Origin of the sequence: Tenggerimyces flavus, assembly GCF_016907715.1 — a bacterium.
GTDB lineage: Bacteria > Actinomycetota > Actinomycetes > Propionibacteriales > Actinopolymorphaceae > Tenggerimyces > Tenggerimyces flavus.
The window spans coordinates 5,403,958-5,461,628 of the sequence record NZ_JAFBCM010000001.1 but is presented as its reverse complement, the minus strand read 5'-3'; the positions used below and the strand labels follow the sequence as shown (position 1 = coordinate 5,461,628).

The window sequence follows — 57,671 nt, the reverse complement described above, 5'->3', positions numbered from 1 at the left end:
GAAGTACGACGCCGCCCGCGGCATCGACGCCGAGACCCTGCTGGACCGCTTCGTGCGGGTGCTCGAGGCCGTGCTGGCGGACGAACGGCTGTCGCGGCTCGACCTCCGGACCGACCATGGCGACGACGTGGTCGATCACGAGGTCCCCGACCACACGCTGATCCAAGCGATCAAGGCGCAGGTCGCCCGCACCCCGCACGCCACCGCGGTGATCGCCGACGACGCCACGCTGACGTACACACAGCTCGACGAACGAGCGGCCAAGCTCGCCGGCCAGCTCCGCGACCTCGGCGCCCGACCAGGCCGCGTCGTCGCCGTCTCCGTGCCAAGATCCGCCGACCTCATGGTCGCGCTGATCGCCGTGCTGAAGACCGGTGCCGCGTACCTCCCGATCGACCTCGACTACCCGGCGGACCGGATCGCGTACATGCTCGCCGACTCCGGCGCGCGCATCCTCATGGACGCCGACGGACCGAGCCGCCTCGAGGGCAGCGACGGGCCGGAGGTGGCCCCCGACGCCGCATACCTGATCTACACGTCCGGCTCGACCGGCCGCCCCAAGGGCGTGGTCGTCGGCAACCGCGCGATCGTCAACCGGCTCGCGTGGATGCAGGGCAAGTACGGGCTCAGCGCCCACGACCGCGTGTTACAGAAGACGCCGTCGAGCTTCGACGTGTCCGTGTGGGAGTTCTTCTGGGCGCTCTGCGAGGGTGCGGCCGTCGTGCTGGCCAAGCCGGACGGGCATCGCGACCCCGCGTACCTCGCCCGCACCATTGCCGAGCACAGGGTCACCACGCTGCACTTCGTCCCGTCGATGCTGGCCGCGTTCCTCGGCGCGGTCGAGGGCAACGACTGGTCGGCTTCGCTGTGCCGGGTGTTCAGCAGTGGCGAGGCGTTGCCGACCGACGTCGCGGACCGCTGGCTCGCGCGCACGATGGTGCCGCTGCAGAACCTGTACGGGCCGACCGAGGCCGCGGTCGACGTGACCTGGTTCCCGTACGAGGGTGGGGGAGACACCAGCTCGGTGCCGATCGGCTGGCCGGTGTGGAACACGCGGCTGCACGTGCTCGACCCCTGGCTGCGGCCCGTCCCTTCTGGCGTGGCGGGCGAGCTGTATCTCGCTGGGGTGCAGCTGGCGCACGGCTACCACGGCCGCGCCGATCTGACGGCCGAGCGGTTCGTCGCCAGCCCGTTCGGCGCGCCGGGCGAGCGGATGTACCGCACCGGCGACCTCGTCCGCCGGCTCGCGGACGGCGCGCTGGAGTACCTCGGCCGCACCGACCGGCAGGTCAAGCTCCGCGGCAACCGCATCGAGCTCGGCGAGATCGAGGCCGCGCTAACCCGCCAACCCGGCATCGCCCAAGCCGCCGTGACCGTGCGGGACGGCGCCCTCGTCGGCTACATCGTCCGCACCCTGGGCCAGGAACTGGGTGGGGGGCACCCCAGTCCCATAGGTCCGGACGAGGGTGCCCCCGACCCAGTGCCGGGGACCGCTGCGACGGGTGGGTTGTTGGGTGGGGGGCACCCCGGTCCCATAGGTTCGGACGAGGGTGCCCCCGACCCAGTGCCGGGGACCGCTGCGACGGGTGGGTTGCTGGGTGGGGGGCACCCCGGTCCCATAGGTTCGGACGAGGGTGCCCCCGACCCAGTCACGGGCGGCGACGTGGCGGCGGTGCTGGCGGCGCTCGCGGGGGAGCTGCCCGCGAGCATGGTGCCGACGGCGATCGTCGAGCTGGACGCGCTGCCGCTCACGCCGGCGGGCAAGCTCGACGTCCGCGCGCTGCCCTCGCCGGCCGTCGAGAGCGGTGCCGGTCGTGCGCCCTCCACCGAACGCGAACGAATCCTCTGCGCGATATTCGCCGACGTCCTCGACCGCGCCGAGGTCGGCGTCGACGACGACTTCTTCATGCTAGGCGGCGACAGCCTGTCCTCGATCGGCGTCTCCACCCGTGCCCGCAAGCACGGGCTGGAGGTCAGCCCGCGCGACGTGTTCGAGCAGCGCACTCCCGCCGCGCTGGCCGCCGCGGCGACGACCGTGGAGAAGTTCGAGCAGCACGCCGGACCGCTGCTGACCCTGACCGACGCCGAACGTGCGCGTATCGACGCCGACGAGGTGTGGCCGCTGTCGCCCCTACAGGAAGGGCTCTACTTCCTCGCGACCTACGACGGCGGCGGGCTCGACGTCTACACCGGGCAGGCGACGTTCGACCTGGAGTTCCGCGTCGACGCGGACAGGCTACGCGCCAGCTTGGACAGCCTGCTCGTACGCAATCCCAGCTTGCGGGCCGGGTTCCTGAGCGACGGCTTCAGCCAACCGGTGCAGTACATCGCCAGTACCGCGACGATCCCGCTCACCGAGCTCGACCTCACCCACCTGACCGACAAGGATCAGCAGGAAGAGGTCGACAGGCTGCTCGCCGAGGACCGGCAGGAACGCTTCGATCTCACCCGGCCGCCACTGTGCCGCGCGATGCTGATCCGGCTCGGCAAGGACCGTGACCTGATCGTGCTCAGCCACCACGTCCTGCTCTGGGACGGCTGGTCGGAGTGGCTGGTGATGGAGCAGCTGTTCGACCACTACGACCGCACCGGCGAGCTGCCGACCCCCGGGACGTATCGCGACTACCTCGACTGGCTCGACAGGCAGGACCTCGACATCGCCAAGCAGGTTTGGCGAAACACGCTCAGCGGCCTGGACGAGCCGACACTCGTCGCCGGCGCCGACGCGGGTCCCGCGCCGATCCTCCCCGACACCGTCGACGTCCACCTGTCGCCCGAGGTGAGCGATGCGATCCGCAAGCAGGCACGCGGCAACGGCGTCACCTTGAACACGATGCTCAACGCCGCTTGGGCTCTCGTGCTCTCCAACACGATCGGCCGCTCCAACGTCGTCTTCGGTGCCGCGGTCGCCGGCCGGCCGATCGGCGTACCGAACGTCGAGACCACGATCGGCCTGTTCCTCAACACCGTTCCGACCCGCATCGCCCTGGACCCCAGCGAGAAGGCCCTCGACCTGCTCCACCGCATCCAGGCGGACCGGGCGGCGACGATGCCGTACGAGTATCTCGGACTCTCCACGCTGCAACAGGATTCCGGTCATCGGCAGCTGTTCGACACGCTGTTCGTGCTGCGCGCCGCCGATGGGGACGACCGGCTAGCCGAGTTCCGGCAGCGACACCGGATCGCGGACGTCGTGAACGTCGACGCGACGCACTACCCGCTCACGATGGTCATCACCCCGTCGCGACGGATGCAGGTCACGCTGTCGTACCGTCCCGACCTGTTCGACCGCGACTTCGCCCAGCACTTGACCGAACGGTTCACCGCCGCGCTCGACCAGCTCTGCGGCGACCTCGCCAAGCCCGTCGGCGCGATCGGACTCGGCGCGACCGCGTGGAACTCGAACGAGCATCCCGTGCCGAACGAGACCGTCGCCGAGCTGCTTACCGCCCAAGCCCGCAAGACGCCCGACGCGACCGCGCTGGTGTACGGCGACGAGATCGTCAGCTACGCCGAGCTCGACAGCCGCGTCAACCAGCTCGCGAGGCTGCTGCTCGACCGCGGCGCCGGCCCGGAACGCCTGGTGGCGTTGGCGATTCCGAGATCGACCGACATGGTCGTCGCGCTGTTCGCCGTCCTGCAGACCGGCGCCGCGTACCTGCCGTTCGAGCTCGACCACCCCGACGACCGGCTCGCGCTGATGCTCGACGACGCCGACCCGGAGCTGCTGCTCACGACCGCGGCCGTAGCCCCAAGGCTGCCCGAACGCGATGGCAGGCTCGTGCTCGACGAGCTCGATCTCACGACGTTCTCCGGCACGGCGCTGGCCGACGAGGAGCGGCCCGGGTTCACGCCGAGCGACCCGCTCCGGATGGAGCATCCGGCGTACGTGATCTACACGTCCGGCTCGACCGGCCGACCCAAGGGCGTCGTCACGCCGTACCGCGGCCTCACCAACATGCAGCTCAACCACCGCGAGGCGATCTTCGACCCGGCGATCGCGTCGGCCGGAGGGCGGCGGCTGCGGATCGCGCACACGGTGTCGTTCGCGTTCGACATGTCCTGGGAGGAGTTGCTCTGGCTCGTCGAGGGCCACGAGGTGCACGTCTGCGACGAGGAGCTGCGCCGCGACGCCGAGGCGCTGGTCGCGTACTGCGACGAGCACGCGATCGACGTGGTGAACGTGACGCCGACGTACGCGCAGCTCCTGATCCAGCAGGGCTTGCTCGACGGCCATCGACCTGTCCTGGTGCTGCTGGGTGGCGAGGCGGTGTCGGACGCGGTGTGGTCCGCGCTGCGCGACACCGAGGGGACGTACGGCTACAACCTCTACGGTCCGACCGAGTACACGATCAACACGCTCGGCGGCGGAACGCTCGACAGCGCGACGCCGACGGTGGGCAAGCCGATCTGGAACACGCGCGGCTACGTGCTCGACCCGTGGCTCCGGCCGGTGCCGGACGGGGCGGCGGGGGAGCTGTACATCGCCGGGCTCGGGCTCGCCCGCGGCTATCTCGACCAGCCTGGCTTGACGGCGCATCGCTTCGTCGCCGACCCGTTCGGCCCGCCGGGTGCGCGGATGTACCGGACGGGCGACCTCGTCCGGGTGCGACGGGACGGCAACCTCGACTTCCTCGGCCGGACCGACGACCAGGTCAAGGTGCGCGGGCACCGGATCGAGCTGGGCGAGATCGAGTCGGTGCTGGCGCGTCAAGCCGGGGTTGCGCAGGCCGCCGTCGTGGCGCGGGACGACCCGACGGTTCCAGGCACGCAGCGGCTCGTCGGGTACGTCGTGCCCGCGGTCGTCGCGGACGCGCGGGAGGACCTCGAAGCTGAGCAGATCGGCGAGTGGCAGCAGATCTACGACGCCGAGTACACCGAGATCGGCACCGCGCTGTTCGAGGAGGACTTCGCCGGCTGGGACTCGAGCTACGACGGTCAGCCGATCCCGTTGGAGCACATGCGGGAGTGGCGGGCCGGGACGGTCGAACGGATCCGTGAGCTCGCGCCGCGCCGGGTGCTGGAGATCGGCGTCGGCACCGGCCTGCTGCTGTCGCAGCTCGCGCCGGACGTCGAGGAGTACTGGGCGACGGACTTCGCGGCGCCGGTGATCGGGAAGCTGCGGGCGGGGATCGCTTCCGTGCCGTCACTTGCGAGCAAGGTGACGTTGCGCTGCCAGCCGGCGCACGTGGTGGACGGCCTGCCGGCGGGGACGTTCGACACGATCGTGATCAACTCGGTGGTGCAGTACTTCCCGAGCCTCGACTACCTGAACTCGGTCATCTCGCGGGTGTTGGGGCTGCTGGCGCCGGGTGGTGCCTTGTTCATCGGCGACGTACGCAACCTGCGGTTGACGCGGACGTTTCATGCCGCGATCCAGTCTGCTCGTGGGGTCGAGGACGAGCGCGCGGTCGATCGTTCGGTGGCGTTGGAGAAGGAGCTGCTGGTCGACCCGGACTTCTTCGCCGGGTTCGAGGGCGCGCGGATCCGTACGAAGGCGGGCACGCACCACAACGAGCTGACCCAGTTCCGCTACGACGTCGTCCTCCGCCGTACACCGTTCACCGCCACCGACCTCTCCACCATCCCCACCGTCCACAGCTGGCGCGACTTCACCCACCAGGATGGGGTTTTCGAGGCTCTGCAATCGGTTGCTGACCCCGCTTCGGTGGGTGAAGTGCGGGTGGTGGGGATACCGGACGCGAGGTTGGGCGAGGGGGTGGAGCAGGCCGAGGTGCGGGCGGTGGGGGAGCGGCTCGGGTATCACGTGGAGGTCACGTGGTCCGCGGCCCTCGGGTCCTTCGACGCGATCCTCACCCGTGCGCCTGGGCCGTACGTGGGTGGCTATCTGCCGACCGGCGCGGCGGTGCTGGCGAACGATCCGGGTGAGGCGCGACGGAACAACGCGCTGGTGCAGCAGGTCCGCGCCGCGCTGCGGTCCACGCTGCCCGACTACCTGGTCCCGTCGGCGCTGGTCGCGGTGCCGGCGCTGCCGCTGACGGAGAACGGCAAGCTGGACGTTCGCGCGCTGCCCGACCCCGAGCCGGTCGTGCTCACCGAGTCGTCCCGTGCTCCGGCGAACCGCGAGGAGGAGATCCTCTGCGCGCTGTTCGCCGAGGTTCTCGGGCTGCCCGAGGTTGGCGTCGAACACGACTTCTTCGACCTCGGCGGCCACTCGCTGCTCGCCACCCGACTGATCAGCCGCGCGCGAACGGAGCTGGGCGCCGAGCTCGCGATCCGCGACCTGTTCGAAGCGAAGACTCCCGCCCGATTGGCCGAACGGGCCGCGGCGGGCAAGCCGGCCCGCCCACCCGTGCGGCCTCGGCAGCGGCCGGAGCGCATCCCGCTCTCCGCCGCACAGCGACGCCTACTGCTCGTCGACCGGCTGGGCGGCGGCGTCGCGTACAACTTCCCGCTGGTGTTCCGCGTTCGCGGCGCGCTCGAGGTCGCCGCGTTGCGGCAGGCGACGCAGGACGTCGTCGCGCGGCACGAAGCCTTGCGGACTCTCGTCGACGATCTCGGCCAGCACATCCTGGACGCCGAGGTCCCGGTGCCGTTCTCCGTCGAGGATGTCGACGATCCCGGCGCACGCATCGACGAGCTGAAGCGCCGGCCGTTCGATCTCGCGCGCGAGATCCCGCTGCGCGTCGACGTTCTCCGGCTGAACGAGGACGACCATGTCGTCGCATTCGTGCTGCACCACATCACGACCGACGAGTGGTCCGACCGCCCGTTCCTCACCGACCTCACCGTCGCGTACCAGGCGCGTATGAACGGCGAGCATCCGGAGTGGAACCCGCTGCCGGTGCAGTACGCCGACTTCACCCTGTGGCAGCAGGACTTTCTCGCCTCCGGCGCCGAGGCCGAGCAGCTCGCGTACTGGACGAACGCGCTCGCTGGGCTGCCCGACGAGCTCACGCTGCCGTTCGACCGGCCGCGTCCCACGCAGCCGTCCGGACGCGGCGGCAAGGTGCACCTCGAACTGCCGCCCGCTGTCAACCGTGCCTTGCGGGAGCTGTCGGCGAAGACCGGCGCGAGCATGTTCATGGTGTTCCACGCCGCCGTCTCGGCGCTGCTGGGCAAGCTCGGTGCGGGCGAGGACATCCCGTTGGGCGCACCGATCGCGGGACGTACCGACGACGCGGTCGACGACCTCGTCGGGTTCTTCGTCAACACGCTCGTGCTCCGCGCCGATCTGTCCGGCGACCCGACGTTCGCCGAGCTGCTGGCGCGGGTCAAGGAGTCCGACCTCGCGGCGTTCGAGCACCAGGACCTGCCGTTCGAACGCGTCGTCGAGGCGCTGAACCCGACCCGCGTCGCCGGCCGCAACCCGCTGTTCCAGGTCATGCTCGGCTACCACCACCGCCCGGGCGGCGACCCGGACGTGCTGGGGCTGCCGACCGAATGGTTCGGCATGGACACCGGCGACGCGAAGTTCGACCTGCACTTCACCGTGATCGAGGAGAACGAGCGGATCGGGCTGATGCTCGAGTTCGCTGAGGACCTGCTCGACCACGAGTCCGCCCGCGCGATGCTCGCTCGCTTGGAACGGGTGCTCGCCAGCAACCCCGACGCGCGGCTCAGCGAGCTCGAGCTGCTCGATCCCGCTGAGCGCTCAGCTCTCGGCGAGTGGAACTCGACCGCGCACGACGTTCCGGCCACGACGCTGCCCGCGCTGTTCCGGGCTCAGGTCGCGCGGACTCCGGGCTCGACCGCGCTCGTGTTCGGCGACATGCGGCTCACCTACGCCGAGCTCGACGCGCATGCCGGCCGGCTCGCTCGGCGGCTCCGCGAGCGTGGGGTTGGTCCGGAGGACCTCGTCGCCGTCTCGATCCCGCGCTCGCTCGAGCTGGTCGTCGCGCTGTACGCGATCCACCGGGCCGGTGCCGCGTACCTGCCGGTCGACCCGGACTACCCGGCCGAACGGGTCGCGTTCATGCTCGACGACGCCCGACCCGCGTGTGTCCTGGCGTTGGCTGACGTGGACCTCGCCGACGACGGGGAGCCTTACTGCGTTGAGGATCTCGCTCCGTCGAGTCCCGCGTACGTGATCTACACGTCTGGCTCGACCGGCAAGCCGAAGGGCGTCGTGAACACGCACGCCGGCATCGTCAACCGGCTGCTGTGGATGCAGTCCGCGTACGGACTGGAGCCTGGCGAACGCGTGCTGCAGAAGACGCCGTCGAGCTTCGACGTGTCGGTGTGGGAGTTCTTCTGGCCGCTGCTCGTCGGCGCGACGTTGGTGATCGCCAAGCCGGATGGGCATCGGGACCCGCGGTACCTCGCCGAGCTGATCCAGCGCGAACGGGTCAGCACGGTGCACTTCGTTCCGTCGATGCTGCGGGTGTTCCTGGACGAGCCTGCCGCGGTGGACTGCGTCGGCCTGCGGAGAGTGATCTGCAGTGGCGAGGCGTTGCCTGGCGATCTGGTCTCGACGTTCCCGCTGCCGGCGGAGCTGCACAACCTGTACGGGCCCACCGAGGCGGCCGTGGACGTCACCGCGTGGCCGGTCGAGGCGGGCGGCCACGCGGTCCCGATCGGTAGGCCGGTCTGGAACACGCAGGTGTACGTCCTCGACGCCGCGCTCCGGCCGGTGCCGCCCGGGGTGGCGGGGGAGCTGTACCTCGCCGGCGACCAACTCGCCCGCGGCTACCTCGCCCGACCTGGGTTGACGGCGGAGCGCTTCGTCGCGAACCCGTTCACGCCCGGCCAGCGCATGTACCGCACCGGCGACCTCGCCCGCTGGAGTCGCGCCGGCGTGCTGGAGTACCTCGGCCGCGTCGACGACCAGGTCAAGGTGCGAGGGGTACGGATCGAGCTGGGCGAGATCGAAGCGGCGTTGACCCGCCACCCCGGCGTCGCCCAGGCCGCCGCCGCTGTTCGAGGCGATGCCCTCATCGCCTACGTCGTCCTGGGTGGGGGGCACCCTGGTCCCATAGGTTCGGACGTGGGTGCCCCCGACCCAATGCCGGGGACTGCGGCGGCGGGCGAGGTGTTGGGTGAGGGGCACCCTGGTCCCATAGGTTCGGACGTGGGTGCCCCCGACCCAATGCCGGGGAGTGCGGTGGCGGGGGTGCTGGCCGCATTGGCGCGGGAGCTGCCGGCCGGCATGGTGCCGTCGGCGGTCATCGAGCTGGAGGCGCTGCCTCTTACTCCGAGCGGGAAGCTCGATCGGAAGGCATTGCCCGACCCTGCCATCTCCACCTCCGGGCGCGCGCCGCGGACGCAGCGCGAAGAGGTGCTGTGCGGGATCGTCGCTGGGGTGCTCGGGCTGCCGAGCGTCTCCATCGACGACGACTTCTTCGCCGCGGGTGGGCACTCACTCCTCGCGATGCGGCTGGTCAGTCGGGTGCGCGGTGCGTTCGGGGTGGAGCTGTCGCTGCGCGACGTCTTCGACTCGCCCACAGTCGCGCAGCTCGTGGGTCGGTTGACCGAAGGGACGTCGCGACCGGCGCTCACCCCCCACGAACGACCCGACCCGATGCCGCTGTCCGCCGCGCAGCGACGGATGTGGGTGCTCTACCAGGTCGAGGGCCCCTCACCCACCTACAACATCCCGCTCGCCTGGCGCCTCACCGGCCGGCTCGACGTCCAAGCGCTCGAAGCAGCCGTGCACGACCTCGCGCAACGGCATGAGGCACTGCGCACGATCGTTCCCGACCACGACGGCGAGCCCTACCAGCAGCTCATCGACGACGTACAGCTCCACACCGACGTCGTCCAGGCGAACGAAGACGAACTCCCAGCCCTGCTTGCGGAAGCAGCCAGCCACGGCTTCGCGCTCGACCGGGAAGCACCGCTCCGCCTGACCGTCTTCGAGCTGGCACCGAACGACCACGTCGTCCTCCTCCTGCTCCACCACATCGCCGGCGACGAGTGGTCCGAACGTCCTCTCACCACCGACCTCGCCATCGCCTACCAAGCCCGCCTCGAAGGCACCGCGCCGGAGTGGGCACCGCTCCCGGTCCAATACGCCGACTACACGCTCTGGTCGCGCGACCTGCTCGGCGACGAGAACGACGAAGCCAGCCTCGCCGCGCGCCAACTCGCCTACTGGAAGCAGCAACTCGCCAACCTGCCCGAGGAGCTGAGCCTCCCGTACGACCGGCCCCGACCGCTCGAGGCCAGCTACCGTGGCAGCTCCGTCGATCTGTCCCTCGACGCCGACCTCGCGCAGCGCCTGCGCGAGGTCGCGAAGGCCCACGACGTCAGCATGTTCATGCTCGTCCAGGCCGCCGTCGCCGTCCTCCTCACCAGGCTCGGCGCCGGCACCGACCTCCCCCTCGGCAGCCCGATCGCCGGCCGCGGCGACGAGGCGCTGGAGGACCTGGTCGGCTTCTTTCTCAACACCCTCGTCCTCCGCACTGACACCTCCGGTGACCCCACGTTCGCCGACCTGCTCGCGAGAGTCCGCGACACCGACCTCGCCGCGTTCGACCACCAGGACGTCCCGTTCGAACGGCTCGTCGAGGTCCTCAACCCCGCCCGCTCGCTTGCGCGGCATCCGCTGTTCCAGACCATGGTCGTGTACGTCGCCGGCGCCGACGGCAGCCTCGCGTTCCCCGGCGTCGAGGCGCGGCCGGTACCGCTCGGCGCGAAGACCGCGAAGTTCGACCTGTCGTTCGACTTCGTCGAGGTCGGCGACGCCGTCCACGGCGTGCTCGAGTACGCCGCCGACCTGTTCGACGACACCACAGCGGAGGGGTTCGCCCAACGCCTGCAGCGGATTCTGCACGCCGTCGCCAAGAACCCAACGCAACAGATCGGCGCGATCGACGTTCTCGGCGACGAGGAACGCCACCGCCTGCTCGTCGAGTGGAACGCCACCGCGCTGCCGGTCGAGCCGACGACCGTGCCCGGCCTGTTCGAGGCACAGGTCGCCAAGTCCCCGGACGCACAGGCGCTGGTGTCGGACGACCTCACGCTCACGTTCGCCGAACTGAACGAGCGGGCGAACCGCCTCGCCCGCTTGCTGATCGAGCGAGGCGCCGGCCCTGAGAAGATCGTCGCCCTCGTCCTCCCGCGCGAGGGCCGCACGATGGAGGCGATCCTCGCCGTGCAGAAGGCCGGCGCCGCGTACCTCCCGATCGACCCGGCCAACCCGCCCGAGCACATCGCCCAGACGCTCGCCGACGCCGACCCCGTCCTCACACTCACGGTCGAAGAGACCGCCCACCTCGCCGACGGTCTGCGCCTCGACCAGGCCGAGCTGCCGGACGACGGAAGCAACCTTGACGCCGGCCTAAGTCCCGAGCATCCCGCCTACGTGATCTACACCTCCGGCTCGACCGGCAAGCCCAAGGGCGTGGTGGTCTCGCACGCGAACGTCGTCAACCTGTTCCACAGCCACCGCGAGAACCTCTACCAGCGGGCGCAGGAGCTCACCGGCCGCCAGCACCTCAACGTCGGGCACGCCTGGTCGTTCTCGTTCGACGCGTCCTGGCAGCCGCAGCTGTGGCTGCTCGACGGGCACGCGCTGCACGTCGTGAACGACGAGGTGCGCCGCGACCCCGACCTCCTCACCCAAGCAATCCGCAAGCAGGCTTGGGACTTCCTCGAAGTCACGCCGTCGTTCTTCCAACAGCTGGTGGAGTTCGGCCTGCTCGACGACGACACCTGCCCGCTCGCGGTCGTCGGCGTCGGCGGCGAGGCCGTCCCGCGCGCCCTCTGGGAGCGACTGCGGACGATCGAGGGCACCGAGAGTTTCAATCTGTACGGACCGACCGAGGCCACCGTCGACGCGCTCGTCGGGCGCTTCCGCGACAGCGAGGACCCGGTCGTCGGCAGGCCGGTGCACAACTCGCAGGCGTACGTCCTCGACGACCGGCTCCGGCCGCTGCCGCCGAACGTGCCGGGGGAGCTGTACCTCGCCGGCGCCGGACTCGCGCGCGGCTACCTGGGCAGGCCGGACCTCACCGCCGAACGGTTCGTCGCCAACCCGTTCACGCCCGGCGAACGGATGTACCGCACCGGCGACCTGGCCCGCTGGACGGTCGACGGGCAGCTCGACTATCTCGGCCGCGCGGACGACCAGGTGAAGATCCGCGGGTTCCGGATCGAGCTGGCCGAGATCGAGGCCGTCCTCGCTAGCCACGAGACGGTCCGGGACGCGGTCGTCGTGGCCCGCGGGCCGCGACTCGTCGGCTACGTCGTCGCCCCCGAGGGCGTAGGCCCGGCGTTGCGCCAGCACGTCGCATCACTGCTGCCCGACCACATGGTGCCGGCCGCGATCGTCGTCCTCGACCGGCTGCCGACGCTGTCGAACGGCAAGCTCGACAAGGCCGCCCTCCCAGAGCCGGACTTCGCCGCGGCCAGCACCGGGCGAGCTCCGGAAACCCCACAGCAGAAGGCGTTGTGCGACGTCCTCGCCCAAGTCCTGGGATTGCAAGAGGTCGGCATCGACGACGACTTCTTCGCGCTCGGCGGCGACAGCATCGTCGCGATGCAGCTGGTCGGACGGGCACGGGCGGCGGGCGTGCGGTTCACGCCGCGGCAGGTGTTCCGGCACCGTACGGTCGCCGCGCTCTGCGAGATTGCCTCCGACGCCACCGCGGTCGCGGCCGAGGACGGTACAGGCGAGGTGCCGCTCACGCCGGTCATGCACTGGCTGCGCGAGCTCGGCGGACCGTACGCCGGCTACCACCAGGCGAACCTCGTCCGCACGCCAGCCGCGCTCGACCAAGCCGCGTTGATCGTCGTCCTGCAAGCGATCGTCGACCGGCACGACCTGCTGCGAGCGCGGCTCGTCCGCGATGGCGACGAGTGGTCGCTGCACGTTCCGCCGGTCGGCTGCGTCGACGCCGCGACGCTGGTCGAACGTGTCGACATCGCCGGCCTGGAAGGCGAAAAGGTCACCGCGCTGATCGCCGAGACCGCGCGGGCAACCAGAGCGCGGCTGGATCCCGACCGCGGCGAGATGCTCCGAGCCGCGTGGTTCGACGCCGGCCCCGGCCGGCCTGGCAAGCTGCTGTTGACAGCGCACCACCTCGTCGTCGACGGCGTCTCGTGGCGCGTCCTGCTGCCCGATCTCGCGAACGCGTGGGAGGCGCTTGCTGGAGGGGTGCAACCGAACCTCCCGCCGGTCGAGGTCCCGTTCCGCTCCTGGGCTCGCGCGCTCGTCGAGCAGGCCCCCGATCGCGAGAACGAGCTCGCCGCCTGGGAGGACACTCTGGCGAACGGCGTCGCGCTGCCCATCGAGCGACCGCTGGACCCAGCCCGCGACGTCGTCGCGACGATGCGCGAGGTGACAGTGTCGATGCCGGTCGGCACGCTGCTGACCGACGTACCGACGGCGTTCGACGCCACTGTCAACGAGGTCCTGCTCGCCGCGTTCGCCAAGGCGTTCGGTGGCCGCGTGCTCATCGACCTGGAGGGGCACGGCCGCGACTCCGACGACCTGGATCTGTCCCGGACGGTCGGCTGGTTCACCACCGTCTACCCGGTCGCGCTCGCCGTGAGCGACGATCCCGACGAAGCGGTGGCAGACGTCAAGGCCACCTTACCCAAGAGCGGACTGGGCTACGGAATGCTGCGACATCTCAACTCAGGCACACGATCGAGGCTCGCCAAGTACGAGCCGCCGCGGGTCGAGTTCAACTACCTCGGTCGTTTCGGGCTCGCCGACGAGGTCGACTGGTCGTACGCGCCCGAGGCCGCCGTTGCGGAGGTCGGCCCTGATCCGGACATGCCGGCCGGACACGCCCTCGTCGTGAACGCGGCGACGCAGGATCGTCCGGAGGGCGCGGTGCTGTTCGCCCAATGGACGTTCGCGGAAGGCGTTCTGTCGGAGCAGAAGGTGCGCGAGCTGGCGGACGGCTGGTTCCGCGCACTGGAGGCGTTGCAGCAACGAGCTAAGGAGAAGCGATGACGAACCCGTTCGAGGACAACGACGGCTGCTACTACGTGCTGGTCAACGACGAGGGCCAGCACAGCCTGTGGCCGGCGTTCGCCGACGTGCCCGCCGGCTGGACGACCGTGCACGGACCGGAGGCCCGTCAATCCTGCCTTGACTACGTCGAGGCGAACTGGACGGACCTCCGGCCAAAGAGCCTGATCGAGCGCGCAACTAAGCCTTGACGGGCTCCACCTTCGTGGCCGGGTCGTCGTCCACCGCGGCGGCGATCCTCGGGACGACGTCGTCCAGCAGGAACGGCAGGCTCAGCACGCTGATGAACGAAGTGGCCGCGCCGACCGGGGTGTTGGTCTCGATCAGCAGGTCGCGACCCTCCTTCACCACCGACAGGTCGGCGTAGAGCGGGTTCTTGTTCAACGCCGCGCGGTCCTTCGCGTACGTGTCGATGATCATGACCAGCACGTCGGTGTCGATCAGATCCATCCGTTCCGCGGCGATGTTCGCGCCGAACTTGTCCCCGATCGCCTTGTCCAGGTCTGGCGGCAGCGTGAAGCCCAACGAGGTCAGCAGTCGCGAGCGCGGGTCGTCGCTCCCGTACACGAACATCCCCTGGTACGGCGTCGCCATCAGGCCGCTCTTGCCCGCGAACTCCGGGTGCTCCTTCTTGACCGTCTCGATCTTGGCCTTGACCTCGTCGATGAGCTTCTGCGCCTCCGGCGCCTTGCCGACCGCCTGGCCGACCTTGGTCGTGAGCTCCTCCCAGCCGATGCCGTAGCCCGGGTACTCGGCGGGGTTGGCGACGACCGGCGCGATCGCGGTCAGCGTGTCGTAGTCCTTCTTGGTCAGGTCGGAGTACAACGCGATGATCAGGTCCGGCTGGAGCGCGGCGACCTTCTCGTACTGGATGCCGTCCGCCTGCGGCAGCACGGTCGGCAGCTCGCCGCCGAGCTTGTCGTAGGCGGCCTTCGCCCAGGGGAAGATTGCGCCGGGCTGCTCGCCGAACCACTCGCTGGTCCCGACCGGGACGATGCCGAGCGCGAGCAGCGCGTCCTGTTCGACCAGCCCGACCGCGACGACCCGCTTGGGTGCCTCGGTGATCTCGGTCGCCCCGTACTTGTGCTTGATCGAGACGGGGAAGGCCGCCTGCTGCGGCTCCGCCGTGGTCCCGGCGGTTTCGCCGGAGTCGCCGGTCTCGCCAGGGTTGGCGACGTTGGCTTCGGTGCCGCCCGAGCCACACGCGGTGGCGAGGAACAGGGCGGCGGCTGCGATCGCGGCCGAGAGGACGGTCATGGGCCGGGGCATCGAGATCCTTCGGTGAGTGGGCCAGCTAGATACGGTTAGGCTTGCCTAACTGTCACCCGGTCGTCAAGTGCGAGACCTGGGCCTTCCTAGGTACCTAGGCGTAGATCTCCATCGACTAGGTAGGTCGGGGCGGCGCAAGATACGCAGATCGCTCCCGATGGCTGGCGGCCCGGACGAGCCCACCATGAAGACATGATTGGTCACAGCGACTTCCTCGCCAGCATCGCCTCCACCCGGCAGCGGGAGCTCATCGCGGACGCTGACCGGCACCGGATCCTCTCCCTCGCCCGCCGGTACCGCCGGCGCACCGCCAAGATCGCGGCCGAGGCAAGACACGCGGTGGTGAGCGTTCCGGCGGTATCTTCGCCACGTGCAAAGCACGCGTGACGACGTCACCCACATGATGATCGGACGGGAGCGCGAGCTCCGTCGCCTGAAGCGCCTCGCGACGTCCGGTCGTCCCCAGGTCGCGGTCGTCGCCGGCGAGCCCGGCATCGGCAAGACCCGCCTGATCCACGAACTGCTGGAGTCGTTGCCCCCGACGACCCTGCGGCTGGTCGGTCAGGCGGAGCCCGGCTCACTGGCCCGGCCGTACGAGGTCCTCCTCGACGCCGTCGACTCGCTCCCCGGCGCCGACGAGGACCGCCTCGCCGAGCTGGCCGACCCCAGCCGCAGCCCGGTCGAACGCCTGCACTCCGCGATCAAGCTGATCGACGACCTCGTCGGCGAACGGCACGCGGTGATCATCTTCGAGGACCTGCAGTGGGCCGACTCGGAGAGCGCGGCACTGTTCGAACGGCTCGCCGACCAGCAGCGCCCCCGCTTCCTCGTCGGTACGTACCGGCACGACGAGCTGCACACCCGCCGCCCGTTCACCGCTGTCCTCGCAAGGATGGAACGCCGGCACGCGGTCAACCGCGTCGGGCTCGAGCGGCTGACCGAGGCCGAGACCGCCGGGATGGTCGCCGCGATCGCCGGTCGGCCCGCACCGCTGCGCGTCGTCGTCGCGCTGCATCAGCGCACCGGCGGCAACCCGTTCTTCATCGAGGAGCTGATGCGCGGGCACGAGGCCGCCAACCTCGAGACGCTCGACGAACGGCCGTTGCCCTGGAGCCTGCAGGAGGTGCTGCGCCGGCAGGTCGACGACATCGACCCCACCGCGCAGCGGATCGCCGAGGCCGCAGCCGTGCTCGGACACCGCGTCCAGTTCGACCTCCTCGCCACTGTCGCCGGCGCGACCGAGGACGAGCTCATCACCGTTCTGCGGGACTTCGTGAGCCGCGGGGTGCTGGTCGAGTCGGGCGAGGACGAGTTCACGTTCCGGCACGCGCTGGTCCGAGAGACGATCACCGGGCAGCTGATCGGGCGGCAGCGGCGGCGGCTGCACGAGGCGGCGCTCGACGCGTTGCTCGCGACCGGTGGCAGCGACCCGGCCCTGGTCGCGTACCACGCCCGCGCTGCCGGGCGGTACGACGACATGGTCGCGGCGGCCCGCCGCGGCGCCGAGCTGTACCTGTCGATCGGGTCGCCCTACCAGGCGTTGCGGCTCGCCGAGATGGGGCTGGAAGAGGACGCGGACGACAAGGACCTGCTGAGCGGAGCGGCCCGCGCGGCGTGGCTCGCCGGGTTGGTGGGCGACGCGGTCGGGTACGCGCGGCGCTGGCGGGACCGTACGACGTCGCCGACCGAACGGGCCGACGCGCTGGTGCTGATGATGCGGCTCGCGCACGAGGCGGACCAGGACGAAGAGCTCGAGTCGCTGACCGACGAGATGGAGTCGATGATCGACGAGCTCCCGCCGGGACTCGAGCAGGGTCGGGCGATGACGGCGATCGCGCAGTCGGCGATGTTGCGCGAGTTCAACGCCAAGGCCGTGGAGTGGGCCGACCGGGCGCTGGCGTTGGCGAAGGAGCACGACCTGCCCGCCGTACGGCTCGCCGCGCTCGTCGAGAAGGGCTCGGCGCTGGTCAACCAGTGGTCGACGGTCGCGTCGGGGCAGGAGCTGTTGGCGAGCATCGTCGACGAGGCGGAGAAGCTCGGCGAGTGGGTGCTGGCCGCGCGCGCGTTGAACAACCTGCTCGCGACCGTTCCGCCGGAGTCGCCGAACGACCATGCCGCGTTCCTGGAACGGATGCGCGCCGACGCCGAGCGGGCCGGCTTCGAGGCGCTGGCAGTGGCGTCGTACTTCGAGGGCCGGGCACGGATGGCGATCCGCGAGGGCGACCTGTCCGCGGCGATCAACGTGCTGGAGGAGGGTCGCGAACGGGACCGCGGGTACGAGCGGCGCGGGCGTACTGGCGACTTCCACGGTGTGTTCCTCGCGGGCCTGTACCTCGAGGCGGGCGAGCTGGACTGGGTCGAGGAGACGCTCGAGGACCTGAAGACGATCCCCGGCTTGAGCGCCCTCGTGATACCTAGTTTGGCGTTCCACCTGGCCTGCCGGCGCGACGACCTCGACGGCGCGGAGCGGTGGTTGACCGAGATCTACCGGGTGCTGCCGGAGCAGCAGTGGCGGAGCGGCTCGCAGGCGCACGACCTGTTGTCGGCGGCGCTGCATCTCGGCCTGCCGTTGGACGAGCTGGACCGGTTGACCCGCGAGCTGCTCGACGGCGACGTGTGGGACGACCGGCGTTCGCTGGTCGAGGCGCAGCTGGCCGAGGCGCACGGGCGCTACACGGAGGCCGTGGAGAAGTACCAGTCGACGACCGAGTCCACGATCCTGACCCCGTACATGCGGGGGACCGCGCACGTGGGGGCGGCGCGGTGCCACCTGGCTCTGGACCAGCGGACCGAGGCGTCCGCGCACGTGCACGCCGCCGCCGCGCTGCTGGCGAAATGGGGCGGCTGGCGGGTCGTACAGCTGGACCAGGTGCGGTCGTTGCTCGGCCTGGTGCCGGAGGACGGGCAGCGTACGGTCACCGGGATCGCGGCGTTGACACGGCGCGAACGGGAGGTCGCGCTGCTCGTGGCGGAGGGGCTGACGAACGCCGAGCTGGCGCACCGGCTGTACATCTCGCCGAAGACGGCGGCAGTGCACGTGTCGAACATCCTGCACAAGCTGGGCGTTGCCTCGCGTACCGAGGTCGTGGACCTGGTCAGCCCGGACTGATCGTCCGGGCCCGAACAAACCGGGTTGAGTTCCTGGACCGCGGCCTGCGAGCCTGGCCCACGTGACGGTGACTCGGGACCAGATCGCGGCAGGCCTTCGTGGGCTCGGCCTCGACTCCTCGTCGGCGGTGATCGTGCACGCGTCGCTCCGGTCGTTCGGGACCGTCGAAGGCGGGCCGCTGGACGTCTGCGGCACGGTGCTGATGACGGCCGCCACGCCCGCGAGCTGATCGCCGCGCAGCGGCTGGATCTGCCGCTCGGACCGCTCGACGTCCTGGCCGACCTGGGCGGGCACGTGCTGTTGCTCGGCATCGGTCACACGTCGAACACCACGATCCACCTCGCCGAGCAGCGGCTCGGGCGTTCGCTCTTCTACCGCTATGCGAAGACCGCGCCCGGCGTCTGGGCCGAGTTTCCGAACGTCTCCGGTGAGAGCCACCGCTTCGACGACCTCGAGCCCGCGCTCGCCCCGAAGGCGACCGAGGTGAGGATCGGCGACTGCCGAGCCCGGCTGGTCGCCGTACGCGACGTCCTCGAGGCCACCGACCGAGCCGTCCGCGCCGACCCGCGGGCTCTGCTCTGTGCGGATCCCGCCTGCGAACGTTGCGCCGACGCCTACGGACAGCGACTCGCTTCGGCCTGACCGCCCGATACCCTCAGGGGAAGCCTGGGGAGAACAAGTGGACGAGGAGCTGCGACGGCACCTCGACGGCCTGCGGACGTTGCAACGGGTCAGTCGGGAGCTGAACGCTGCGCGGGACCTGATCGTCACGCTCCAGACCGTCGTCGACTCCGTCGTCGAGAGCCTCGGCTTCGGCGTCGCACTGATCAACCTCGTCCACGACGACGTCCTCGAGGTCGCGGCCGTCGCCGCGATCGACGAGGCGAACGACATCCGCGAGCTCAAGGGCCAGCACGCGCCACGATCGGCCTGGGACGAGATCCTCACCGCCGCCCAGCCGCTCGGCGCACTGCTCTACCTCCCGCACGGCGACGCGAAGCTGCCCGACGAGGTCCCCACCTGGATGCCCGAGGCGGCGACCTCGACCGAGGCCGACGCGTGGCACCCCGAGGACGTCCTCGTCGCCCCGTTGTACGCACCGGACGGCGAGCTCGTCGGTGTCCTCAGCGTCGACCTCCCCGCGACCGGCCGGATGCCCGACCCGATGCAGCGCGAGCTGCTCGAGATGTTCGCCGCGCAGGCCGCGATCGCCGTCGACAACGCGCGCCTGCACGGCGAGCTGCTGCGCACCATGGACAAGCTCAAGCAGGAGCAGGACGCCCTCAAGGCGAGCGAGGACAGCTTCCGCCAGGCGTTCGAGAACGCCCCCAGCGGCATGGCGATGGCCGGCCTCGGCAACCCCGGCGAGCACAGGCTGCTCAGGGTGAACGCCGCGCTCTGCGAGATGCTCGGCTATTCCGACGACGAGCTGAGAAGGATCGGCCTGTCCACGATCGTGCACCCCGACGACCAGGACCACATCCCCGTCGGGAGCCGCTACACCCAGCGGGACATGCGCCTGAAGGACAGCAAACGCAAGACGGTCTGGGTGTCGATGACGAGCTCGGTGGTGTCGAACGCCGCGGGCATCCCGGACTTCCAGCTCATCCACTTCCAGGACATCAGCGAACGCAGGCTGCGCGAGGTCGAGCTGACCCACCGCGCCACCCACGACCCGCTGACCGGCCTGCCCAACCGCGCCGAACTCCATACCCGCTTGGAAATGCTCGTTGCCGAGGGAGCGAAGGTCGCGGTGCTGTACTGCGACCTCGAGCTGTTCAAGCAGGTGAACGACCAGTACGGCCACGATGTCGGCGACTTCGTCCTCGTCGAGATCGCCCACCGGCTGCGGACCCACGTCCGCAAGCACGACACGGTCGCTCGCGTGGGCGGCGACGAGTTCGTCCTGGTGCTCCGCGACATCACGCTCGAAGAGGCCGAGACGTTGTCCTCCCGCTTGTCCGACGACGTCGCCCGCGCCGTCTCGCACGGCGACGACCGGATCTACGTCCGCGCCAGCATCGGCATCGGCGACTCGTCGAAGGCGACCACGGTCAAGGAGCTCCTGCGGGCGGCTGACCAGGCCATGTACCGGGCCAAAGCCGGGAACCGCGCGACGAGTTAGGTCGTGTTGCGGAAATAGCGCCGGTCATCGCGCGTAGCGCGATGGCGCGCGGCGCCCCGCGCCCGGCTGGGCGTGGTGCAGGAGGAATTCATATTGGTTATATGGGTGACGAGGTGCACCGCGTCCAGGCGGGATGTGGGGTGTCGCGCGCCAGGCGATCTTTCCGCAACACGGCCTAGGGCACGAGATCTCTGACCGCCAGCCCGGTGGCCAGGTCGATCGGCAGCGACACGTGCTCGTGCGTGATCAGCCAGTCCTCGCCCGAACGCTGGAAGACCGACGTCGCCCGGACGAAGTACGACAGCTCCGGCCCGTTCACCCGCTTCCCACTCGCTCGGATCAGCATCGAGTTCGACGCGACGTCCTCGCCCGCCACCACGGTCAGGTCGTGGACTTCCTGTCCGATCGGTCCCTCGAACCCCTCGAACCAGTGCGAGAACCGGCCCCGCAGTGCCTCGATCCCCACGTACTGCAACGGCGGGACGATGTCGAAATACACGACGTCGGGGACGTAGAACGACAGCAGCCGCTCGAGATCCTTGTCCCAGATCGCGGCGCACCGGCTGTCCAACATGGCCCTGAAGTCGGTCATCGGTGTGCTCCGTTCGTCAGGCGGCCCCGCGTCAACACCGTCGCGGCGGAGGCCAGCGCGTGGACGGTGCCGGTGGCGCTGTAGGAGATGATCGTCGCGTGCACGGGTTCCACAGGTTCGTCTCCATCGGATCGGCGGTTGGTCCGTCGACAGGTACGACGAGACGGTCGCCACGAACGTCAGGCCTGACATTCGGTGCGACCAGCTCGTCGAACGGTAGGAGCACCGCGAAAGGAGCCCAACGACGATGACCACGCCCGACCCGAGCCTCAGCGCGATCATGCGCGAACGTCGGCAGCTGATCAACGTCGCGTACCGGCTGCTCGGTTCGGTCGTCGACGCCGAGGACGTCGTGCAGGAGACGTACGCGCGCTGGTACGCGATGACACCGCAGGAGCAGGCGGCCATCCAGACACCGGCCGCGTGGCTGACGCGGGTCGCGAGCCGCATCTGCCTCGACCAGCTCCGTTCCGCGCGCGCCCGGCGGGAGCGGTACGTGGGGGAGTGGATCCCCGAGCCCGTGCCGGACCGTACGGAATGGATCGGCGGCCGCGCCGGCAACGACCAGGCCGACCCCGCCGACAGGATCACGCTCGACGAGTCGGTCAGCATGGCGTTCCTCGTCGTCCTGGACTCGATGACGCCGGCCGAGCGCGTGGCGTTCGTGCTGCACGACGTCTTCGGCTACCCGTTCGCCGAGGTGGCCGAGATCGTCGGCCGGACGTCGGCGGCCTGTCGCCAGCTGGCGTCGTCCGCGCGCGGCCGCGTCCGTACGTCCCAACCGACCACGGCTCCGTCGGCAGACCGGGCCGGCATCGTCCGGGAGTTCAAGCAGGCTTGGGAAGCAGGCGACATCAACGCGCTCCTCGGCCTCCTCGACCCCGACGCGGTGGCGATCGGGGATGGCGGCGGTCTCGTCACCGCCGAGCTGCTCCCGGTCGAGGGACGCGACAAGATCGCGCGCTACTTCGTCGACCTCATCGTCAAGCGCGCCGGCTACACGGTCCTGGAGCGTACGGTCAACGGTCAGCCCGGGCTCGCCGTGGTGGACAGCGAGGGCGTCGTCTCCACGGTGCTGGCGTTCGACATCGCCGACGACGACCGGATCCGGCACATCTGGGGCGTGCGCAACCCCGAGAAGCTGCGTCCCTGGGTTGACCGCCACGAGGCCTCCGACTAAATTCAATATGCGAGATTGATCTCTCAAATATCGGAGATAGTCGGTGGATGACATCCGCGTGGCCGTCGTCGGCCTCGGACCGCGGGCCCTGGGAACGTGGATCCCCTTGCTCCAAAGGATTCCTGGCTTCCGCATCACGGCCCTCTGTGACCCCATCAAAGCCCTGCACGAACGGGCCTTAGCGCAGCTGACCACCCAAGAGGACGTCACGACGTACGAACGGTACGGAGACGTGCTCGCCGCCGACGACGTCGACGCGGTCGCGCTCACCGTACGGTCGGAGCACCAAGGCGGCATGGCCGCCGACGCGCTCGAGGCCGGCAAGCACGTCCACGCCGAGGTCCCGGCGGCCCACTCGATCGAGGACTGCTGGCGCATCGTCGACGCGGTCGAGCGCACCGGCCTGACGTACCAGCTCGCCGAGCAGACCAGGTTCTGGGGCTTCGTCGACGCCTGGCGGGACCTCGTCGCGCAGGGCCGGCTCGGGCACGTCACGTACGCCGAGGGGCAGTACTTCCACTACCACCTCGGCGGCATGTTCCAGGACCCGCGCACCGGCACGCTGCTGGGACCAGACCGGCTCGGCGAGTACCCCGACGCGAAGCCCACCTGGGTGCAGCGGATGCCGCCGATCCACTACCTGCCGCACGAGCTCAGCCCGCTGCTCAAGGTGCTCGACGACCGCGTCGTCGAGGTCGTCGGCATGGGCACTGGCCAACCCAGCAAGGCGAATCCGGACGTCGCGCAGCCCGATCTGCAGGTCGCGCTGATGCGGACCGCGAAGGGTACGGTCATGCGGCTCGCCGCGAGCTTCGCCAACCCGCACCCGGACGGCAGCTGGCACTGGTACCAGGTGCTCGGCACCAACGGGCGCGTCGAGTGGAACCGCGGCCTCCGCGACAAGCCGAGGATGTGGCTGGCCGACGGCCAGATGCACGACCTCGCCGAGGTGGACTGGCGGTACGAGCGCACCGACGCACCGCGCGAGGCACGCGGCAGCGGCCACGGCGACGCCGACTTCTACACCCACGTGGCGTTCCGCGACGCCGTTCTGGACGGGCGGCAGCCCGCGTTCGACGTCTACCGGGCGATGGACACCGCCGCGCCCGCGATCTTGGCAGCCAAGTCGATCGCGCAAGGAAGCGTGCCTCTCGCCGTGCCGGACTTTCAACGTCACAAGGAGAATCCATGACCGTCGCCGTACTGGTCCGGCAGGGCCAGGAGGTCGCCGCGTTCGGCCGCTACCTCGGCGAGATCCTCCGCGCGGAAGGCCTGGTCGACCACGAGCTGGTCGAGGTGACCGCCGCCGAGCTGCCGGACCTGACGTCGTACGACCTCGTAGTCGTCACGCGGATGCGGCTCGCCAAGGCGCAGGTCGAGGCGCTCGTCGGGTATGCCGAGCAGGGCGGCCGGCTGCTGGTCGTACGACCGACCTATCTGTTCGCTGTCAAGCTGGGATTGCGCCCCACGAGCTCGATGATCTCTCCCGCCTATGTGCGGCCGCGAAGCGACGGCGTGCCGTCCGAGCCGATCGAGACCCACGTCCCGGCCGACCTCTACGACCTGCCAGACGAGGCACGGGTGGTCGCGGACCTGTGGCTCGACTCCCGGACGTCGACGTCGTTCCCCGCGATCTTCGAGCTGGGGAACGTCGTGGTGTTCGCCTACGACCTCGCCAAGGCTGTTTCGCTCATCCGGCAAGGCGATCCCGGTCGGGTCGGTGCACGTGGGCTCGGTGCCGGCGAGCCGTACCGGATGCAGGACCTGATCACCGGCTATGCCGACCCGACCTGCTGGCACCTCCCGCAGGCCGACATCCACGCGATGCTGCTGGTGAACGCGGTCAACCAGGTCTCGCGTTCGCCGCAACCGCGGTGGTGGTACTACCCAGAACCGTCGACGCGCAGCGTGCTCGTCCTCGACTCCGACGACGACTGGTCGGCGCCGGAACATTTCGACGCGTTGATCGAGTCGGTCGAGGGGCACGGCGGGCGGATCACGATCTACCTCATGATGGGCCCGACCAAGCGGACGATCGCGACGCCGGAGAAGGTCGCGGCGTGGCGCGAGCGCGGGCACTCGTTCGGCATCCACCACAACGCGTACGACCCGGCGTTCGAGGGGGAGGACCCGGAAGAGCTCATGGAGGACGTGATCCGCAAGGACATCGCGGAGTTCCAGGAGCTGTACGGCTTCGTTCCCTTGGCGAACCGCAACCACTGCCTCGGGTGGAAGGGGTACGTCGACGTGCCGAAGCTCTACGCCGAGCTCGGCACGGACCTGGACCTGAACGCCACGAACGCCGGCCCGTCGTGGCTGAAGTACCTCACCGGCTCGGCACGGCCGATGCGGTTCGTGGACAGCGACGGAACGCTGATCGACTGCTTCCAGCAGTCGACACAGGGCTATGACGACCTTGCTGTCAAGTCGCTGTTGACGGCCGATCCCGCAGGGCAGGCCGCGCTGACCGTGCGATTGATGGAGGAGAAGGTCCAGCGCTACTTCGGGCCGATGTCCATGCTGTCGCACCCGGTGTCGTTCTTCACCTACTCCAGCGCGTACATGAACGCCTGTTGGTCGGCGGCGCGGGAATTGGGGATGCCGATCTGGAGCGCCGACGACTGGGCCGCGTTCACCCGGGCGCGCGACTCCGCGCGGATCACCTCTCAGCAGTGGGAGGGAACGCGCTTCAGGTGCGAGGTGAGCGGCCGCACTCCGCTGACGTTGACCCTGCCGGTCGACGCTTCGACCGTCGCGTCCGCTGAGGTGGATGGCGTGGCCGTCGAGGTGACCGCGCTCGAGGTGTTCGGCTGGCCGAGCACGCTGCTCCCGGTCGCGCTCGACCCCGCCGACGACCGCGCCCGCTCGGTGACGGTGACCCTCCGGGATTGAATGAAGGGCACCTTCATTCCAACCTATGGAATGAAGGTGCCCTTCATGAGAAACGAGCGGTGCTACCAGCCGACGCCCGCGAAGCCCTTGCGGGCGACCGCTTCGAGCCAGGCGCGGTACGACGCCGCCGACGTGTGCGGGTCGCCCGAGATGCCGAGGCGCGACTTGGAGGTGTTGAACGCCGCCGTGGTGAGCGGACCCCAGATGTCGTCCTCGGCGAGGCCCGCGCCCTGGAACTCGTTCAGCACACGCTGGGCCGGGCCGACGTCGGACGACGAGCCCTTCTGCAGCACGGGCGGACGAGGGCCGCCGAAGTCTCCGTGGAAGTGGTCGTGGTGGGCCGTGTTGTACGTGTGGTCGAGCACCCAGTGGAAGTGGATCCGCATCGTGGCGCCGACGGCGTAGTAGCGCTTGCGCGTCGCGCTGTCGCCGCTGCGCCAGTCCTGGCCGATCATGCGCGAGATCCGGCCGTCGCTCCAGCCGATCTCGTCGATGTCGACCGCGGTCCCGGCGCCGTGCTGGCCGGCCTTGTTCACGTACGCGCCTGCCGAGGTGATGAACGACAGGCCGGAGTAGCCCTGCGACGCGCTGAGCGGACGGAGGGAGTCACGTACCCAGGTCTCGCAGGTGGCGTAGAAGCCGAACGTCGAGCGGAACGACGCCGGCTTGCGGACACCGGAGCCGTCACGGATGTACATCGTCGGTACGCCGTCGATCTCGTTCCAGAGCGCTTCCGTCGGCGACATCGGGGTGATGATGTTGGACTCGGTCGGCGGCAGCACGCCTTCCTCGAGCCCCGGCCCGATGATCAGCCGGCTGGCGTGGGCCGGACCGGCGAACAGGCCGCCGCCGACGAGGGCTGCCGCGGTGAGCGCGGTTCCCTGGAGCAGGTGCCGTCGAGTCGGGCGAGAGGGTCGGTCCGATGCGGAAGAATGAGCCATCGCGGATCTCCTGAAGGTGGGAACGCAGCGGCATGCGGACGGTCAACGGAAAATCCATCATGGCCGTCAAAAAGTTTCAACGACCTGGACGAAAGCGGCCGCCGTACGCGATGTCCCAACGCGTAGCCTGGCAGCTTCCTGCCACCGCTTCAGGCAACCTTCTCGGCGCTCGTCAGCCAGCCCGCGAGCTGCGACATCGCCTTCGCCTGGTCGACGTAGTCCATCGACGCGAACTTCCACGGCCACAGATGTCCAGCACGCACGGCCGGCAGTTCGGCGACAGCTGCGGATCGTCGCCCGGCTTCGCGAGATACACCTCGGACTCGTAAGCGCCCTCGAGGTCGACGCCGAGCGCCTTCGCCAGCCGCGCGAAGCGTCCGACCACCGCGTCGGCCTGGTCCACCATCGGGACCGCGACGGACCGGCGCGATCTTGCGCACCTGCGTGAGCTGGGCCGCGTCCTTGAAGCCGTACAGCAGCTTCTTGTTGTCCGGCGCGTACGTCGTCGTGACGATCAGGTCGGGCTTGGCGGCGGCGAGCTTCTCGATGTTGATCTCGCCGTACGTACTGCCCGCCTCGGCGACCTTGCTGGTGTCCTTGCCCTCGAACTGCACGTCCTTCGCCATCGGCAGGTACCCGAACGCGGCGCGAGCAGCAGGCCGGCGGCGGTGCCGCCGAGAAAGGGCACGGCGCGTAGTGGTCCCCGTCACGAAGGACAAGGATAGCCTTACCTAAGTTGACGCCAGTCGCGGGACCGGTGACCGGGGCGGTACGGGGACGCGAGCCGCTTGGCGACGATGCCGTCGAGGCCCTGCTCCCGGCTCGCCTCCAGCAGGGCGAGACCGTCGCGCGGGTGGTAGGCGGGCGTCTGCCAGTTCGGGCCGGACAGCCGCAGCGCGTCGAGCTCGGCGCGGCGCTCCTCGTACGGCGCGTCGACGAGGTTGCGCCGGTCCGCGTACAGCACGTCGAACAGCACGTACGTCACCGGCGCGTCGCGGCGGAGCCGGCGGACCTGCCCCTCGGTGTCCGCGGCGATCCGGCGGTCCACCGGCTCACGCGACGGCCGGCCGGAGGAGTCGAACGCGACCAGCACGCCGTCCAGCACCGCGCGGCGCGAGCCGAGGTTGCGCACCAGCGGAGCCAGCTCGCCGAACTGGCGGGTGACGTCCCGTTCGCCGTCGGCCATCAGCGTCAGCCGGCCGACCTCGCCGTACGCGAGCGTGCGCACGCCCGGCCAGGCGATCTCGAACCCCCACTCGGACTCGTTGGTGGGGAACGTCCGCGACGCGACCGCGGTCATCGGCTCGACGTCGAGCGGCATCGGGTCGCGCGAGGTCTCGTTCGGCGTCATCCGGTGGATCAGCCACTGGTCGTCGTGCGTCTGGAACAGCGCGAACTTGCCCTGCACGCGGTGGCCGGACAGCACGAACGTGACCTTCTTCGCGGTGAACTTCTCCGCCTCGTACGTGCCGGAGTCCCAGATGAACATCCCGCCACCGCCGTACTCACCGGCCGGGATGTCGCCGGAGAACGAGAGGTACTCCAGCGGATGGTCCTCGGTGTGGATCGCGAGCCGGTTCTCCGACGTGGTCTCCGGGAAGCCGCGCGGCAACGCCCACGACGCGAGCACGCCGTCGTGCTCCAACCGCAGGTCCCAGTGCAGCCGGCGCGCGTGATGCTCCTGCACGACGAACCGCTGGAGTGCCGGCTCCTTCGCCGACGGCTTGCGGCCCTTCGGCTCCGGCGTCTTGGCGAACGAACGCTTGCGGTTGTACTCGGCAAGCTCCTCGTCGCGGGCCACGTCAGCCATCGTGCGTGGAGCGGCTCCCCAGAGGCAAGTGCGAGCCCAGTAGACTCGGCCGCCGATGGCAGTCCAGATCTCGCCCAGCATCCTGTCCGCGGACTTCGCGCGGCTCGCTGAGGCCGCCGCGTCCGTCGAACGAGCCGACTGGCTGCACGTCGACGTGATGGACAACCACTTCGTCCCCAACCTCACCCTCGGGCTGCCGGTCGTCGAGTCGCTGCTGAAGGCGTCGCCGGTGCCGATCGACTGCCACCTGATGATCGAGAACCCCGACCGGTGGGCGCCGGCGTACGCCGAGGCCGGCGCGCAGAGCGTGACGTTCCACGTCGAGGCCGCGCACGCCCCCGTACGACTCGCCCGTGAGCTGCGCCACCAGGGCGCGCGGGCCGGGATGGCGCTGAAGCCGGCGACGCCGATCGACCCGTACGAGGACCTGCTCGGCGAGCTGGACATGCTGCTGGTCATGACAGTCGAGCCTGGTTTCGGGGGACAGAAGTTCCTCGACCTGTGCCTGCCGAAGATCCGCCGGACCCGCGAGCTGGTGGCCAAGCACGGACTCGAAATCTGGATTCAGGTGGACGGTGGCGTGTCTGCTTCGACTATTGAGCGGTGCGCCGAAGCGGGGGCTGACGTTTTCGTCGCCGGGTCGGCGGTCTTCGCTGCCGACGACCCCGGCGCGATGGTGGACGAGCTGCGGCGACTGGCGTCAGTCGCCTCCGAGAATCCCTCGTGGAGGAGTGAGCGCTGATGTTCTTCCGGGCCCGTCGCTACATCGTGGCCGAGGGCAAGGCGGACGCGTTCACAGCCTTCTTCCTGCAGCGGCTGCTGCCGATCGAGGAGCGGTACGGCGGCCGGCTGGTCGGGCGCTGGCAGACCGAGGACGAGTCCGAGGTGCTGGCGCTGTGGGCGTACCAGAGCCGGGAGTCCGCCGAGCAGTGCGCGAAGAACATCCGTGAGGACCCGGCGACGCGCGAGGCGACCTCGTTCCGGGAGCGCTACCTCGACCCGCTCTATCTCGAAGAGGCGGAGTCGGAGCTGTTCTCGACCGTTCCGCTGCGCGCGACTCTGCTCGCCCCGTTCGCCGGCGAGGCTCGCCCCACCGCGTCCTGAGGGCCTGGCAGAATCCGGCAAATGACATCGAATGCCGCGCCGCGGTCGGACGAGACCGTCGTTCGTGACCCAGCCTGGGCCGCGCTGCTGATGTGGGTGGGCCTCCCCGTCGCGGGAGCGCTGGTGTTCTGGTGCCTCAAGCAGATCGCGGACTGGGTGGCAGGGCTGCCGGCGGCGCCGTTCCAGGGCCTGTTCAAACTGGCCGCCTCGGCACCCGACCCGTGGGCGACTATCGGCGCCTTGGTCCTTGGGGCGATCGCCGGCATCGTGCTGGCGTTGATCGGGGCGCACGAGACGTTGCAGCTGACGGTGTCGGACGCGGACGTACGGATGCGGCGAATGGACGTTCCGTCGTCGGCTTCGCGGGACGCGGTCGGGTCGGTGTTCCTGGATGGCAAGCGCCTCGTGCTGCTCGGCCCGCGCGGTGAGGAGGTGGCGTCGGAGAAGTCCGAGCTGCCGCGCGACCTGGTCCGTTCTGCGTTCGTGTCGCACGGGTACCCGTGGGTGGACGAGGACCCGTACAAGGACCAGTACCGGCTGTGGGTCGAGGACCTGCCCGACCTCCCGCCCGGCGCCAACCCCGTGCTGAAGGCGCGTGCGAAGGCCCTGGAGAAGGACAGCGAGACCGACGCCCGCGAGCTCCGCGGCGAACTCGTCAAGCTCGGCGTCGTCGTCCGGGAGCAGAAGAAGCGCCAGTACATCCGCGTGGTCGCATAGCGGGGGACTTGCACGGCCGTGCCACACTGGCGTTGTACGAGCGAAAGCTCGCGCGTGCTCCGGGGTCGGTGAAAGTCCGAACCGGCGGTGACAGTCCGCGACCCGGTCGCGGTCCCTCGTCGAACGAGGGACGCGAACGGTTGACCAGGTGGAACTCCTGGACCGACGGTGAAAGTCCGGATGGGAGGCAGCACGCGGGACGCACACCGTCCTGCTGGTTCCGCCTGCGCCAGGCGACCAGTGGGCGCGAAAGGTGTGCGTGCCCTGCCTACCCCGGAACCGCTCGAGCGGTGACCCGGGAGGCGAGGAAGACAGTGTTCACAGGGATCGTCGAGGAGCTCGGCACGGTCGCGGGCCTGCACAGGCGTGGCGACTCGGCCCTGCTCCACATCGAAGGCGCGACCGTCAGCAGCGACGCCAAACCAGGCGACTCCATCTCTGTCAACGGCTGTTGCCTCACCGTGGTCGACGTCACGCCGGGCGCGGACTTCACCGCCGACGTGATGGCCGAGACACTCGCGCGGACGTCGATCGGCCGCCTGGCTGAGGGTGAACGGGTCAACCTCGAACGTTCCGTACGAGCCGACGCCAGGCTCGGCGGACACATCGTGCAAGGCCACATTGACGGCGAAGGCGAGCTCGCCGACCGGCAGCACAGCGACCACTGGGACCTTGTCCGCTTCAAGATCCCGGCGAGCCTGAGCAAGTACGTCGCGGAGAAGGGCTCGATCGCCGTCGACGGTGTCTCGCTCACGGTCGTCGAGGCCGGGGACGACGACTTCTCTGTCGCGCTCATCCCGACCACGCTCAAGCACACCACGTTGGGAATAAAGCAACCCGGCGCGGCGGTCAATCTCGAGGTCGACGTCATCGCCAAGTACGTCGAGCGCCTCACCGCCGTTCGCGAAGGAGCATTCGCATGAGCTGGCTCACCTGGCTGCTGAACGCCGAGCTTCACATCGGCAGCTCCGAGATTCTCTGGCGCGAGATCATCGGCAACCTGTTCGGCCTGGCCAGCGCGATCTACGGCATGCGGCGGCGCGTGCTCGCGTGGCCCGTCGGCATGGTCGGCAACGCGCTGCTGTTCACGGTCTTCCTCGGCGGCGTCTTCCACACCCCGCAGGACACCAACCTGTGGGGCCAGGCCGGGCGGCAGATCTTCTTCTTCGCGGTCAGCGCCTATGGCTGGTGGCGTTGGCGGCAGACCCGTTCCCACCACGAGGCTGCCGACGGCGGCGCCGTCGCGCCTCGATGGGCCTCGCCTCGGGAACGCCTCGTCCTGCTCGGGCTCGCGGTCGTCGGCGTGGTCGGCTTCTACTTCCTGCTGAAGTCGCTCGGCTCCTGGGGTCCGTTGCCGGACGCGTGGATCCTCACCGGCAGCATCCTGGCGACCTACGGCATGGCGCGCGGGTACGTCGAGTTCTGGCTGATCTGGATCGCGGTCGACATCGTCGGCGTTCCGTTGCTCCTGAACGTCGGCCTCTATCCGTCGGCGACGCTCTACATCATCTACGGCGTGTTCTGCGTCTTCGGGTTCCTTGCCTGGTTGAAGGTTCGGCGACAGCTTCTGGCCGCTGCCGAGCCGGAGCCGGCCACCGCTTCGACGGCGGGGGACTGACCGATGGGCATCCAGGTCGACACTGTCGAACGAGCCATCGCCGACCTCGCCGCTGGACGTGCGATCGTCGTGATGGACGACGCGGACCGGGAGAACGAGGGCGACCTGATCTTCGCCGCGGACGCCGCGACGGAGTCCCTTGTGGCCTTCATGATTCGCTACACCAGCGGCGTGATCTGCGCGCCGGCGGACGAGGCACGGCTGGAGCGGCTCGCGCTGCCGCAGATGGTGTCGGTCAACCAGGAGAGCATGCGGACCGCGTACACCGTCTCGGTCGACGCCGCGTCGGGAGTCACGACGGGCATCTCGGCCGCCGACCGTGCGCGTGCGTTGCGGCTGCTGGCCGCCGACTCGTCGACGGCCGCGGACTTCGTCAGGCCGGGGCACGTCTTCCCCTTGCGGGGCAGGCCGGGTGGCGTACTCGTCCGGCCCGGACACACCGAGGCGTCCATCGACCTGACCCGGCTCGCGGGCCGGGCGCCGGTCGGTGTGCTCGCCGAGGTCGTGAACGACGACGGCACGATGACGCGCGGCCAGCAGCTGCGCGACTTCGCCGACGCGCATGGGCTGGCGCTGATCTCGATCGCCGACCTGATCACGTACCGGCGGCGCACCGAACGCCTCGTCGAGCGGGTCGCGTCGACGCGTTTGCCAACCGGGCATGGGGATTTCACCGCTGTTGGGTATCGGTCTTCGGTGGACGGCGTCGAGCACGTGGCGCTCCTGCTGGGTACGCCGGGGCTCGAAGCGCTGGTGCGGGTGCACTCGGAGTGCCTCACCGGCGACGCGTTCGGATCGTTGCGCTGCGACTGCGGGCCACAGCTGGAGGAGTCGCTGCGGCTCATCGCTGCCGAGGGCGCTGGGGTCGTCGTCTACCTGCGCGGTCACGAGGGGCGCGGGATCGGGCTGCTGTCGAAGCTGCGGGCGTACACGTTGCAGGACGCCGGGCACGACACCGTCGACGCCAACCTGGCGCTGGGTCTGCCGGCGGACGCCCGGGACTACTGGGTGGCGGCGCAGATCCTCACCGAGCTTGGGGTGTCGTCGGTGCGGTTGCTGACCAACAACCCGGCGAAGCGTGCGGGGCTGGAGGAGAACGGCGTCTCGGTCGCCGCGAGTGTGCCGCTGGTCGTGGCGCCCAATGCGGAGAACGTTCAGTATCTGGCGACGAAGCAGGCGCGCCTCGGGCACGACCTGCCAGCCTTGGTGGGGGAGCGATGAGCGGTAAGGGTGCGCCCACGTTGGCGGGGCTCGAAGCGGCCGGGGCGAAGGTCGCGGTCGTCGCGGCGTCGTGGCACACCGAGGTGATGGACGGGTTGCTCGACGGTGCCTCGCGAGCTCTGGCCGCCGCTGGAGTCGAGGCGGACGTCGTGCGCGTGCCCGGGTCGTTCGAACTCCCGGTCGCCGCCGCGCGGCTCGCGCGGTCCGGGTACGAGGCGGTGGTGGCGCTCGGCGTCGTGATCCGCGGTGGCACGCCGCACTTCGAGTACGTCTGCCAGGCAGCGACCGTGGGGTTGACGCAAGTATCGGTTGACACCGGGGTGCCCGTCGGTTTCGGCGTGCTGACGTGCGACACCGAGGCGCAGGCGCTCGACCGGGCGGGTCTGCCGGGGTCGGCGGAGGACAAGGGGGCGGAGGCCGCGGAGGCGGCGCTGGCGACATTGCTCACGCTTCGCCGTGCATGTCCGCCGCCTCTATCGTTGGCTCCATGACCCGTCGCCTGCTGCTCCTTCGCCATGCCAAGGCCGAACACACACCCGGTGTTGCCGACCTCTCCCGCGCGCTGACTGCTCGTGGGCAGCGGCAGTCCTCGTACGTCGGCACGCACGCTCGCGCGGCCGGCTACGTGCCGGACGCGGTCGTGCTGTCGCCCTCGGTGCGTACGCGGGAGACCTGGTCCTACGCGGCTCCGGAGTGGCAGGCTTCGGTGCAGCCGGAGGAGGACGAGCGGATCTACGACAACACCGTCGACGGGCTGCTGGACGTGGTGCGCGAGACTTCCCCGGACGTGTCGACGTTGTTGCTGATCGGCCACAACCCCTCGTGCGAGCTGCTCGCGGAGTTCCTCGACCACGGCAAGCTGGCGGACGGCTTCCAGACCGGCTTCCTCGCCGCGTACGACGTCGACGCCCCCTGGACCGAGATCGACCGCCCCCGAGCCCGCCTCCTCACCACCCTCCGCGGGGAGTGATCCATGCGCATCAGGGAGGCGACCGAGCAGGACTGGCCGGCGATGTGGGCGTTCATGCGCGGCATCGTGGCCGAGGGTGAGACGTTCTCGTGGGACCGGGACGCGACCGAGGAGGACGCCCGGTCGTACTGGTTGCGGGGTGGGCCGGCGAAGGCGTTCGTCGCGGTCGACGACGACGGCACCGTGCTCGGGACCGTCGAGACCGGGCCCAACAAGGGCGGTGGCGCGGCACACGTCGCGAGCGGCGGGTTCATGGTCGACCCGGCGCACGGCGGCAAGGGCGTCGGCCGTGCGCTCGGCGAGCACCTGATCGCGTGGAACCGAGCCCAGGGCTACGAAGGCATCCAGTTCAACGCCGTCGTCGAGTCCAACACCCGCGCTGTCCACCTCTGGAAGTCGCTCGGCTTCGCGATCATCGGCACCGTTCCGCGCGGCTACCGACGCCCCAGCGGCGAGTACGTCGGCCTGCACATCATGTACTTCCCCCTGAACGGGCAGCCCCGCCCGTTGCTCAACGCCGCGAAGGTCGCGACGAGGCTGCCTGCCCAGGACCTCGAACGTGCCCGCGCGTTCTACGCCGACAATCTCGGCCTCGAACCCGTCGAGGAGCGCCCCGGCGGACTGCTCTACCAGCCCGCCGGCGGCGAGTTCGCGCTCTTCGCCACGAGCGGCGCACCGTCCGGCACCCACACCCAGGTGGCGTTCTACGTCGACGACATCGAGGCGGTCGTCGCCGAGCTGAAGCAACGCGGCCTGGAGCTCGCGCACTTCGAGGGGTTCGGCGAGGGCATCGTCGAGATCGAGGGCAACTACCCGAGCAAGGGCACCGGCGAACGCGCGGTCTGGTTCTACGACAGCGAAGGCAACCTGGTCGGCATCGGCCAGCCCGTCAGGCGCTGACCGCGCCGCGGAACCAGGCCGGCTCCTGCCGGACGTCGGTCCCGCCGTTCATCACCTGGCGGGCCAGCTCGCTGTCCGCGAGGTCGCGCGACTTCCAGGCGCTGACCTCGTCGAGCAATCCACGCTGCTCGGCCGACAACGCGAAGTCGAGCGCGGCGAGGTTGTCGTCGAGCTGCTCGACCGTACGCGCTCCGATCAACGTCGACACGACGCCGGGGCGTTGCGCCACCCAGTTGAGCGCGACCTGCGCCGGCGTCCGACCGACCTCGGACGCGACCTTCTTCAGCACATCGAGCGTGTTCCAGTGCTGCTCGGGACGGTCCTGCGCGAACGAGAACGCCTTCAACGCCTCGAGCCGACCCTCGCCGGTCGCGCCCTCGGCGGTCCGCTCGTACTTCCCCGCCAGGAACCCGCTCGCCAGAGGCGACCACGGAACGACCGCCGCGCCGAGGTCGAGCGCGGCGGGAACGAGCTCGCGCTCGATGTCGCGCGCGACCAGCGAGTACTCCAGCTGTAGCGCGGCGACCGGCTCCCATCCGTTCGCGCGAGCTGTCAACTGCGCCTTGGCGACATACCACGCCGGCACGTTGCTCAGCCCGATCGCACGCACCTTGCCGGAGCGGACAAGCGCGTCGAACGTCGACATCACTTCCTCGACTGGCGTCATCGTGTCCCAGCTGTGCATCCAGTACAGGTCGACGTAGTCCGTGCGGAGCCGGCGCAGGGAGGCGTCGAGCGAGGCGATGAGGTTCTTGCGTCCGTTGCCCGAGGCGTTCGGGTTGCCCTGTTCGGTCGACATCGTGAACTTGGTCGCGAGCACCAGCCGGTCGCGCGTACCGGACTCCTCGACGAACTTGCCGAGCAGCTCCTCGCTCCGGCCCTGTGCGTAGTTGACCGCGGTGTCGACGAAGTTCCCGCCGGCCTCGACGTACCGCTGGAACACCGCGCGGGAGGTCTCCTCGTTCGAACCCCAGCCGCCCCAGATCCCGGCGCCCTCGGAACCGTCGACGCCGAACGTCATCGCGCCGAGCGCGAGCGGGGAGACGCGGAGCCCGGTGCGGCCGAGCAGGTGGTAGGTGGTCAACGGTGTGGTGGTGGCCATGAGGGCCTCTCCTCCGAAGTAGAATCGAGTCGAATTCGGAATGGCCATTCCGGTTTGGACGATACGGAATTACCATTCCGGTTGTCAACTACCACGGTGCTCGAGGTGAGGTGGAGCGATGGACCGGCCGCTGCGTGCCGACGCACGGCGCAACCGCGAGCGCGTGCTGGCCGTCGCCCAGGAGGCGTTCGCGACGGAGGGGTTGGCGGTGTCGATCCCGGAGATCGCGCGCCGGGCGGGGGTCGGGGTGGGAACGATCTACCGGCAGTTCCCCACCAAAGAGGCGCTGTTCGAGGCGATCGTCGTCGAGGGCATGACGGCGATCCTGGAGAGCGCGCGGTCGCTCAGTACGGCGGAGGACGCGGGCGCGGCGTTCTTCCAGTTCGTCGAGGAGGCGACCGAGGAGGGTGCCGTGAACGGTGCGCTCAAGGACGCGCTCGCGGGGACGGGCTACGACCTCAAGGCCGCGACGTCGGGGACCGCCGAGGAGTTGGTGCAGATCATCGGCACCCTGCTCCGGCGCGGCCAGGAGGCCGGGGCCGTACGTACGGACGTCACCGTGCCCGAGCTCTTCGCCCTGATCAGTGGCGTGCTGGCCGCCACCGCCACCGACCGGAACCGCGACCGCCCGGCGATGCGCCACCTGCTGTCCATCGTGTGCGACGGCCTCCGCGCCCGGCTGGCTGAGCGCTAGCGTCGATCTTTCATCTGGCGGTGGGTTCGCCCGGTCCGCGCTGGGCCCAAGGATCATGTTTACATGATCATTGGCCGCTTTACGTGGGGTGGACGCCAGGTAAGGGGGCAGCTGGCCGGGTAAGGCGACCACGACGCTTCACCTACGGAGTGCGTCGCGCGCCAGGCGATAGGTAAGAGACACGGCCTCGGGGAGGGCGGGATCAGGACTCGAGGATGTCGGCGGCTTCGACCTCTTCGCGGGTGATGCCGAGCAGGTAGAGGATGGCGTCGAGGTACGGGACGTTCACCGCGGTGTCGGCGGCTTTGCGGACGACCGGCTTGGCGTTGAACGCGACCCCCAGACCCGCCACGGCCAGCATGTCGAGGTCGTTCGCGCCGTCGCCGATCGCGATGGTCTGCGACAGCGGCACGCCGGCGGACTGGGCGAAGCGGCGCAGGGCTTCGGCCTTGTACGCACGGTCGACGATCGGGCCCACCACGGTCCCGGTGAGCTTGCCGGAAGCGATGGCCAGCTCGTTCGCCGCGAAGTAGTCGATGCCCAGCTCCTCGGCGATCGGCGCCACCACCTGGGTGAAGCCGCCCGACACCAAGCCCACCTGGTAACCGAGCCGCTTCAACGTCCGCACCAGAGTCCGCGCCCCCGGCGTCAGCACGACCTGCTTGCGCACCACGTCCAGCACCGAGGCGTCGACTCCGGCCAGCAACGCCACCCGCGAGCGCAACGACGCGGCGAAGTCCAGCTCTCCGCGCATCGCCGCATCGGTCACCGACGCGACCTCGGCCAAGCACCCGGCATGCGCGGCGATCATCTCGATCACCTCGCCCTGGATCAGCGTCGAGTCCACGTCCAGCACGACCAGCCGCTTCGCCCGCCGGTGCAGACCGGCCCGCTGTACGGCGATGTCCACCTGCTGCGCCGCGGCCTCGGTCGCCAGCAAGGCCCCGAGAACGTCGGGATCCGCACCCGAGATGTCCAGCTCGATCGCCGTCACCGGGTAGCGCGCGATCCGTACGATCCGGTCGATGTTCGCGCCCGAGTCGGCGATCCGTCCCGCGATCGCCGACATCGCCGCCGGCCGCAGCGGATGTCCGAGTACGGTCACGTGCGAACGACCCAAGCGCCGCGGCGAGTTGTCACCGGTACCGCTGGAGATCTCCACGTCCATGCCCAGCGCGGAAGCGACCTCCGAGACCACGCGCCGTACTCGCGACTCGTCGCGTGGCGCCGTGATCAGCACGCCGAGCACCAGCCGGCCACGCAGCACGACCTGCTCGACGTCGAGCACCTCGACCTGGAACGGCGCCAGCGCGTCGAAGATGCCCCACGTCACGCCCGGCCGGTCCATCCCGGTGAGCGTGACGAGCAGAGTACGACCCACGACTCAACCCCTGCCCACGAACGGCATCTTCGTCGCCATCACGGTCATGAACTGCACGTTCGCGTCCAGCGGCAGCGAAGCCATGTAGACGATCGCCCGCGCCACCGCGTCCACGTCCATCGTCGGCTCCGGTCGCGTCGCCCCATCGGCCTGCGTCACGCCGTCCGCCATCCGCGCGGTCATCGGCGTTCCCGCGTTGCCGATGTCGATCTGGCCGCAGGCGATGTCGTACGCGCGGCCGTCCAGCGACGTCGACTTGGTCAGCCCGGTGACCGCGTGCTTGGTCGAGGTGTACGGCGACGACCACGGCCGCGGCGCGTGCGCGGAAATCGAACCGTTGTTGATGATTCGCCCCCCGCGAGGCGACTGCGCCTTCATGATCCGGAACGCGTGCTGCGTACACAGGAAGGTACCCGTCAAGTTCAGGTTGACGACGGCCTGCCAGTCCGGCAGCGACACGTCCTCCAACGGTGTGGCGGGCGCCGCGCGGCCGGCGTTGTTGAACAGCAGGTCGAGCCGTCCGTACCGCTCCCGCACAGCAGCGAAGAGCGCGTCGATCGAGGCGGGATCACCCACGTCCGTGGGAACGACGAGCGCGTCGGACAGTTCCGCCGCGACCTCGTCGAGCGGCTCGCGCCGCCGGCCGGCGAGCACGACCGCGTACCCCTCCCGGCCGAGAGCCAGCGACGAGGCGCGGCCGATCCCGCTCCCCGCACCGGTGACGACGGCGACCTTCATCGAACCTCCAACACGGCAGCGACCTCGGGGATCGCGCGGATGTAGCCGTCGACCAGGTCGCGCGCCAAGGAGACCGAGTCGACCAACGGGTGCAGGGCGAACGCCTTCACCGCCAACGAACGCGAGCCGGTCGACGCGGCCTCGATCACCAGCCGTTCGACCGCCTTGACCTGCTGCATCAGCCCGAGCTGGTGCAGGTCCGGCGGTGCCGTCGCGATCGGCGAAGCGCCGTTGGCGGAGACGACCGACGGCACCTCGATCACGGCCGCAGGATCGAACGCCGGCAGCGTCGATCCGTTGCGTACGTTGAGGATCATCGTCGACTGTTCGCCGCGCGCGATCGCCGCCATCACCGCGAGCGCCACCCCCTCGTACCCGCCCGGCTCACCCGAGCCCGAGCGGTCCGGCACCTCGCGCTCGGACTCGCGCGCCTCCGCGAGGTACGTCGCCTCGCGTTCATCCAACGTGCGTCGCCAAAGCGTCGATGCCCGGGACAGATCCTTGCCGGCTTCGGCATAGAACGTGGACTGCTGCGCCAGCAGATACTCACCGCGCGTCTGCGAGCCGGCGAGGATCTTCCGGACCGCGTCGCGGTGGAAGTAGTAGTAATAGAGGTACTCGTTCGGGATCGAGCCGAGCGAACGCAGCCAGTCCGCGCCGAAGACGTCCGCTTCCTCCAGCGCGCCCGGGGAGTCGAGCACGGAGGGCAGCAGGTCGACACCGTCGTGGACGATCCGGCGCAGCCAGCCGAGATGGTTGAGCCCGACGTAGTCGAGCCGCACCCGCGAGGCCGGCACACCGAGCTGACCAGCGATGCGCCGGCCGAGCTCGCCCGGGGTGTCGCAGATGCCGACGACCCGAGTGTCAAGGACGCCTTGCATCGCCTCGGTGATCATGCCGGCGGGGTTGGTGAAGTTCATGACGTACGCGGTCGGCGCCACCGCACGGATCCGTTCGGCGATCCGGACCGCGACGGGGATGGTGCGGAGCGCGTACGCCAGGCCGCCAGGCCCGGTCGTCTCCTGGCCGAGCACGCCGAGCTTCAGCGCGACGCGTTCGTCCTGGGTACGGCCGGCGAGGCCGCCGACGCGGATGGCGGAGAACACGAAGTCGGCGCCCTGCAAGGCCTCGTCGAGCGATGTTGTCGACTCGACGCGAGGTGCGTCGGCATGCCCGGCGCCCAGCTGAGCCAGCAACGCAGTGACGACGCGCAGCCGTTCGGCGTCGGTGTCGTACAGCGCGACAGCGGAGATCCGCTGGGCGTGCGTGTCGTGCAGGAGCGCGCGGTAGACGAGCGGAACGCGGAACCCGCCACCGCCGAGGATCGCGAGCTTCACCGGGCCACCTGCGAGGGGGTACAGGCCGCGACGAGCGCCCGGCGCGCGGCGTACTCCAGGTGCCGCAGCGAGCGGCGCCGGGTGTCGGCCTCGTACGCGGTCGTCGAGCCGCCGTCGTTGGCGAGCGCCAGCTCGCACACCAGCAGGCACTTGCGGGCGCGGGCCGCGAGCTCGTCGGCGCGCGAGGGGTAGCCGGGCGCGAGGCCGTCGTCGGAACGTCGGCCGACGTTCCGCAGGCTGGCGAGGGCCTCGGCGACCTCGGGCCGCCACTGCGCCACGTCGAGCCCGGCGAGCGAGTGGGTCACCTCGAGCAGCGTCTGGGAGAGCTCTGTGGTCGCGTCGGAGAACTGCAGCGGCGGCGGAACGTTCGCCGCGTACACCCGCCACTGCACGCCTGCGCCGACCACGTCGGGGACGAGACCGATGCCCGCCCCAGCGCAGAGGACCGCCTCGCCGACGTCGAGCGCGGCCTCGTTGAGCTCGCGCGGTCCCGCCAGCCCCAGCGGGTCGCCCGGCGCGGGGAGCGCGACCAGGCAGGCCTGGGTGCCGAGCCTGCGCAGCCGGCCGAGCGCGAACAGCATGGTCATCGGCTCGTCCTCGCCCTCGAAGCCGAGCACGTGATGCGCCGCGTCGTCGCCACGGATGTGCTCGTCGGCCTCGTCCAGGCTGGTATGGCCGGACAGCCAGGCGTTCGCCCAGCACGCCAGGCGAACGGAGCGCGGCAGTGTCAGCACCCCACCAGCCTATGGTGGGTTGCCGACACCGCTGCCGTAGGTTTGGGATCTATGAACGCCCAGGCCGTTCTCGAGCTCAGCGACGTGACGATCACGCGCGGTCAGTCCGTGCTGCTCGACCGGGTGAGCTGGGCGGTGCATGAGGACGATCGGTGGGTGATCCTCGGGCCGAACGGCGCGGGCAAGACCACCTTGCTGCAGGTCGCGTCGGCGCGGATGCACCCGACGTCGGGGACCGCGACGATCCTGGGGCAGACGCTCGGCGCGGTGGACGTGTTCGAGCTGCGGCCGCGGATCGGGCTGACGTCCGCGGCGCTGGCCGAGCGGATTCCGAAGCAGGAGCTGGTCCGCGACGTGGTCGTGTCGGCTTCGTACGCGGTGATCGGCCGGTGGCGCGAGGAGTACGAGGCCCTCGACCACGACCGCGCGATGATGCTGCTGACCTGGCTGGGCGTGGGCGGGCTGGTGGACCGTACGTTCGGGACGCTGTCCGAGGGCGAGCGCAAGCGGGTCCAGATCGCGCGGGCTCTGATGACGGACCCCGAGCTGCTGCTGCTGGACGAGCCCGCGGCAGGGCTGGACCTGGCCGGCCGCGAAGGGCTCCTGCGGACGCTGACCCTCGTGGCCGCCGACTCGACCGCCCCGGCGAGCGTGCTGGTGACCCACCACGTCGAGGAGATCCCGCCGGGCTTCACCCACGTCCTTCTGCTGCGTGCCGGAGAGGTCGTAGCGGCGGGGCCGCTGGACCAGACGTTGACCGACGACGCCCTGTCGGAGGCGTTCGGACTGAAGCTCGAGCTGACCCGTTCCGAAGATCGCTGGACCGCCAGGGCGAGGTAGCGCGTCCGGCTCGACCTTGATCGCGTAGGTTTCTCACATGGGCGAATGGCTCCGCTGGCTGGGCGAACACCTCTGGGTCGTCTTCGGCGTGATCGCGGTCGCCCTCGCCGCCATCGAGGTGCTCACCCTCGACCTGGTTTTCATCATGCTCGCCGCCGGAGCGCTCGCCGGTGCGCTCGCCGCGGGCATCACCGGGAACGCCGTGATCGCGATCGCCGCGTCGGTCGTCGTCGCGCTCGGCATGCTCGCCGCCGTACGGCCGATCGCGCTGCGCCACCTCAAGCAGGTGCCGAACACGAAGATCGGCGTGCAGGCGCTCGTCGGCCGCAAGGGCGTCGTGCTCGAACGGGTCGACGCGCACGGCGGCCGCGTGAAGATCGGCGGCGAGACCTGGTCGGCCCGCGCGTACGACGACACGTCGGTGATCGAGCCCGGCCAGACCGTCGACGTCGCCTCGATCGACGGCGCCACCGCGTACGTGTACGAGTCGGAGGGGCCGTGGCCGATCGGCTCCTAGCTCTGGGGGAGCGCGGACGGCCCGGCCGCCGTCCAACAAGTTCAGCGGGACGCCGGCAGGCGCTCCGGGGTCAGGACAACATGAACACGGAGGAACCGTGGAGGCTCTGATCGCAGTCGTCGTCGTGGCGCTGCTTGTGGTCATCGTGATCGCCAGATCGATCCGCATCATCCCGCAGGCACGTGCGGGCGTCGTGGAGCGGCTCGGGCGGTACGCGCGTACGTTGCATCCTGGCCTGTCGGTCCTCGTGCCGTTCATCGACAAGGTCCGCTACACCCTCGACCTCCGCGAGCAGGTCGTCTCGTTCCCGCCGCAGCCGGTGATCACCGAGGACAACCTGGTGGTCTCGATCGACACCGTCATCTACTTCCAGGTGACCGACCCGGTGCGCGCGACGTACGAGATCGCCAACTACATCCAGGCCATCGAGCAGCTCACGATGACCACGCTGCGGAACATCGTCGGTGGCATGGACCTCGAACGTACGTTGACGAGTCGCGAAGAGGTCAACACCGAGCTCGCCGCGGTCCTCGACGAGGCGACCGGCAAGTGGGGCGTCAAGGTCAACCGTGTCGAGGTGAAGGGCATCGACCCGCCTCCGTCGATCCAGGACTCGATGGAGAAGCAGATGCGCGCCGACCGGGACAAGCGCGCCGCCGTCCTTACCGCCGAGGGCGTCCGGCAGTCGGCGATCCTCACGGCGGAGGGTGAGAAGCAGTCGGCGATCCTCAAGGCGCAGGGTGCGCGCGAGGCGCAGATCCTCGGCGCCCAGGCGCAGCGGGAGTCGCAGATCCTCAAGGCCCAGGGTGAGGCACAGGCGATCTCGACCGTGTTCGGCGCGATCCACGAGGGTCAGCCGGACCAGGCGCTGCTGTCGTACCAGTACCTGCAGATGCTGCCGCAGATCGCGCAGGGCGACGCCAACAAGGTGTGGATCCTGCCGAGCGAGTTCAGCAAGGCGCTCGAGGGTCTCGGTACGGTCGCGGGCAAGCTCGCTGGCGGCATCGAGCTGCCGCCCGCGCCGACGCAGCCCAGGCCGTCGCCCGCGTTGACGGCGGACAAGAACGAAGCGGTCGCCCAGGCTGAGGAACGTACGGACGCGGCGCTGCAGACGGCCAACGACGAGGTGGCCGCCGCGATCGCCGCGGCCGAGGAGGCCGCGAAGGGGCGGTCGGTGCCGTCGCTGGGCAGCCACGCCGCGACGTCGACCGAGTCGACCGAGTCGACCGACTCGGCCGACGTGACCCCGGCGGGTCCGCCCGCTGAGGACCCGGCGCCGCCCGCGAGCGACCCGTACCCGCCGAGCTCCGGCCTCGGACAAGGCGTGCCACGGTCCGTCGACCCGTCGGGGGAGCAGCGCTCGGAGTGAGCGCTTGGGAGATCGTCGCGGTCCTCCTCGCCGGGATGGCCGCGGGCGGCATCAACGCCGTCGTGGGTTCGGGCACGCTCGTGACGTTCCCTACTTTGTTGGCGTTCGGTCTCCCGCCCGTCATGGCGACGGTCACGAACACGATCGGCCTGGCCCCAGGCACCATCTCCGGTGCCTGGGGCTACCGCCGGGAGCTGGCCGGCCAACGCGGCCGGCTGATGCGGCTCGGCATCGCGTCGGCGATAGGCGCTTGTACGGGTGTGGTCCTGCTGCTCGGCTTACCCGACGACGCCTTCCACACCATCGTTCCGATCCTCGTCGGGGTCGGTGTGACGCTGGTCGCGGTGCAGCCGTTCATCTCGAAGTGGCTCGCAAAGCGCAAGTCGGAGCCGGACCCCAAGGGCAACTGGCTGACGTTCCTGTTCGTCTATCTGGCCGGCTCGTACGGCGGCTACTTCGCAGCGGCGCAGGGCATCATCGTCACCGCTGTGCTGACCATTTCACTGCATGAAACGCTGCAGCGGGCGAACGCGGCCAAGAACGTGTTGGTCAGCGTGGTCAACTGCGTCGCCGCGATCCTGTTCTGCTTCGTCGCGGACGTGTCCTGGGCGCACGCCGGCCTGATCGCGGTCGGCTCGGTGATCGGCGGCCAGCTCGGCGCCTCCGTCGGGCGACGCCTTCCGTCGTGGCTGCTGCGGACGTTCATCGTCTGCGTCGGTGTCGTCGCGATCTGGCAGCTGCTGCGTACGCGTTAGAGCAGTCGTTCGAGGTACCGCACCAGCCGGCCGGTGATCTGGGGCGGCGTCAGGTCGGTCCGCCCGACCGCGCGCCACGGCGTGGCGACCTTCTCCGCGTCCGGCGCGAAGCCCAGCGCGTCCAGCACCCGCCAGTAGCGATGCGCGTCCTCGTCGGCGTCGAGGGTGCCGCCGGCTTCGACGTAGGCCGCCACGAATCGGTCGGCCGCTTCCGTGCCGGCGAGCAGGGCGAGCGTCGTCGCGCAGTGCGCCACGTCGAGGTCGGCCGGTCCCCAGGACGTCTCCACCCAGTCGACGACGCCGGTCACGGTCGCACCGTCGAACAGCACGTTGCCGGGATGGAAGTCGCGGTGCAGGAAGCGGCCCTCGTACGGCGGCGGGTCGGCGCGGATCACGTCGACCGCGCGGTGCCAGGTCTTGCTCGCGTTCTCCGGGAGGCGGACGCGGTCGGGCGCGGTCCACGCCTGGTACGTGCGAGGCCGCTCTTCGGGCTGGATCGCGTGGATCTGGACCAGCAGCCGCGCGAGGGCACAGATCCGTTCGGCCAACCCGTCGGTGTCGAGGCGGATCCGACCGGGCAGGAGCGTCATCAGCAGGGACGGGTCGGCGCATTCCGTACCGTCCGGATCGACCGCTACGAGCGTGGCCGCCGGGACGCCGGTTGGGGCGAGCAGCTGGAGGATCGCCGCCTCGCGGGCGAGCAGCCCCGGAGCGTGCCGGCGGTAGAACGCGTCCACGAACGAGCGCAGCACGAACACCTCGCCGGCCGCTGATGACAGGCGCCGCATCCGCGAGGTCCAGCCGCCAGCCAATGCCTCGACCCGCACGATCCGGTCGCCGCCGAGCCGTGCTTCCACCCATGCCCGCGTCGCTGCGGGCAGCTCGTTCTCCACGACGGAGCAGCCTATGGGGGACAACCCCCAAGGAACCCCCAACCCTGTGCACACGTTCTGCCGTTGACAGCCGAAGGGGATAGGTTGCTGTCAACGCCCAGCGAGTTCCCGATGGGGGAGTAGTACATGACCGAGGAAGCCGACCGCCCGACCCGCGCGAGGGTGACGCTGACGAGCATCAGCTCGCGTGCCTGGGAGCATCCCGCCGACCGCGGGGCGCTGACCGCGCTGCGGCAGCTCAAGGGATTCGACACGATCCTGCGCAAGATCTCCGGGATGGTCAACGAGCGGGCTGAGCGGCTGGTCTATCTCGCCTCCGCGGTGCGCGCCGACGACCGGCAGTTCCCGCGGGTGCACCGGCTGTTCGCCGAGGCGGCCGCGACGCTCGACATCCGCGAGCTGCCCGAGCTGTACGTGATGACCGGTCCGTACCCCAACGCCCTGTGCATCGGCATCGACAAGCCGATCATCGTGCTGCACAGCAGCCTGGTCGACCTGCTCGACGACGAGGAGCTGCGGTTCGTGCTCGGGCACGAGCTCGGCCACGCCCGGAGCGGGCACGCGCTGTACCAGTCGCTGCTGATGTGGCTGATCCGCCTGTCCGGCGTGATCCAGTGGGTCCCGCTCGGCGTGCTCGGCATCCGCGCGATCATCGCCGCGCTGTACGAGTGGTCGCGCAAGGCAGAGCTGTCCGGCGACCGCGCCGGCCTGCTGGCCGCGCAGGACCCGGCGGCCGCGCTGCGTACGCACATGAAGCTCGCGTCCGGCGGCCACCTCGAGGACGTCGACGCGACCGCGTTCCTCGCCCAGGCGGCGGAGTACGACGGCTCCGGCGACCTGCGCGACAGCGTGCTGAAGCTGCTGCTGCTCGAGGCTCGCACCCACCCGTTCCTCGCGGTCCGCGCCGCCGAGCTCCGGCACTGGGTCGACAACGGCGACTACAACCAGATCCTCGCCGGCAACTACCCGCGCCGCGAGGACGATGGCGACGCGAAGATCAGCGAGGAAGCCAAGAAGGCCGCGGACGCGTACAAGGAGCAGTTCCAGCGCTCGCAGGACCCGCTGATGAAGATCCTCAACGACCTGGGCGGGACGATCGACGGCGTCCGGGACAAGGTCACCGGCTGGTTCAGCGGCAACCGCGGCGGCGGTGGCGGCGACAGCCGCGACAACTAGCTCTGCCGCGTGATCATGTACGTGATCATGAAGCCAAACTGGCGTATACGACAGCTACGGCTTCACGATCACGTACATGATCACGGGCCGACGGTCAGTCTGGCTGCCAGAGCCTGAGGAAGGCCCGCGTGACGGCTGGGTTGGTGTGACCATCCCAGCCCCGCGGGTCTTTCGCGTCTCGGCGCCGCGGTTCGACATCGGCGATCAGCAGTTCCTCCGTGCCGGACGTCGCCCTGGTGAGCACCTGGCCGTCCGGGTCGATCACCGCAGAGAAGCCGTACGCGAAGCGTTCGCCCTGTCGCCCCGCCACGTCGGCGACGACCACGGTCACCGAGTTCTCCACGGCCCGCGCGATCGGCAGGTTGTCGCCGCGAGCCCGGAAGCTCGCCGACGGCTCGCGCAGATGCCCGCTGTGCGTGGGGACGAAGATCACCGCCGCCCCGCCGGCCGCCAACACTCGCGTCGGCTCCACGTACCAGAGGTCGTTGCAGATCACGATCCCGAACGGCAGCGGGCTCTCGAAGACGGGCAAAGCCGCGCCCGCGCCGATCACCGTGCGGTAGCCGGGATAGACCTTCCGGTAGACGTCCGCGACCCGGCCGTCCCGGAGCACCGCGGCCGAGCCGTACAGCCCGCCCGCCGGATCGCGCTCGGTGAACCCGACGATCACCGTGACCGTCGAGTCGAGCAACGGCGCGACGACCTCGGTCAGCTCGGCAACGGTCAACGCCACCTCGGCCGGCGAGTCACCCGACGACTCGTGCGCGAGCCCGCCGATCACCGCCTCGGGGCAACACAGCACGGCGACACCCTCGGCCTCGCAACGGGAGAGCTGTACGCGAAGCAGGCCGACCGCGTCCATCGACCCGAACGGCAGGTACGGCGCCTGCCAGGCGGCAACCCTCACTGAGGAACGACGGCGCGGGAGCGCGACGGCAGCAACCACAGCGGAGCGAGCCCGATGAGCAACGTGAGCACGGCAACGGCGGCCGTGGTCCACTCGGTCGGCGTCAACGAGGCGACCCCGTCGCTCGCCGCCGCGAGCGGGTGGCTGCCCAACCAGATCATCCCGCCCAGGCCGAAGATCAGGCCGACCAGCACGAGGAACGTCCGCCCCACCGACGCGGCCGGCGGTGTGCCGGTCGTCCGTACCGCGCTCCAGCCGCGCAGGCAGACCAGCAGCACCCAGGCGAGCACCACCAGCGCGACCAGCCCACCCAGCACTGCCCGCGCCGGCTCGCCCATGATCAGCAGCACGATCGCGGCCACCAGGCAGACGGCCGTGGTACCCAGCCAGAACACCACCCAGCGCAGCTTCCGCTCCGCCACCGCCCGCAGCTGCTCAGACATGCGGCCGCACGCTAGCACGGCTCCGGGGCCGACCGGCGGAGGTCACAATCGCCCGACACTTTGCGTGGCGACATCGCGGGACTCGATGTCGTGCGGTGTACTTTCCCGAATCGGGTGGCTGCGGTCGTCTTCGTCCTGCTCGCCGTCGTCCTCGTCCTCGCCTCCAAGCGAAACCGTCGTCGCAGATTGGCTCCCGCGTGACCCGAAATCCCCTCCGCGCCGCCTTGCTCGTGGTCGCGCTGGTCGTCTCCGTCAGCCTCGCCGCTCCCGCGTACGCCTGTGCCTGCGGCGCGTACATCCCCAATGGCGACGCCGTCGTCGTGGACGAGAAGGCACTCGTCCGCTGGGACGGCAGCACCGAGGACATCGTGATGGCGCTCGGTGTCCAGGGCAGCTCGGACAAAGCCGGCTGGATCATGCCGGTCCCGAGCGAGGCCAAGGTCACGCTCGCCGAGCCGACCGTCTTCGACGAGCTCCGCAGGCTGACGCGGCCGCGCACCGAGTACCGGGATTCCTGGTGGCCGAGCTTCGACTGGCTGCGCGGCGACCGGTACGGCGGCGCGCCGGGTGGCGCGCAGGACGGTGGCGTCCAGGTACGTGGACAGCAGCGCCTCGGCCCGTTCGACGTCACCAGGCTCGGCGCCGACGACCCGAAGGCGCTCGCCGACTGGCTCGGCAAGGAGGGCTTCGACAAGCCGGCAACGCTCGACGCCGACCTCGCGCCGTACGTCCAAGAGGGCTGGGAGATCGTCGCGATCAAGCTCGCTCCGGCCGAGGGCGACGAGCTCACCGGCGAGCTGCAGCCGCTGCGACTCACGTTCGCCTCGGACGAGCTCGTCTACCCGATGCGGCTGTCCCGCAACGCCGAACGGGAACAGTCCGTCCAGCTCTACCTGCTTGCCGACCATCGGATGGATCCGCGGACGCCGGCCTCGCAGACGTACAGCCCCGAGCTGAGGTTCGCCGGCCGCGTCGAGCCGAGCGCGGACACCGAGTCGCTGAAGCCGTTCCTGGGCGGTGGCATGTTCCTCACCCGCTGGGACAACCTGATCGTCGAGCCGAAGTCGATCGCCAACGACTACACGTTCGACGCGGCCGACGCCGACACCGCGTACCAGGAGGTGATCACGCAGACCCGCGACCGCGGCGAGATCACCGCCGCCGTGCTCCTGCTGTTGCTCCTCGCCGCCGCGATCGTGATCGTCTTCGTCGTGGTCCGCCGCACCCGAGGCAGAATGACGTCGTGACTACCTCGATCGGCACGCTGCAAGCCGTCCCAGCCCTCGACCGCCCCGACCTGCTGGCCCCGCCCGTCCTCGCGGCGCTGAACGCCTGGCCGTCCGGCAAGGTCGGCGTCGACGAGGTGCTGGTCGCCGAGATCGACCCGGACCTCGCCGACACCGCGGCGTTCTGCGAGCGGTACGAGGTGGGGCTCGAGGTCTCCGCCAACTGCGTCGTGGTCGCCGGTCGCCGGGGCGAGAACACCACGCTCGCCGCCTGCGTGATCCTCGCGACGACCCGAGCCGACGTGAACGGGTTCGTCCGCAAGCGGCTCGACGCGCGCAAGGCCTCGTTCGCGCCGATGGACACCGCGGTCGAGTTGACCGGCATGGAGTACGGCGGCATCACCCCGATCGGACTCCCGGCCGACTGGCCGCTGCTCGTCGACCAGCGCGTCCTCGGGGCGGACGCGGTCATCATCGGCAGCGGCGTACGGCGTTCGAAGATCCTGCTCCCCGGCCGCGCGCTCGCCGACCTGCCGGGCGCGGAGGTCACCGCCGAGCTGGGGATCCTCGTCTGAATGGACACCACGTTGCTCGTGGTGTTCCGCGAGGTGGCCAGGCTCGGCTCGTTCACCGCCGCGGCGACCACGCTCGGCTACACGCAGTCGGCCGTCTCGCGTCAGATCTCCACGCTGGAAGGCGAACTAGGCGTCGGACTGTTCGACCGGCTGCCGCGCGGCGTCGCGCTCACCGAAGAGGGGCGAAGCCTGCTGCCGCACGCGGAGGCCCTCGTCGAACGGCTCGGCGCGGCTCGTTCGGACCTGCGCTCGCTGCGTGACCTGGAGAGCGGGCGGCTGCGGATCGGCGCGTTCGCGACTGCTGACGCCGCCCTCGTTCCGTGGGCGATGGCCGCGTTCCGGAAGGCGCACCCCAAGGTCGTGGTCACGCTCGCTGAGCGGCTCACGCCCGACCTCGTCACGCTGCTGATGACCGGCGAGCTCGACGTCGCGGTCGTCAGCTCGTACTCCGGCGACGACCTCGGCGAGCTGGAGCTGGAGCATCTGCTCGACGACGCGATGTACGTGGCGATGCCGCCCGGTCATCCGCTCGCCTCGCGAGCTGAGGTGGCGTTCGCCGACCTGATCGACGAGAGCTGGATCGCGGGGGACACCCGGGCCGAACGGACGCTGATCGGGTCGGCGTTCGAGCCGCGGATCGAGATGGTCGCACGCGAGTGGATCGCCAAGCAGGGACTGGTCGCGGCGGGCCTCGGCGTCACGATGATCCCGTCGCTCGCGGTGGCCGCGGCGCGACCGGACCTCGCCGTCGTCGTGCTGCGGGACGCGAACGCGCCGGTCCGTTCGGTGTACGTCGCCACCGCGCCGCATAGAACGCGTACGCCAACTGCGGTCGCGTTCGCCGAGCTGCTGCAGCAGTCGGCGGCCAGACTGCGCAACGCCCTTCCGTAGAGAATGCGCTTTCTGCAAGGCTGTCGGCCATGTCTCTCGTGACCGTTGGTACCACCACGCTCGAAATCGAACGAGCCTCCGTCGAACAAGTGGAGGTCGAGCCCGGCGTCACCGAGCTGACGTTCACGGTCGAGCCGGACAGCACCGGCGACGTGACGTTCTCGCTGCTGTGGCGTACGGCGGCAGGCGACGCGGTCGCGTACTGGCATCCGCACTCGGTGCACCGCTCGCTCGGCGTGGAGTGGACGCGGCCGCGGATCACGAACGCGCTGAAGTGGGCGCCTCTCGGCGCGCTGCACGACACGTCGGGCGGGAACGTCGAGACGTGGGCGCTCGACGAGGTCGTCGAGCCCGTGCACATCCAGGCCGGTGTCGAGGAGGAGACGTCGCGCTTCCTGCACCGGGTGAAGGTCGAGGGCGTGGCGCCGGCCGAGGGCCCGTACGTGGTGCGGATGCGCGTCGACCAGCGGGCCGTGGCGTACTCCGACGCGCTGCACGACGTCGCGCAGTGGTGGCTGGCGTCGAGCGACGTGCCCGCGCTGCCAGTGCCGGATCTCGCGCTCGTGCCGGTGTACTCGACCTGGTACAGCTTCCATCAGCGGCTCGAGCCCGCCGCGGTCGCTCGCCAGGCCGAGCTGGCCCGGGAGCTCGGCTGCAAGGTGCTGATCGTCGACGACGGCTGGATGACGACGGACGCCGCGCGCGGGTACGCGTTCACCGGTGACTGGCAGGTGGAGCCGTCGCGGTTGGGTGACCTGGCTGCGCAGGCTTCGGTCGCGGCGGAGGCCGGTGGGGGCTACCTGCTGTGGATCGCGCCGCCGTTCGTGGGCATGGAGAGCGCTGCGTGGGAACGATTCCAGGGCAAGCTGCTGACGACCATCGAACGGCTGCGGTGCGGGGTGCTCGACCCGCGCTACAAGGACGTTCGCGACCACCTGGTGTCGACGTGTGTGTCGTTGGTGCGTGACTACAACCTGATCGGATTGAAGATCGACTTCGTCGACACCTGGCCGCGTGAAGACGCTCCGGCCGCGGGTCCGGGCGCGGACTTCGCGCGGGTCGAGGAGGCGGTGGACGCGTTCCTCGCTTCGCTGACCGCTGAGCTGCGGGCAGTGCGACCGGACGTGCTGGTGGAGTTCCGGCAGAACTACATCGGGCCGCGGATGTGGCGGTACGCGAACCTGTTCCGCGCCGGCGACTGCCCGATGGACCGCGTGGACAACCGCGTCCGTACGGTCGACCTCCGGCTGCTCACGCCAGCGTCGGCGGTGCAGGCGGACATGCTGATGTGGGACCCTTCGTTGCCCGCCGAGGTCGCGGCCGAGCAGGTGCTGGCCGTCTTGTTCGCGGTGCCGCAGATCTCGGTGCTGCTGGACCAGGTGCCCGCGGATCACCTCGCGATGATGCGGTTCTGGCTGGCGTTCGTCACCGAACACCGGTCCACGCTGTTCCGCGGGCGCATCGAGTCGCCGCGGCCGGACCTGCAGCACCCGCTGGTCCGGGCGCACGGCTCGGGGACGACCATCGCCGCGGCGTACACGGATCTGGTGGTGACCGTTCGCCCGTCCGACCAGGCCGACCTCTGGGTGGCGAACGCGACGGGCCGCGACGACCTCGTCATCGAGGTCCTGGCCTCCGCCCCCGTCTCGCTCGTCGGCGCCCAAGACTGCCGCGGCGCCGCCGTCGACCTGCCGGTGGGGGAGCTGACCGCCGGCCTGCACCGCCTCCCCGTCCCGAGAAGCGGCCTCCTCCACCTCCACCGCCTCTGACCCGGCCCGACTCGCCCCCGCCCCACCGCCGTGATCATGTACGTGATCATGAAGCCGAACCGGTGTATACGCCGGGTTTGCCTTCATGATCACGTACATGATCACGGGCGGACCCGGGACCACGGCCAGCCCGCCACGTCTTGGATGAAGGGCACCTTCATCCAAAGCGACGTGGGCGACAGGGCAGAGTGGGGGCGTGATCGTTCCTCTCGCTGACCTCGGCGATCCGCGGCTGGCGGACTACCAGCGGCTGCGGGACGTCGGGCTCCGGCGGAGTCTCGAGGCGGAGCACGGGCTGTTCATCGCCGAGAGCGAGAAGGTCATCCGGCGGGCTGTCGCGGCGGGGTACGAAGCCCGCTCGTTCCTCATGGCCGAGCGCTGGCTCGTCGGCCTCCGCGACCTGATCGAGGACTCAGACGCCCCGGCGTTCGTCCTGCCGCAGGAGCAGGTGGAGCAGGTCGCCGGGTTCCCGATCCACCGCGGCGCGCTCGCGTCGATGCGCCGCAAACCGCCGACGACAGTCGCAGAGGTCACCGCCAAGGCGAGGCGCATCCTTGTAATCGAGGACGTCGTCGACCACACCAACGTCGGCATCATCTTCCGCAGCGCCGCCGCGCTCGGGATCGACGCGATCGTGCTCTCGCCGCGCTGCGCCGACCCGCTCTACCGGCGCGCGGTCAAGGTCTCGATGGGCGCCGTCTTCGCGCTCCCGTACGCCAGGCTGACCGACTGGTACCAAGGCCTCGCCGAGCTCCGCGCGACCGGCTTCCGGCTACTCGCCCTCACCCCGGCCGCCGACGCGACGGCCCTGGAGGACGAGACCGTCGATCCGGCGCACCGCCTGGCACTGCTGTTGGGTACGGAGGGTGACGGTCTCAGCTCCCACTGGCTCGACGAAGCCGACCGAGCTGTCAGGATCCCGATGGCCGCGGGCATCGACTCTCTCAATGTGGCAGCGGCAGCGGCGGTCGCCTGCTACCTGCTTGGCAACTTACGGACACCTGGCTGACAATTACACCCCGTGGTCGCCGAACCCAGGCTTGAACCTCTAAGCTTCGGGCACAGTTCGCACGCACGGGGGATGGGCCGGTCGGCTGGAGGCTGCGTGCCGCAGGACGCTTCTCATGGGGGCGTAGAGACCCTACGCCAGCTGCATGGCGTGCTCACCGCGATCGGGTCCGGGGACGATCCGGGCGAATCACTCACCGAGCTCGCCCGCGCCGTCGCGCACGCGACGGGTTTCCGCACCGTCTCCGTACGGCTCGCCCAGGGCGCTGAGCTCGCGGTCGTCGCCGGCGTGGGCGACGGCGCGGTCACGTTCGTCGCCCCGATGCGCTCGGCGACCGGCCAGCCGATCGGCGAGCTCGCCGTGGACGGAACGCCGAACGACGAGCAACGCCAGCTGCTGGAGATCGTCGCCGCGCAGCTCGGCCTCGCCCTCGGACACCGGCAGGGCGCGCGAGACCAACGGACGCAGGAGACGCTGCGCCTCGCGTTCGACCACGCCCCGGTCGGCATGAGCCTGGTCAGCCTCGACCCCGTACGCTCCGGCCGGATCGTCAAGGGCAACGCGGCGCTGGCACAAATGTTCGGGTACGAACCCGAAGAGCTGGTCGGCCGGCACATCTCCGAGCTGCTCGTCTCCGGCACCGAGGTCCCCATCCTCGCGGCCGCGGCGGCCGGGACGATCGAGACGTATCGGTCCGAATGCCGCTGCATCAAACAGGACGGCACGTTCTTCTGGGCACTGCTCCAGGCCACCGTCCTCCCCGTCCCGGAGAACGGCCCCGCGCTGCTGCTCGGCCAGCTCGTCGACATCACCGCGCGCAAGGAGAACGAGCGCGAGCTCTCCTACCGCGCCGCGCACGACCCGCTGACCGGCCTCGTCAACCGCACCGCGGTCTGCGCGCGCCTCGAGGAGGTCATCGCCTCGTCGCGGCACGACGACCACCCGGGCGCGGTGCTGTTCTGCGATCTCGACCACTTCAAGCAGGTCAACGACCAGCATGGGCACCTGATCGGCGACGAGGTGCTCGCGACCGTCGCCCGCCGGATCGCCGCGACCGTGCGCCGGTCCGACACCGTGGGCAGGTACGGCGGCGACGAGTTCCTCGTGGTCGTGCCGGAGATCTCGTTCGACCAGGCGCAGGACATGGCCGATCGGCTGGTCCGCGCGATCGACGAGCCGATCATCGTGGGCGGCGCGACCTGCCGCGTCGGCGCGAGCGTGGGCGTCGTCGTCCTGTCCGACTTCGGGTCGGCGAACCAGGTCCTCGCGCAGGCCGACGAGGCGATGTACGGCGCCAAGCGGGTCGCCGACGAGCGCTACCTCGTCCGGCACCTACGCAAGAACCAGTAGCGCCACCGGGAGCTGTCCGAGCAGCGTCGCGAGCGGGACGTCGCCGCCTTCGTACGTCGCGCCGGTGAGCTGGTCGGTCCACGTTCCGGGCGGCAGGGAGACTGTCGCGTCGCCCCAGCCGCCGGCGCGTTCGAGGCTCTTCGGCAGCCGCGTGGCGACGGTCGCGACCTGGCCGCCGCGCAGGAACGCGAACGCGTGCGCACTGGTCGCCGCCAGCGGTTCGTAGGCACCGGTGAACGCCGACGCGCGGTCGCGCCGGCAGCGCAGCGCGCGGGAGACCACCAGCAGCTTCTCCTCGTCCAGCGTCGCCGGCGCCTTGCCCGCGTCCAGCTGCTCGAGCAGCTCATGCCGGCTGGCGTAGTCGACGAGCCGCCGGTTGTCCGGATCGACCAGCGCGAGGAACGTGAGCTCGCTGCCCTGGTACGTGTCCGGCACACCCGGGCCGGTCAGCTGCACGAGCTTCTGTCCGAGCACGACGCAACGCTCGGCGGGTCGGAGTCGTTCGACGAAGCGTTCGATCTTCCGCAGCAGGCTGGAGTCGCCGCGAACGGCTTCGGCGAACGCGCGCACGGCGTCGTCGTACGCCGGCTCCGGCTGCGTCCACGACGTGTGCAGCTTCGCCTCGCGCGTCGCCTTCGCGAGGAACTCGGACAGCCGGTCGATGTCCACCGGCCACGCGCCGACGAGCACCTGCCAGAGCAGGTACTCGGTCGCGGCGTCGAGCGCGGCCGGCCGGTACGGCGCGCTCGCGGCCCGCCAGGTCGCGATCGCCGTGCCCCACTCGTCGGGGCGTTCGGTCAAGGTGATCAGCCTGGCGCGGACGTCCTCGGACCGTTTCGTGTCGTGCGTCGAGAGCGTGGTCATGCTGGCGTTCGGCGCTTCACCTGCCCAGGTGTGGAAGTCGACCGGGCTGATGCCGAAGCGGTCGGCGGGGCTGCCGACCTCGCAGAGCGCGGCGAGCGGGTACCAGCGGTAGAACGCGGTGTCCTCGATGCCCTTCGCCTGCACGGGGCCGGTGGTCTGCTGGAACCGTACGCAGAACTCGCGGTGCCGCGGGTCGTCGGCACGCTCGCCGAGCGCGAGCTGGGTGAGCAGCGCGATCTCGTCCTCGAGGTCGGGCTCGGCCGTTCGCGCTCGCTCGGCTGCTCGGTGGAGGGCCGTTTTCGCTTCTGTGGTGGGGGTTTCGCCTGGTCGTACGTACGCGCGGTAGATGTCGAACGCGACGAGCAGCTCGGTGAGCGCCGCCGTCAGCCGGCGCCGCGTGTAGTCGCGGACCTCGATGTCGTCGACGCCCATCGCGATGACGAGCTCGACGAGGCGTACGACCTCGGCCGCGAGTACTTCCTCGACGACGTGCCGTTTCGCCTTCTGTGCAACGGGAAGCAGCTCGGCCGGCTGGCCGGTGACGTGCCGCCAGAGCCGGAGCAGCGGGTCGGCGCCGTTCTGGTCGACGAACACGCCCTGGATGCGCCAGAGCGTGTCGTACCCCGACGTTCCCGCGCAGCGCCAGTCCGCGGGGAGCCGCTCGTCGGCCTCGAGGATCTTCTCCGCGACGACCCAGGCGTCGTTGGTGGCATCGGCGAGCTGCGCGAGGTAGCCGGCGGGATCGGCGAGGCCGTCGGGGTGGTCGATGCGGAACCCGTCCGCCTTGCCCTCCGCGTGCAGCTGCAGCAACAGGTCATGGCTCGCGGCGAAGACCTCGGGCTCTTCCATCCGTACCGCGGCGAGGGTGTCGACGTCGAAGAACCTGCGGTAGTTGAGCTCCTCGTCGGCGACGCGCCAGTACGCGAGCCGGTAGTACTGCTGGTCGAGCAGCTCGGCGATCGGGAGCCGCTCGGTGCCGGGCCGGATCGGGAACACGTGCTCGTAGTAGCGGAGCACGGGCTCGCCGTCGTGCTCGTCCCTGGTGAGCTCGCCGCGCTCGAGGCAGCGTCCGATGCGGTCGCCGAGCACGGGCATCAGGATCGCGCCGTGACCGGTCTCGGCCTGGTGCGACCAGTCGACGTCGAACCATCGTGCGAACGGGCTCGCCGGTCCGTCGCGGAGGACCGCCCAGAGCTTGGCGTTGAGATGCGCGGGCGTGGGGACGGCCATGTGGTTGGGGACGACGTCGAGGACGATGCCGAGGCCGTGGTCGCGGGCCTGCCGGACGAGCTCGTCGTACCTGTCCTGGCCGCCGAGCGTCTCGGACAGCCGCGTGTGGTCGACCACGTCGTACCCGTGCGTCGAGCCGGGCGCGGCCTGCAGGACGGGGGAGAGGTAGAGGTGGGAGATGCCGAGTTTGGCCAGGTACGGGATCGTCTGGGTGACCGCGTCGAAGTCGTACTCCGACCGGAGCTGGAGCCGGTAGGTCGACTGGACATGCGTGTACTCCCCGGCGGCCATGCGATCACCGTATCGGTGCGTGTCTAGGATCGATTCCAGTCCATCACTCCGTCGTTGGCGCGGAGTTCAGGCGTCGGTAGCGATCGTCGACCAGACCGAGTCGAACCAGGCGGTGGTCTGCCGCGTGAATGGCTCGTCGGGGCCGAACAGGTTCATGTCCCAGCCCGACGGGTGGTGCAGCTCCACCGACCTTCCGCCGGCGTCCATGCTGTGCGGGGCGACCGGGTAGAAGCCGAAGAGGACGCGCTCGTCGTTCAGCAGGTACGACTTGAACGTCGGGCCCAGCGTGTGCAGCCGGACCTCCATCGAGGTCTCCCGTACCAGGCCGGCCAGCGACGCCAACGACTTGTCCAACCTCTCCAACGATCGCCGATGCAGGCGCAGCAGGCCCGGTCGCACCGAGCGCATGCTGTCGGTGGGGTCCACCGGTCGCGGCAGCCCGACCGGTGCGGACGGGTCGACGAGAAGCAGCCGGAGCCGGAATGACCTGACCGAGGCCTGCCCGGACCGCAGGACGTCCAGCGCGCGGGGCAGCACGTTCGACAACGTCTCCGCTCGCCAACCGGCGTAGTCGATCGTCACGTGCGGCCGGTCGAACGCCGACCGCAGGAACTCCTCCAGGTCGTGGCTGGGCTCACGCCGCGTCTTGACGAACACACCGCTGCCCTGGCGGCTGACGATCAGCCCGTCGCGATCGAGGATGCGCAGCGCCGACTTCACCGTCTCGCGCGCGACGCCGAACCGTTCGCACAACGCGTGCTGGGACGGCAGCCGATCCCCCGCCTGCAGCCGGTCGAGCAGGATCGCGGCGCGGAGCGAGTTCGCGATCTGCTGCGACGGCGTGCGCGGGTCGTCCGGATCGAGGTCGAACAAGTCCTCGGCGCCGATCGCCACCGTTCTCCTTCCCGACAATTCGACTTGACTTGGCTAGTCAAGTCATACAAGTATCGGCGCTCATGCCGTCACCACGCAAGCTCTGGCACGACGCCGACTTCGTCAAGCTCTGGTTCGCGCAGGCGACCGGGCTCGTCGGACAGCAGTTCAGCGTGCTCGCCGTCCCACTCGTCGCGATCGTCACCCTGCATACCGATCCTGCCACCGTCGCCCTTCTTGGCTTCGCGTTCAACGCGCCGTGGCTCGTGTTCGGCCTGTTCATCGGCGTTTTCGTCGACCGCTGGCCGCGCCGGAAGCTGCTGATCGGGTCCGACCTGCTCCGCGCGGCCGCGTTCGCCACGATCCCGGTGGCC

47 protein-coding genes and 1 riboswitch (2 of these 48 only partly in view) are annotated in these 57,671 nt (G+C 70.1%); of the genes, 32 read left to right on the top strand and 15 right to left on the bottom strand.

Translation table 11 applies throughout. The features are described 5' to 3' along the window. A protein-coding gene (locus JOD67_RS25500) for a non-ribosomal peptide synthetase (protein WP_205120222.1) crosses the window boundary here: on the top strand, window positions 1-13,867 show its 3' portion. 4,169 nt of this gene lie to the left of the window's left edge; the window shows 13,867 of its 18,036 coding nt (coding positions 4,170-18,036); its start codon lies off the left edge, out of view; its stop codon occupies window positions 13,865-13,867. Beyond that, entirely contained in the window at window positions 13,864-14,076 is a 213-nt protein-coding gene (locus JOD67_RS25495) for an MbtH family protein (RefSeq protein WP_205120221.1), read from the top strand. Before JOD67_RS25500 ends, JOD67_RS25495 begins: the two co-directional genes overlap by 4 nt. Here JOD67_RS25495 and JOD67_RS25490 read toward each other — a convergent pair. Continuing rightward, the gene (locus tag JOD67_RS25490) at window positions 14,066-15,142 is read right to left on the bottom strand and encodes an iron-siderophore ABC transporter substrate-binding protein (RefSeq protein WP_205120220.1); all 1,077 of its coding nucleotides are present in this window, start codon (window positions 15,140-15,142) and stop codon (window positions 14,066-14,068) included. The two genes, JOD67_RS25495 and JOD67_RS25490, sit on opposite strands and share 11 nt — an antisense overlap. 204 nt (window positions 15,143-15,346) lie before the next feature. On the opposite strand from JOD67_RS25490, the gene JOD67_RS25485 reads away from it, so the two are divergent. From JOD67_RS25485 to JOD67_RS25470, 5 genes are all read left to right on the top strand, one after another. After that, complete coding sequence (locus JOD67_RS25485) at window positions 15,347-15,541, top strand: hypothetical protein (protein ID WP_205120219.1); 195 nt, start codon at window positions 15,347-15,349, stop codon at window positions 15,539-15,541. Next, window positions 15,525-18,263 carry a helix-turn-helix transcriptional regulator gene (locus tag JOD67_RS25480; RefSeq protein WP_307782545.1) on the top strand — a complete coding sequence of 913 codons (2,739 nt, stop codon included), beginning with the start codon at window positions 15,525-15,527 and terminating at the stop codon, window positions 18,261-18,263. The genes JOD67_RS25485 and JOD67_RS25480 overlap by 17 nt, the downstream gene beginning before the upstream one ends. A gap of 61 nt (window positions 18,264-18,324) precedes the next feature. Then, window positions 18,325-18,492, top strand: coding sequence for an AAC(3) family N-acetyltransferase (locus JOD67_RS42065; protein ID WP_307782770.1), 168 nt, complete (start codon window positions 18,325-18,327; stop codon window positions 18,490-18,492). Beyond that, entirely contained in the window at window positions 18,450-18,905 is a 456-nt protein-coding gene (locus JOD67_RS25475; protein ID WP_307782749.1) for an AAC(3) family N-acetyltransferase, read from the top strand. Before JOD67_RS42065 ends, JOD67_RS25475 begins: the two co-directional genes overlap by 43 nt. Before the next feature lie 37 nt (window positions 18,906-18,942). Continuing rightward, window positions 18,943-20,388 carry a diguanylate cyclase domain-containing protein gene (locus tag JOD67_RS25470; RefSeq protein ID WP_205120218.1) on the top strand — a complete coding sequence of 482 codons (1,446 nt, stop codon included), beginning with the start codon at window positions 18,943-18,945 and terminating at the stop codon, window positions 20,386-20,388. Window positions 20,389-20,563: 175 nt separating this feature from the next. Here JOD67_RS25470 and JOD67_RS25465 read toward each other — a convergent pair whose 3' ends face one another. Further along, entirely contained in the window at window positions 20,564-20,980 is a 417-nt protein-coding gene (locus JOD67_RS25465) for a YybH family protein (protein WP_205120217.1), read from the bottom strand. A 247-nt stretch (window positions 20,981-21,227) separates the two neighbouring features. Here JOD67_RS25465 and sigJ point away from each other — a divergent pair, with 247 nt between their 5' ends. The 3 genes from sigJ to JOD67_RS25450 are packed head-to-tail and all read left to right on the top strand — an operon-like array spanning window position 21,228 to window position 25,052. Further along, window positions 21,228-22,160, top strand: coding sequence for an RNA polymerase sigma factor SigJ (sigJ, locus tag JOD67_RS25460; protein WP_205120216.1), 933 nt, complete (start codon window positions 21,228-21,230; stop codon window positions 22,158-22,160). 43 nt (window positions 22,161-22,203) lie between these two features. Then, the gene (locus JOD67_RS42060) at window positions 22,204-23,352 is read left to right on the top strand and encodes a Gfo/Idh/MocA family protein (RefSeq protein WP_205120215.1); all 1,149 of its coding nucleotides are present in this window, start codon (window positions 22,204-22,206) and stop codon (window positions 23,350-23,352) included. Beyond that, the gene (locus JOD67_RS25450) at window positions 23,349-25,052 is read left to right on the top strand and encodes a hypothetical protein (RefSeq protein WP_205120214.1); all 1,704 of its coding nucleotides are present in this window, start codon (window positions 23,349-23,351) and stop codon (window positions 25,050-25,052) included. The genes JOD67_RS42060 and JOD67_RS25450 overlap by 4 nt, the downstream gene beginning before the upstream one ends. 62 nt (window positions 25,053-25,114) lie before the next feature. On the opposite strand, the gene JOD67_RS25445 is transcribed toward JOD67_RS25450, so the two are convergent. The 3 genes from JOD67_RS25445 to JOD67_RS25435 all read right to left on the bottom strand — a co-directional run bounded on the left by JOD67_RS25445 (window position 25,115) and on the right by JOD67_RS25435 (window position 27,794). Continuing rightward, the gene (locus tag JOD67_RS25445; RefSeq protein WP_205120213.1) at window positions 25,115-25,993 is read right to left on the bottom strand and encodes an extensin family protein; all 879 of its coding nucleotides are present in this window, start codon (window positions 25,991-25,993) and stop codon (window positions 25,115-25,117) included. Between the two features lie 149 nt (window positions 25,994-26,142). After that, entirely contained in the window at window positions 26,143-26,703 is a 561-nt protein-coding gene (locus JOD67_RS25440; protein ID WP_205120212.1) for a TroA family protein, read from the bottom strand. A 17-nt stretch (window positions 26,704-26,720) separates the two neighbouring features. Further along, window positions 26,721-27,794, bottom strand: coding sequence for a DNA polymerase ligase N-terminal domain-containing protein (locus JOD67_RS25435; protein WP_205120211.1), 1,074 nt, complete (start codon window positions 27,792-27,794; stop codon window positions 26,721-26,723). A 64-nt stretch (window positions 27,795-27,858) separates the two neighbouring features. Between JOD67_RS25435 and rpe the strand changes: the two genes are divergently transcribed. From rpe to JOD67_RS25390, 9 genes are all read left to right on the top strand, one after another. After that, window positions 27,859-28,545, top strand: coding sequence for a ribulose-phosphate 3-epimerase (gene rpe, locus JOD67_RS25430; protein ID WP_205120210.1), 687 nt, complete (start codon window positions 27,859-27,861; stop codon window positions 28,543-28,545). Continuing rightward, window positions 28,545-28,907 (top strand): NIPSNAP family protein, encoded by a 363-nt coding sequence (locus JOD67_RS25425; RefSeq protein ID WP_205120209.1) that lies wholly within the window; start codon window positions 28,545-28,547, stop codon window positions 28,905-28,907. The genes rpe and JOD67_RS25425 overlap by 1 nt, the downstream gene beginning before the upstream one ends. A 21-nt stretch (window positions 28,908-28,928) precedes the next feature. Then, entirely contained in the window at window positions 28,929-29,624 is a 696-nt protein-coding gene (locus JOD67_RS25420; protein ID WP_205120208.1) for a YqeB family protein, read from the top strand. A gap of 50 nt (window positions 29,625-29,674) precedes the next feature. Then, window positions 29,675-29,822, top strand: a riboswitch (FMN riboswitch). 116 nt (window positions 29,823-29,938) lie between these two features. Next, window positions 29,939-30,547 carry a riboflavin synthase gene (locus tag JOD67_RS25415; protein ID WP_205120207.1) on the top strand — a complete coding sequence of 203 codons (609 nt, stop codon included), beginning with the start codon at window positions 29,939-29,941 and terminating at the stop codon, window positions 30,545-30,547. Continuing rightward, window positions 30,544-31,242, top strand: coding sequence for a nicotinamide riboside transporter PnuC (gene pnuC, locus JOD67_RS25410; protein WP_205120206.1), 699 nt, complete (start codon window positions 30,544-30,546; stop codon window positions 31,240-31,242). The genes JOD67_RS25415 and pnuC overlap by 4 nt, the downstream gene beginning before the upstream one ends. A 3-nt stretch (window positions 31,243-31,245) precedes the next feature. Next, entirely contained in the window at window positions 31,246-32,463 is a 1,218-nt protein-coding gene (locus JOD67_RS25405; RefSeq protein WP_205120205.1) for a bifunctional 3,4-dihydroxy-2-butanone-4-phosphate synthase/GTP cyclohydrolase II, read from the top strand. Beyond that, window positions 32,460-32,954 carry a 6,7-dimethyl-8-ribityllumazine synthase gene (gene ribH, locus JOD67_RS25400; RefSeq protein WP_205120204.1) on the top strand — a complete coding sequence of 165 codons (495 nt, stop codon included), beginning with the start codon at window positions 32,460-32,462 and terminating at the stop codon, window positions 32,952-32,954. The genes JOD67_RS25405 and ribH overlap by 4 nt, the downstream gene beginning before the upstream one ends. Then, entirely contained in the window at window positions 32,951-33,433 is a 483-nt protein-coding gene (locus JOD67_RS25395; protein WP_205120203.1) for a SixA phosphatase family protein, read from the top strand. The genes ribH and JOD67_RS25395 overlap by 4 nt, the downstream gene beginning before the upstream one ends. Window positions 33,434-33,436: 3 nt before the next feature. Beyond that, entirely contained in the window at window positions 33,437-34,333 is an 897-nt protein-coding gene (locus JOD67_RS25390) for a GNAT family N-acetyltransferase (RefSeq protein WP_205120202.1), read from the top strand. Here the strand turns inward: JOD67_RS25390 and JOD67_RS25385 are convergent. Then, the gene (locus tag JOD67_RS25385) at window positions 34,323-35,435 is read right to left on the bottom strand and encodes an aldo/keto reductase (protein ID WP_205120201.1); all 1,113 of its coding nucleotides are present in this window, start codon (window positions 35,433-35,435) and stop codon (window positions 34,323-34,325) included. The two genes, JOD67_RS25390 and JOD67_RS25385, sit on opposite strands and share 11 nt — an antisense overlap. A gap of 118 nt (window positions 35,436-35,553) precedes the next feature. Here JOD67_RS25385 and JOD67_RS25380 point away from each other — a divergent pair, with 118 nt between their 5' ends. Further along, the gene (locus JOD67_RS25380) at window positions 35,554-36,129 is read left to right on the top strand and encodes a TetR/AcrR family transcriptional regulator (RefSeq protein ID WP_205120200.1); all 576 of its coding nucleotides are present in this window, start codon (window positions 35,554-35,556) and stop codon (window positions 36,127-36,129) included. Window positions 36,130-36,331: 202 nt separating this feature from the next. Here the strand turns inward: JOD67_RS25380 and serB are convergent, their stop codons facing one another. Genes serB through JOD67_RS25360 form a run of 4 tightly spaced genes read right to left on the bottom strand, consistent with a single transcriptional unit; the run spans window position 36,332 to window position 40,319 of the window. Further along, complete coding sequence (gene serB, locus JOD67_RS25375) at window positions 36,332-37,477, bottom strand: phosphoserine phosphatase SerB (RefSeq protein WP_239555447.1); 1,146 nt, start codon at window positions 37,475-37,477, stop codon at window positions 36,332-36,334. 36 nt (window positions 37,478-37,513) lie between these two features. After that, a complete protein-coding gene (locus tag JOD67_RS25370) occupies window positions 37,514-38,248 on the bottom strand; it encodes an SDR family oxidoreductase (protein ID WP_205120198.1) in 735 nt (244 codons plus the stop codon). After that, entirely contained in the window at window positions 38,245-39,585 is a 1,341-nt protein-coding gene (locus JOD67_RS25365; protein ID WP_205120197.1) for a 6-phospho-beta-glucosidase, read from the bottom strand. Before JOD67_RS25365 ends, JOD67_RS25370 begins: the two co-directional genes overlap by 4 nt. Beyond that, window positions 39,582-40,319 (bottom strand): Rv1486c family protein, encoded by a 738-nt coding sequence (locus JOD67_RS25360; protein ID WP_205120196.1) that lies wholly within the window; start codon window positions 40,317-40,319, stop codon window positions 39,582-39,584. The genes JOD67_RS25365 and JOD67_RS25360 overlap by 4 nt, the downstream gene beginning before the upstream one ends. 51 nt (window positions 40,320-40,370) lie before the next feature. Here JOD67_RS25360 and JOD67_RS25355 point away from each other — a divergent pair, with 51 nt between their 5' ends. From JOD67_RS25355 to JOD67_RS25340, 4 genes are all read left to right on the top strand, one after another. Beyond that, window positions 40,371-41,159, top strand: a complete 789-nt coding sequence (locus JOD67_RS25355; RefSeq protein WP_205120195.1) for an ABC transporter ATP-binding protein — start codon at window positions 40,371-40,373, stop codon at window positions 41,157-41,159. 37 nt (window positions 41,160-41,196) lie between these two features. Further along, window positions 41,197-41,676 (top strand): NfeD family protein, encoded by a 480-nt coding sequence (locus JOD67_RS25350; RefSeq protein ID WP_205120194.1) that lies wholly within the window; start codon window positions 41,197-41,199, stop codon window positions 41,674-41,676. Between the two features lie 97 nt (window positions 41,677-41,773). Then, window positions 41,774-43,045, top strand: coding sequence for an SPFH domain-containing protein (locus JOD67_RS25345; RefSeq protein WP_205120193.1), 1,272 nt, complete (start codon window positions 41,774-41,776; stop codon window positions 43,043-43,045). After that, on the top strand, window positions 43,042-43,800 hold the full coding sequence (locus JOD67_RS25340) for a sulfite exporter TauE/SafE family protein (protein WP_205120192.1): 759 nt from the start codon (window positions 43,042-43,044) through the stop codon (window positions 43,798-43,800). Before JOD67_RS25345 ends, JOD67_RS25340 begins: the two co-directional genes overlap by 4 nt. On the opposite strand, the gene JOD67_RS25335 is transcribed toward JOD67_RS25340, so the two are convergent. Further along, window positions 43,797-44,693, bottom strand: coding sequence for a phosphotransferase family protein (locus JOD67_RS25335; RefSeq protein ID WP_205120191.1), 897 nt, complete (start codon window positions 44,691-44,693; stop codon window positions 43,797-43,799). The genes JOD67_RS25340 and JOD67_RS25335 overlap by 4 nt on opposite strands. Before the next feature lie 126 nt (window positions 44,694-44,819). Between JOD67_RS25335 and JOD67_RS25330 the strand changes: the two genes are divergently transcribed. Further along, window positions 44,820-45,869: a M48 family metallopeptidase gene (locus tag JOD67_RS25330; RefSeq protein WP_205120190.1), complete on the top strand. Its 1,050-nt coding sequence runs from the start codon at window positions 44,820-44,822 to the stop codon at window positions 45,867-45,869. Between the two features lie 94 nt (window positions 45,870-45,963). Here the strand turns inward: JOD67_RS25330 and JOD67_RS25325 are convergent, their stop codons facing one another. Both JOD67_RS25325 and JOD67_RS25320 read right to left on the bottom strand, forming a co-directional pair. Continuing rightward, window positions 45,964-46,776: a carbon-nitrogen hydrolase family protein gene (locus tag JOD67_RS25325; protein ID WP_205120189.1), complete on the bottom strand. Its 813-nt coding sequence runs from the start codon at window positions 46,774-46,776 to the stop codon at window positions 45,964-45,966. Continuing rightward, a complete protein-coding gene (locus JOD67_RS25320) occupies window positions 46,773-47,219 on the bottom strand; it encodes a hypothetical protein (protein WP_205120188.1) in 447 nt (148 codons plus the stop codon). Before JOD67_RS25320 ends, JOD67_RS25325 begins: the two co-directional genes overlap by 4 nt. A 197-nt stretch (window positions 47,220-47,416) precedes the next feature. Here JOD67_RS25320 and JOD67_RS25315 point away from each other — a divergent pair, with 197 nt between their 5' ends. From JOD67_RS25315 to JOD67_RS25290, 6 genes are all read left to right on the top strand, one after another. Beyond that, a complete protein-coding gene (locus JOD67_RS25315) occupies window positions 47,417-48,466 on the top strand; it encodes a DUF2330 domain-containing protein (protein ID WP_205120187.1) in 1,050 nt (349 codons plus the stop codon). After that, complete coding sequence (locus JOD67_RS25310) at window positions 48,463-49,020, top strand: YbaK/EbsC family protein (RefSeq protein ID WP_205120186.1); 558 nt, start codon at window positions 48,463-48,465, stop codon at window positions 49,018-49,020. The genes JOD67_RS25315 and JOD67_RS25310 overlap by 4 nt, the downstream gene beginning before the upstream one ends. Then, a complete protein-coding gene (locus JOD67_RS25305; RefSeq protein ID WP_205120185.1) occupies window positions 49,021-49,911 on the top strand; it encodes a LysR family transcriptional regulator in 891 nt (296 codons plus the stop codon). 29 nt (window positions 49,912-49,940) lie between these two features. Next, window positions 49,941-51,680 (top strand): glycoside hydrolase family 36 protein, encoded by a 1,740-nt coding sequence (locus JOD67_RS25300; protein WP_205120184.1) that lies wholly within the window; start codon window positions 49,941-49,943, stop codon window positions 51,678-51,680. A gap of 196 nt (window positions 51,681-51,876) precedes the next feature. Further along, a complete protein-coding gene (locus tag JOD67_RS25295) occupies window positions 51,877-52,689 on the top strand; it encodes a TrmH family RNA methyltransferase (protein ID WP_205120183.1) in 813 nt (270 codons plus the stop codon). Window positions 52,690-52,839: 150 nt separating this feature from the next. Then, window positions 52,840-54,039, top strand: a complete 1,200-nt coding sequence (locus JOD67_RS25290) for a sensor domain-containing diguanylate cyclase (RefSeq protein WP_205120182.1) — start codon at window positions 52,840-52,842, stop codon at window positions 54,037-54,039. On the opposite strand, the gene treY is transcribed toward JOD67_RS25290, so the two are convergent. Further along, complete coding sequence (treY, locus tag JOD67_RS25285) at window positions 54,022-56,424, bottom strand: malto-oligosyltrehalose synthase (RefSeq protein ID WP_205120181.1); 2,403 nt, start codon at window positions 56,422-56,424, stop codon at window positions 54,022-54,024. The genes JOD67_RS25290 and treY overlap by 18 nt on opposite strands. A 66-nt stretch (window positions 56,425-56,490) precedes the next feature. Then, on the bottom strand, window positions 56,491-57,318 hold the full coding sequence (locus JOD67_RS25280) for a winged helix-turn-helix domain-containing protein (RefSeq protein ID WP_205120180.1): 828 nt from the start codon (window positions 57,316-57,318) through the stop codon (window positions 56,491-56,493). A gap of 62 nt (window positions 57,319-57,380) precedes the next feature. Here JOD67_RS25280 and JOD67_RS25275 point away from each other — a divergent pair, with 62 nt between their 5' ends. Next, window positions 57,381-57,671: the start of an MFS transporter gene (locus JOD67_RS25275; protein WP_205120179.1), read on the top strand. Its footprint extends 945 nt past the window's final position; the window shows 291 of its 1,236 coding nt (coding positions 1-291); its start codon is at window positions 57,381-57,383; the stop codon falls past the right edge of the window.

What these genes read in the sequence shown, in the direction of transcription:
- JOD67_RS25380 (WP_205120200.1), top strand. Translation starts at nt 35,554, where the DNA reads ATGGACCGGCCGCTGCGTGCCGACGCACGGCGCAACCGCGAGCGCGTG.
- JOD67_RS25385 (WP_205120201.1), bottom strand. Translation starts at nt 35,435, where the DNA reads ATGGCCACCACCACACCGTTGACCACCTACCACCTGCTCGGCCGCACC.
- JOD67_RS25370 (WP_205120198.1), bottom strand. Translation starts at nt 38,248, where the DNA reads ATGAAGGTCGCCGTCGTCACCGGTGCGGGGAGCGGGATCGGCCGCGCC.
- sigJ (WP_205120216.1), top strand. Translation starts at nt 21,228, where the DNA reads ATGACCACGCCCGACCCGAGCCTCAGCGCGATCATGCGCGAACGTCGG.
- JOD67_RS25405 (WP_205120205.1), top strand. Translation starts at nt 31,246, where the DNA reads ATGGGCATCCAGGTCGACACTGTCGAACGAGCCATCGCCGACCTCGCC.
- pnuC (WP_205120206.1), top strand. Translation starts at nt 30,544, where the DNA reads ATGAGCTGGCTCACCTGGCTGCTGAACGCCGAGCTTCACATCGGCAGC.
- JOD67_RS25355 (WP_205120195.1), top strand. Translation starts at nt 40,371, where the DNA reads ATGAACGCCCAGGCCGTTCTCGAGCTCAGCGACGTGACGATCACGCGC.
- JOD67_RS25425 (WP_205120209.1), top strand. Translation starts at nt 28,545, where the DNA reads ATGTTCTTCCGGGCCCGTCGCTACATCGTGGCCGAGGGCAAGGCGGAC.
- JOD67_RS25305 (WP_205120185.1), top strand. Translation starts at nt 49,021, where the DNA reads ATGGACACCACGTTGCTCGTGGTGTTCCGCGAGGTGGCCAGGCTCGGC.
- JOD67_RS25465 (WP_205120217.1), bottom strand. Translation starts at nt 20,980, where the DNA reads ATGACCGACTTCAGGGCCATGTTGGACAGCCGGTGCGCCGCGATCTGG.
- rpe (WP_205120210.1), top strand. Translation starts at nt 27,859, where the DNA reads ATGGCAGTCCAGATCTCGCCCAGCATCCTGTCCGCGGACTTCGCGCGG.
- serB (WP_239555447.1), bottom strand. Translation starts at nt 37,477, where the DNA reads ATGGACCGGCCGGGCGTGACGTGGGGCATCTTCGACGCGCTGGCGCCG.
- JOD67_RS25300 (WP_205120184.1), top strand. Translation starts at nt 49,941, where the DNA reads ATGTCTCTCGTGACCGTTGGTACCACCACGCTCGAAATCGAACGAGCC.
- JOD67_RS25420 (WP_205120208.1), top strand. Translation starts at nt 28,929, where the DNA reads ATGACATCGAATGCCGCGCCGCGGTCGGACGAGACCGTCGTTCGTGAC.
- JOD67_RS25485 (WP_205120219.1), top strand. Translation starts at nt 15,347, where the DNA reads ATGATTGGTCACAGCGACTTCCTCGCCAGCATCGCCTCCACCCGGCAG.
- treY (WP_205120181.1), bottom strand. Translation starts at nt 56,424, where the DNA reads ATGGCCGCCGGGGAGTACACGCATGTCCAGTCGACCTACCGGCTCCAG.
- JOD67_RS25395 (WP_205120203.1), top strand. Translation starts at nt 32,951, where the DNA reads ATGACCCGTCGCCTGCTGCTCCTTCGCCATGCCAAGGCCGAACACACA.
- JOD67_RS25490 (WP_205120220.1), bottom strand. Translation starts at nt 15,142, where the DNA reads ATGACCGTCCTCTCGGCCGCGATCGCAGCCGCCGCCCTGTTCCTCGCC.
- JOD67_RS25390 (WP_205120202.1), top strand. Translation starts at nt 33,437, where the DNA reads ATGCGCATCAGGGAGGCGACCGAGCAGGACTGGCCGGCGATGTGGGCG.
- JOD67_RS25330 (WP_205120190.1), top strand. Translation starts at nt 44,820, where the DNA reads ATGACCGAGGAAGCCGACCGCCCGACCCGCGCGAGGGTGACGCTGACG.
- ribH (WP_205120204.1), top strand. Translation starts at nt 32,460, where the DNA reads ATGAGCGGTAAGGGTGCGCCCACGTTGGCGGGGCTCGAAGCGGCCGGG.
- JOD67_RS25495 (WP_205120221.1), top strand. Translation starts at nt 13,864, where the DNA reads ATGACGAACCCGTTCGAGGACAACGACGGCTGCTACTACGTGCTGGTC.
- JOD67_RS25445 (WP_205120213.1), bottom strand. Translation starts at nt 25,993, where the DNA reads ATGGCTCATTCTTCCGCATCGGACCGACCCTCTCGCCCGACTCGACGG.
- JOD67_RS25450 (WP_205120214.1), top strand. Translation starts at nt 23,349, where the DNA reads ATGACCGTCGCCGTACTGGTCCGGCAGGGCCAGGAGGTCGCCGCGTTC.
- JOD67_RS25320 (WP_205120188.1), bottom strand. Translation starts at nt 47,219, where the DNA reads ATGTCTGAGCAGCTGCGGGCGGTGGCGGAGCGGAAGCTGCGCTGGGTG.
- JOD67_RS25350 (WP_205120194.1), top strand. Translation starts at nt 41,197, where the DNA reads ATGGGCGAATGGCTCCGCTGGCTGGGCGAACACCTCTGGGTCGTCTTC.